The organism is Pseudoalteromonas sp. BSi20439 (genome assembly GCF_000241165.1).
Taxonomy (GTDB): domain Bacteria; phylum Pseudomonadota; class Gammaproteobacteria; order Enterobacterales; family Alteromonadaceae; genus Pseudoalteromonas.
Genome location: NZ_BADW01000001.1, coordinates 1 through 43,294, shown reverse-complemented (window position 1 = coordinate 43,294; position 43,294 = coordinate 1). Strand labels below are relative to the sequence as shown.

Genomic DNA, 43,294 nt, shown 5'->3' with positions numbered 1-43,294 from the left:
TTTAGCTTTAAGCGCTTTATCGCCTCGGCCAATGCCGACCGCGCCTGAGCGTACAACTTCTATGATGTCGGTTTCGTGGCGTAAGGTATCTAAGAACGACTCTATTTTATCGGTGCTGCTTACCAGTTGTAGGCTATAACTCTGGCGACCCATATCTAAAATAGCCCCTTGAAATACATCAACAACGCGGGTTACTGCCGCACGAGTTGCTTCGTCTTTGGCAAATACTTTTACTAATAGTAGTTCACGCTCTATGTGGCTCATGTCAGTTAAATCAATCACTTTAAGCACATCGACCAGTTTGTTCACTTGCTTCGTTATTTGTTCAACAATTCTGTCATCGCCCTTAGTGGTTACCGTAATGCGAGAAAGTGATTCATCGTCTGTGGTACCCACTGTTAAGCTATCAATATTGTAGGCTCGCTGAGAAAATAGTCCCACTATACGTGATAACGCACCGGGTTCATTTTCTAATAATATAGATAATATACGACGCATTATGCCTTCACTCCTTTTCTTAACCACATCTCATCTATGCCACCGTGCTTAATTTGCATCGGATAAACATGTTCTTTTTCGTCTACTAAAATATCTAAAAATACCAATCTATCGGTGATCGACATGGCTTTGTCTATCGCTGGTTGTAACTCATCAAGGGTGTTTACTCTGATACCCACATGGCCATAGCTTTCAACAAGCTTTACAAAATCAGGCAAAGATTCCATATACGATGAAGAGTGTCTGCCGCCATAAATCATGTCTTGCCATTGTCTTACCATCCCCAGTGAGCGGTTATTTAAGGAGATCACCTTTACTGCTAAGTTATACTGTAAACAGGTTGATAGCTCTTGAATGTTCATTTGTATAGAGCCGTCGCCAGTTACACATAAAGACTCTTTTTCAGGAAAAGCCAGTTTAACGCCCATTGCTGCAGGTAAACCAAAGCCCATAGTGCCTAAACCACCGGAATTGATCCACTGTCGAGGGTGTTTAAATGGGTAATACTGCGCGGCAAACATTTGGTGTTGGCCAACATCAGAGCTGACATAAGCATCTCCGTTGGTCGCTTCATATATTGCCTCTATAACTGCCTGAGGTTTTATTTTGTCACCATCGCTATTGTAACTAAGGCATTTTTGTTCACGCCAGCTGATCACTTGTCGCCACCAATCTTCTTGTGCACTGCGATCAATTTTAATTGGACTTTTATCTATGGCAGTTTGTAATTGCTCAAGTACCGTTGCCAAACAGCCAACAACAGGAATATGTGATTTAATGGTTTTAGAAATAGAGGTTGGATCAACATCAACATGCACGATAGTGGCATTAGGGCAGAATTTTTGAACGTTATTAGTAACCCGATCATCGAATCGTGCGCCAAGCGCTAAAATAACATCGGCATTGGCCATTGCTTTATTGGCTTCTAATGTACCGTGCATACCCAACATACCAATAAAGTTGGGGTGTATGCCCGATATACCGCCCAGTCCCATTAGGGTGTTGGTTATAGGGGCGTTAAGCGATTCGACTAAATGAGTTAGTTGCTCTGAGGTGTTTGAAAGCACAATACCGCCACCAGAATAGATAACCAGTTTCTTCGCTTCTAAAATCGCAGTAACGGCCTTACGAATTTGTTTAGAGTGACCCTTGGTATTAGGGTTATAGGTTCTAAGTTCGGTTGCTGGCGGGAAGTTGTAAGCAAAAGTCAGTTCTGGGTTAAGCATGTCTTTAGGAAGTTCTACTACCACCGGGCCTGGGCGGCCAGTGCTGGCAATATAAAAGGCTTTGGCAAGAATATTAGGTATTTCACTAGCGCTTCTACAATTAAAGCTATGCTTTACAATGGGGCGAGAGCAGCCAACAATATCGGTTTCTTGAAACGCGTCATCGCCAATTAGGTTTGTTGGTACCTGACCTGATAACACCACCATAGGAATTGAATCCATATACGCAGTTGCTATGCCTGTTACACAATTTGTTGCACCAGGGCCTGATGTAGCAAGTACAACACCTACCTCACCGGTGGCTCTTGCATAGCCATCGGCCATGTGTGTAGCCGCTTGTTCATGGCGTACTAAAATGTGCTCAATATCGTCTTGCTGAAAAAGTGCGTCGTATAAATCTAATACTGAGCCGCCGGGATAACCAAATATATACTTTACCTTTAGCTCTTTTAATGACTTAACAACCAATTCAGAGCCATTATATTCTTGTTTACTCATCCTCATTCCTCTGTTGATTACATGCAAAAAAAAACCCCCGCGTAGTGCGAGGGTTTTAAAAAGCATTTTTCACCTTTTAATACATCCCCGCTGGGCTTATCACTAAGACCAGTACGAGTAAGACTAAAAGGCGAAATTGTGTATTCATGATGTTTTGCTCTTTAAAATAAAATGCTGTTTAAATAACAATTTTTGTATGTGGTTATTTTTAAGGCTTTTGAACGCACATGTCAACCCATTAAACTGATTTTTGGATTAAAAATTCATTTTTAAATGTTTTTTAATCTAATAATCTATTTGATATGAGTTATTTTCACTTTATAAGCAGAAATTATGCAGTTTTGCGTGTTCACTTAGGGTTGGGGATGGTCAGAGAGAAAATTTAAATGCTGTGTTTCTGGCATAAAAAAAGCCAGCATTAGCTGGCTTTTAATTTAACAGTCCTAATTACAGACGGTCAATTACTGATTGTGTGAAATCAGTAGTGCCGTGGCTGCCGCCTAAATCGCGGGTAGTACGGTCGCCTGATTTAATTACATCAGCCACTGCGCTACGAATACGCTCAGCTGTATCGCCCATGTTTAAATGCTCTAGCATTTGAATAGAGGCTAAAATCACTGACGTAGGGTTTGCAAGGTTTTTACCAGCAATATCAGGTGCGCTACCATGAACAGCTTCAAAAATAGCAGCATCTTCACCAATGTTTGCACCAGGTGCCATGCCTAAACCGCCTACTAAGCCTGCACATAAGTCAGATAAAATATCGCCAAATAAGTTCGTTGTAACGATAACGTCAAACTCTTCAGGGGTCATTACAAGCTTCATACATGTTGCATCAACAATCATTTCAGTTGATTCAATTTCTGGGTAACGCTCAGCTACTTCACGCGCCACTTTTAAGAATAAACCAGAGGTTGATTTTAAAATATTTGCTTTATGTACAGCAGTTACTTTTTTACGACCTTCGCGCACAGCAAGTTCGTATGCGAACGTTACAATTTTTTCTGCGCCTTCGCGAGTGATCACTGATTTTGCTTCAGCTTCAGTACCATCTTCAGATACAACTTGGCCTGCACCTGAATACATACCTTGTGTGTTTTCACGAATAGTGATGATATCAATATCGTCGTAACGTGCTTTAGTACCGGCAAACGATTTAACCGGACGTACATTGGCATACAAACCAAATTGCTTACGAAGCGTTACGTTGATAGATGTAAAACCTTCGCCTACTGGCGTGGTTAATGGCCCTTTTAAGGTGATTTTATTTTTAGCAATTGTGTCAATTGTTTCTTGTGGAAGCAATTCGCCCGTTTTTTCAAGCGCAGCAAGGCCAGCGTCAACAAATTCATAATCAAAATCGCATCCTGCGGCTTTTAGTATTTCAAGTGCTGAGTCGATAATGCTTGGGCCGATGCCGTCGCCTTTGATCACTGTTATGGTTTGTTTGGCCATGAACTTTTCCTTTAAAGATTTGGATACACACATAAATAATAAACACTTACAGAGTTTAGACTACTTATATGACAGGGGTGCTAAATTTAAGCCGGCATTTATACCAATTTATTAGACATTTTGCCAGTTTATAGTATCAATACAGGGTATAACTTTAAGTTATAACGATAATAAGTCAGCTAAATACTATTGTGTAACCCTAAGCGCAGCAGCGATTGATTAAAATCGGCTTCACTTTGCCAACCATGGCGACTAAGTTGTTGATTCAATATTTGCTGTTGCCATGCTGTTAATGGCAGGTTAGGTTGAAGTATACGCTGTGCCACTACCTTTAGTGCCGCCCATAATTGACCGGCATCATTAAGCTGCTTTTTAGGGAGTTGCTCAGCATTTAATAAAGCCGATGCCCACGGATCGCCACTAAGTAATTCGTTAAGCTCGTTATTTAAATGAGGAGCATCTATTTTGTTTACACCAAAAAATGCACTAAACGGTGTATCGAGCGATTTATTCGGTGTTTTGTCAATGGTAATTTTTCTAGAAATATTTGGGCTGTAATGTATCAACACATAATATAAGTAAGCATATAAGCTTAAGCTAATGCGCTCACTTTGTACGCGAGGATTATGTTTTACTAGTAGCGCTAAAATATTAATTAAACAGCTGATACGGGTGCATAAAAAGGCATGTAAAGGATGAGCGATACTATTTACTAATTGCTTAAACAGCACCCCTTGAATAATAGCCGGTGCTTTATCGTAACCCACCATAGATAAGCTATGTCTTAAGTCTTTAGCCGGTAATCGCTCTTTATTGTAGTGCTGCACCGCTATGCATACTGACTTTATAACATCAGGGTAGGGGGTAAGTAAGGTATTTAAAGCCTTAAAACTGTATTCTTTTTGAGCTTTTATTTGTTTTACTAATTGGTACAAAGGCGTTTGTGCAGAGTGTTCACTGTGTGGAATATTAACATGTTCACTGTCCCATACTTTTAAAAACAAGCGGTTATCATTGCACTCCCATGCTTTAGAGTCATCGGTGAGTGATGCTTTAATACGATACCATGCCATTTTAGTATTGGCGTTATTAACAATAATATGTCGTTCTAGCCTATCAGTGGCTAAATAAACCATGGCTTGGTCAGCATAGACGACTTGGCTGCCAGGTATGTATTGCCCTAGGTGGGCAACTAGCGCTTTTAATAACGCCTGTGCAAATGAGTTTGGGGTTCTTATATATAAATCGGCGACTGCTTTATAAAAATTTATGTGTTGTTGTTTTTCATTACAAGTAACGTTAAGTGCTAATATATTAGCTAAAGAAACCAACACACTGGCACCGTCATAAAGCATAATTTTAGGTGTATCTAATAATGCGTGTTTGTATTTGCCTAATTTTGCCAAAATATGAGCAATTTGATGCGCGGGTTGTTTAGCCGTTAATATTACTTTGGCTGCGAGCTTATGGCGTAATTGCCACATTTTTGTATCGGTTTCGTTAAACGTTTGATGTTGAGCTAACTTATTTAATTGCTTGGCAACACAAAGGTGTTCCACCAACGAGGCGCTAATGTAAAGCTCGGTTAAATTACTGTCGTAGTTTTGACTGCTACACAGAGCACAGGTTAATACACACTGATTAACGACTAAATTGGTTGCGTAGCTATAATGTGTTTTATACAGATTAAGCTGAGCTTGTAACGCTGCTGGGTTTTGTTTGTATATCGCTGCGTATTGCTCTGATAGTTTACACACAAGAGGGTAAAAGGTATGCCACTGGCTTTTATTATTATGGGAGTTTAAAAGCAGTTGCGTGCTTTCGAGTAGCTTTTTTAATTTACCCGACAGTGGAGCTTCCATTAAATTTTTCCATCATTATGCTCAAGGTATTTTTCATAAGCACTAGGGCCCCACATTAATAGTTGGCCATTTTTAAATAACAACCCAGTACATTCATCCATGGTGGTGATGCCGTCTGAGGTTTTGTGCTGGGTACGATAAAAAATCACTTGCCACACTTGCTCGCCATCACGTTTAGCATAGGTTAAATCTGGGCTACCTAAATATTCAAGCACATCATTTAGCGTAAAGGTATCTTCTAAGCGCAATTTTTCTATATAGCGTTTATTAAATGCTTCTCTGTCTTGCCAAATCATAGCTTGTGGATCGTCTTTATAAAACATAATAACCGACGTGGCTACTAGTGCATATAAGCCTAATCCTAATATTAAATACCTAAAAAACTTTTTAAACATTGCCTACCCAGACCAAAATAACTATCGCTAGTATACGTATTGCTAGTGTACAGTGCTATTAACTTGCGACTAATTAAGCCTTAACTGCTTTAAACTAAAGCCTAAATGGATATCTGTACGCAAACTCACCAGTTGCTTAGAAATAACAAACATATCCATATCCTCATTAAGCTTTTTTTGTAACCGCGCATTTAACGATTCATCAATTAGCGCATCTTCAATAGAGCTATATTTATTAACTAATTGCTGCGCGGATTTAACACCAATGCCTTTAACACCAGGAATGTCGTTGGTTTTATCGCCTGCAAGTGCCCAAAAGTCGATTAGTTTATGCTGCTCAACGGCGAAGCGCTCTTGAATGTGTTGTTCATTCAGGTGCTGCTTTTTAAAGTAATCGTAGACTTCAATATGCTCATTTAAATGAGGTAAAAAGCCTTTATCGGTCGAGACAATGGTGTTGTTTATCTGATTATTCGCGGCTTTATGCGCTAAAGTCGCAATAATATCGTCGGCTTCATCGTTAGTCGGTTCAAACACCACAATACCGGTTTCTTCAATGGCCGCTTTAAAATGTGGTAACGCGCTTTTTAGGGTCTCTGGCATGGGGGCACGGGAATGTTTGTAGTCTTTATAAAAGTGGTAACGCCAGCTTTTTTCACCATCAAAAACCGCAATTGCATGGGTTGCATTGGTGGTGGTTAAAAGTTTTTTGCATGCATGTGCAACCCGTGCACAGCAGGCTTTTAACATGTGCTCTTCGCTGTGATGGCTTTGGTTTGCATCAACAGCATAAATGCGCCTAATTAAATTAAGCGCATCAATAAGGAGTAAATGGGGATTCAATTATAAACTCACGCTTTTATTGTATAACAAGGAATATACTTACTTCCGGGAAGTTTCATTCTACCTTGTTCTACAAATGCTTGTAAAAGCTTGTCCATTGCTTTCATTAAATCAGGCTCACCACTTAGCACATAGGGGCCATGCTCTTTAATGGCATTTAAGCCTTCTTCTTTTACGTTACCTGCAACAATTCCCGAAAACGCACGGCGTAAATTAGCGGCGAGCTGTTGTTTGGGTTGTTCAAGGTGTAAATCAAGTGATGCCATGGCTTCATGGGTAGGGTAAAAAGGCTGCTGAAAATCATTTTCTATTTTCAAGGTCCAGTTAAAGTAATAGGCATCGCCTTGGCTTTTACGATATTCGCGAACCCCGTTCATGGCAGATTTAAGCTTTTGGCTAACTAATTGAGGGTCATCAATTATCACTTCAAACTTACTCAGCGCAGCATCACCTAAAGTCAATTGAATAAACTTACACAGTTCTTCAAAGTAAGCTTTGCTGTGTTTAGGGCCTGTTAAAATAACCGGTAAACACTGTTTGTCATTTTCAGGGTGTAATAAAATACCTAATAAATACAGTAACTCTTCAGCTGTACCTGCGCCACCTGGAAAAATAATTATAGCATGTGCGGTGCGAACAAATGCCTCAAGTCGTTTTTCAATGTCGGGTAAAATCACCAGCTCATTTACAATTGGGTTGGGTGGCTCTGCCGCTATAATACTGGGCTCAGTTAAACCTAAATAACGATTATTGGTAATACGTTGCTTTGCATGGCCAATGGTCGCGCCTTTCATTGGGCCTTTCATTGCACCTGGGCCACAACCGGTACAAATATTTAAGCCACGCAAACCTAGTTCATAGCCAACTTGCTTGGTGTATTTATATTCTACCTCGTTAATAGAGTGGCCACCCCAACATACAATCATGTTAGGTTCGCTATTTACCTTAAGTGCGTCGGCATTTCTGAGCATATCAAAAACCATGTGGGTAATAGCTTTAGTTTCTTGCAGGTTCTTTTCATACTTTTGGCAAATAAACAAAATATCGCGAATAACCGAAAATATGTGCTCATGTATACCTGTTACTATGTGACCATCAACAAAGGCCGTTTGCGGAGGGTTCTCTAATTCAATTTTTATACCGCGTTCACGGCTAACCAAACGTATATCAAAATCTTTGTGTTTATCGTAAATATCGTTACTTACGTCGGTGTGGCTGCCTACATTAAGCACGGCCAATACACAGTTTCTAAATAGTCTGTAGCGTTCGCTGTTTGATGATTGCTCGAGTAAGTCTACTTCTAGCTGCGACAATAAATCTAATACCCCCGTAGGGTTTAATTGTATTAGCATAGACATTCTCCTTGAAACTTCTTGGGTAAATTTACTGCGTAGTTATGCCTTATACTCAAAGGTAAAAGTGCATAACACTATTTACTAATACACAGACGATCCCAGCCTGAGTTTTTAGCATCGTATAGAGCTTCATCGGCTCTATCAAACGCTTTTAGAGGGGTGTCACCCACTTTAAATTGGGTTGCACCCAATGAAACGGTAATTTGAATTTGCTGGTCTTTAAATTTAAACGGGATCTTTTTAATCGACTGCCTCAATTTATTAAGGTGTTCAGTTGCACTATCAAGTGAAGTTCGCGGCATTAATAACACAAACTCTTCGCCGCCATAACGGGCAATAAAATCAGTTTGTCTAATCGATTTTTGCAGCGCTTTGGCAATCACTTGCAAGGTAATGTCGCCCGCTGTGTGGCCAAAACGATCGTTAATTGATTTAAAATGGTCAACATCAATAACCACTAAGGTTATGTCTGACGGGCGTTCGTTAAATACATTGATTTCGTGATTATAACGTTCATCAAAAGCTGCGCGATTAGGTAATTTGGTAAGACTGTCGAGTAAACTTTTAAAACGTTGTTCATTTAAACGTTTCTTATAATTACTAACTTTGTTTTCTAAACTGCCAATTCTATCGTTTATTTGTGCAAAGCTAGAAATTAAAATTTGGCGATCTTTTTGTTCTAGCTGCTCTTTTTCTAAAATATCAGCACTTAATGAGCGTAACTCATTTTCAACCAATTGCTTTAACTCTGTAATTGATGTTGCTTTATTTGTTTGTGTATTTAAATTTCTTAGCTTTTCACCAATTCGTTGATTAATTGAGTCAAACTCAACAGTCATCGATTCAGAATGTTCACTGGTCGATACCAATGAGCGATGTAGCTCTTCAAGCGTTTGGTTTAAAGAGGTTAAAAAGCTTTGCGCTGATTCACGTTCAACTTGGATGCTTTGTACAATAAGTACAATTACATCAATTGCTGCATCAAGTAGCTGATCAACCGCTCTATTTTTAGCAATACGTTTTTTAATTAAATACAGCGCTTCGTTTGCTTTTTCTTCAAGCACTAACTCGCTGACTAACTTAAACAGTTTGTCAGTAAGAATGGTTAAATTAGGCGGCTCAAAGGTGGTATTACTTTTAGCAATTAAGGCTTGATGATAAAAAGTAATTAGCTGGTTTAATACGGGTATAAAACCATGTACCGATTGAATATCGTCTAGCTCGTTATCGAGCAAATGGCGAAGCGTTCTGCGCGTATCGTCAGGCAAACCTTTAGTTTGTTGTAATTGTTTGCCTGCATTTTGAACGCTGGTAAAAAGGTCACGTTGATGTGCGAGTTGAATGGCTTCTTGGTTTTTTAGCAAGGCTAAAATATCATCTACCAAAGGCGAAAAGTCCTCAAAACTCATGCCTTTGTTGAGTGCACTGCGGAACTTGGCCAGACGGTTATCAAGCTCAGTATCAAGTCCCTTACAGCTTAAAGATAACTTAGCTGCAAAGTTAGAAAGCGTACTCACTTGATGTTGACGCGCACTTTCTATTACTTTTCTACTGTCGATTGCTTGTTTTAATTTTTGTTCCACCGTATTGGAGCTCCTAGACACCTACACACCATCATTTTAGTACCGTTATTGTTTTAGTTTACAACAAAAACATATTAATAGTAGGGATGAGATCAAAAACTTAATGTTTTTAATAACAAAATACGAACGATCTTGAATATAAGTGCATTTATCGCTTTTAATTCACTTTTAAAAAGGGTCTTGTTAATCTTGGTACAATAATACCTTATATAAAAAAGAGCCTCATGAAAAAGCTACTTGCCTTATCAATTTTAGCAGCCTGTTCAGCACCAGCATTTGCCGACGTTAATTACGCTTTAAACATCTCCCAGCCAGAACATCACCTAGGTGATGTAAATGTAGAATTCCCTAAAACGGCGCAATCTTATTTAGATGTAAAACTGCCAGCATGGCGCACTGGCCGCTATGAAATTTTAAATCTTGCTAATGGTGTACGTTATTTTAAAGCCAGCGATGATGAAGGTAATGCACTAAAGTGGGAAAAAATAGATCACAGCACATGGCGTGTTCATTTAAACGAGCCAACTCAAGTTAATGTTGATTACCAAGTGTATGCTAATGAGCTAGGTAAGCGCGCTCGTCATATTGATGACAGCCATGCCTTTGTTGATGCTTCAGGCTTTTTTATGTTTAGCGAATCATTTCGCCAAGAGCCAGTTACGGTTGAATTAAACGTACCTAAAGCATGGCGCTCGGTGTCGGGTATGGAAAACTATAAAAACAAACACAGCTTTAAAGCCAGCGACTACGACGTGTTGGTAGACTCACCAATAGAAACCGGTATTAACGAGCTACGTACTTTTGAAGTTGATGGCCGAGAGTACGAACTAGTGGTGTGGGGCGAAGGTAATTACGACATAGAACTGATGCTATCCGATTTAAAAAAGCTAGTAGCAACGGGCAATGTAATTTGGGACAGCTACCCGTATGAGCGTTATGTATTTATGGTACATGCTACATCGGGCGCGGGCGGCGCAACCGAACACTTAAACTCAACTATTATTCAACGCCCACGCGATCGCTTTGCTAAACGTGAAGATTACTTAGCTTTTATAAGCACAGCGGCACATGAATTTATTCATACTTGGAATGTAAAAGCGTACCGTCCTAAAGGGCTTGCGCCATACGACTACACCAATATAAATTATTCAAAACTGCTGTGGATTGCTGAAGGGTCTACCAGCTATTTTGAAGACCATTTATTAGTGCGCTCAGGTATTCAAACCACCGATGAGTTTTTTAAGAACTTTAGTAAAACCATTAATCGCCACCTCACAACCCCTGGGCGTGAAGTGCAAAGTGCTAGCGAAACCAGCTTTGATAAATGGATAAATCAAGGTGGTGATCATGCTCGTAACTATGGCACTAATATCTACCTTGAAGGCTCGTTATTGTCGATGGCGTTAGATATCGACCTACTAGAAAAAAGCCAAGGTAAAATAAGCTATAAAAATGTACATAACGAACTTTATAAGCAGCATAAGCTACCAGCGGGTTTTACTGAGCAAGACGTATTAGCTATTTTAAAGCAGTTAACAGGGCGTGATTACAGCAATTGGTGGCAAACAAATGTTAGCTCACCAGCTAGCCTAGATTTTGATGCACTGCTAGCAAAAGTAGGTTTGAGCTTTGAGCTACCTGAAAAAGCCAAAGCCACACCAAGCTTAGATGCATTTACTAAAAATACTGGCGAGTTACTTACGCTTACCCATGTTCGCCGCGATGGTGCTGCATGGCAGGGCGGCTTAACCACCGACGATAAGCTAGTCGCTATTAACAAAAAGCATGTAGGGAAAGACTTAACCGCGAGCCTAGAAACCTTTAAAATAGGAGACAAGGTAACTGTTGATTTTATTCGCCGTGATGCATTAATGTCGACTGAGCTTGTGTTGTCTGAAGATTTTGACAAACCTAAAAAAGTAGTCGCTAATAAAAATGCTACTGCTGAGCAAAAAGCGCTGTTTAAAGCATGGATGGGTGTAGCGCATCCAAATGATGTGAAAAAAGACGACTAACATCGTATATCATATTGTTTAAAAAGGAGCTTAGGCTCCTTTTTTGTTTATTGGGCGCTATATTGTAACAATTTATCTCAGCGCAGTTGACCTGACTCATACTTAATGAGTAATCTGCTGGTTCAATAATAAAAGGGATTCTATAATGCGTTTAAAACCTCTTGTTGCCACGTTGGTAGCAACCTGTTCACTGGCACTTTCTTTTGCGGCTCATGCCGATGAAGGCATGTGGCAACCTCATCAACTACCAGAGCTCGAGTCAATTTTAAAAGCCAAAGGGCTTGAAATTAGCGTTGATTCAATTTCAAAATTAACCGAATTTCCAATGAATGCGGTTATCAGCTTAGGCGGTTGTACAGCCTCGTTTGTTTCGCCAAAAGGCTTAGTTGTAACTAACCATCACTGTATTTATGGTTCGGTGCAATATAATTCAACGCCTGAAAATAACATTTTAGAAAATGGCTTTTTAGCAAAAACACCGGCTGAAGACTTACCAGCTGCGCCAGGTTCACGTGTGTACGTAACCGAAACAGTGACCAACGTGACCGATAAAGTGATTAGCGGCACTAACGAGCTAAGCGCAAAAGCACGCTATGATGCGTTAGAAAAAAATCAAAAAGCACTCGTTGCACAGTGTGAAGCTGATGCTAGTTACCGTTGTAATGTGTATTCGTTTCATGGTGGTTTAGAGTTTTACCTCATTAAATCACTGGAAATTAAAGATGTACGTTTAGCGTATGCACCTGCCATGGGCGTAGGTAAATACGGTGGCGATATCGATAACTGGATGTGGCCGCGCCATACAGGCGATTTTGGTTTTTACCGCGCCTATGTAGGTAAAGACGGCAAGCCAGCAGAGTACAGCGAAGATAACGTACCTTACGTGCCAGAGTCTTACTTAAGTGTAAGTGCTAAAGGCGTGCAAGAGGGCGACTTTGTGATGGTAACTGGCTATCCAGGGCGTACTAATCGTTACCGTATTGCCGCAGAGGTTGATTACGTATTTAACGACAGTTACCCTAAAGCGCGCATGCACAATACTAAATACGTGTCACTGATTGAAGAAAACTCAGAAGATGGCAGCAAAGCCCGTATTGCTTACGAAAGCACCATAGCAGGTTACAACAACTACATTAAAAACTATGGTTCGATGATTGAAAGCTTCAAAAAAGGCACCATGTTTGAGCGTAAAAAACAGTTTGAACAAGAGCTTACAAGCTGGATAAACAGCGATAGCGAGCGTAAACAGCGCTACGGGAATGTGCTTAATGAGTTATCGGCATTAGTAGCTCAATCGCAAGAGCACAGTGAGCGCGACCGTATGGTAGGCTATGTTCATCGTTCACAAATGATCAGCACGGCACGTCGTTTATACCGCTTAGCGGTTGAAAAACAAAAGCCAAATAGTGAGCGCGAATCAGGTTATCAAGAACGCGATTTACCGCGTATAAAATCTTCTCTTGAGCGTATGTCACGTCGCTTTGATGCCAATGTAGATAAAGCTATATTACTGCACTTTTTAGAGCAATATGCAGCATTACCTAAAGCAGAGCGATTTAGTGAAATTGATAAAGCTTTTGCTTTAGAAAACGGTTTTGATAAAGCAAAACAAAGTGCATTGCTAGATGAAATGTATGCCAAATCAACGCTTGATAACGAAATTGTACGTAATTCATTATTTGAACAAACACTTAGCCAGCTTAACCAAAGCCAAGACCCGTTCATGCAATATGCAAAAGCCATATTCACAGTAATGAAAGCTGAGGAAGATAAGTCAAAAGCCTTGGCAGGTAAGTTACAAGCTGCTCGCCCAGAGTTAATGAGTGCAATTATTGCCTTTAACAAAGCGCAAAACAAACCGGTTTACGCCGATGCAAACAGCACATTACGTGTAACTTACGGCAAGGTAGGCGGGTATTCTCCGCAAGATGGATTAGTGGCTACGCCGTTTACCTCACTTGAAGGGTTACTGGCTAAAAACACCGATGTTGACCCATTTAATGCGCCTAAAAAGCTGCAAGAGCAAATTAAAGCGAAGCTTTATGGTGATTACACTGGTGGCATGAATACTGTTCCGGTTAACTTTTTATCAAATGTAGATACAACAGGCGGTAACTCAGGTTCGCCAACGCTTAACGGCAATGCCGAGCTGGTGGGTTTACTGTTTGACGGTGTGTACGAAAGCATTATTGGTGATTGGGATTACAACCCAGAACTAAATCGCTCAATTCATGTAGATTCACGCTACATGTTATGGGTAATGGATAAAGTAGATAACGCCCAAAACTTATTAGACGAAATGAAAATCGTAAAATAAGTAGCAGTTAAACTAATAAAATGGCGCTCACCTTAACCGGAAGCGCCTTTTTTTTGGTTTAAACATTTTTGGATTAATTTAACTTAGGTACGGGCTGCGGGCTGCGGGCTAAGGGGTAGGGGCTTCGGGCTAAGAGCTACGAGGTTCGGGTTGCGGGGGGAGCTAATTTGTTTTTAGCAGTAAATGTCTTTCGTAGCAGCGGTTTTATATCGCGTCAGAGTTAAGCCTAAATAAGTATTGACCACCGAGGCCACAGAGAAATGCTTAAAAGATATAAATCCACCTCTGTGTAGCGCAAAGCGCCTCGGGGTTCTCTGTGGTGTAAAAATTGTTTTTAGCAGTAAATGTCTTTAGTAGCAGCGATTTTAAATCGCGTCAGAGTTAAGCCTAAATAAGTATTTACCACCGAGAACACAGAGTTCACAGAGTTCACAGAGTTCACAGAGTTCACAGAGAAATGCTTAAATGATATGAATCCACCTCGGTGTAGCGCAAAGCGCCTCGGGATCCTCTGTGGTGCAAAAATTGTTTGTAGCAGTAAACGTCTTTCGTAGCAGCAATTTCATATTCCGTAAGAGTTAAGCCTAAATAAGTATTTACCACCGAGGACACAGAGTTCACAGAGAAATGCTTAAAAGATATAAATCCAGCGCAAAGCGCCTCGGGGTTCTCTGTGGTGCAAAAATTGTTTTTCAGTAGTAAACGTCTTTGGTAGCAGCGATTTTATATCGCGTATTTATAGGCATGTGCATTTTACTCGCGCCTCGTAGCCCGAAGCCTACCAATCATTTTTCTTTTTTAAATTAAGTCCTTAAGTGATTTATGCACAAAGAGGGGGAAGAGACGCTGCGCTTTTAGAGGAAGAGATAAAAAAAAGCTGTTTTTAGCTAGTCACTACCATATAGTGCAACGTTATCTTTGCTGAGTATGTAAGGTGACGATTTATAGTAAACAAAGAGCCAGCCTGATACGGCTAATGTTACGCCTAAACCGTATTCGTTAAGAATCGGAATATACATTATCAATGTAAACACGACTGCCAAATAGAATAAAAATATAGCCCAAAATAATTTTGAGCTGATAAGTTTCAATCTTGTCTGACAATTGGCACATTTAAAATAAAACGGGAATGCAGATAAAGAAAAGCTGAAAACATCTAATTTATGTTCACAGCGAGGGCATAGGCTCATAAATTTCCTTGTACTTTTAACGCTTGCCTAACCGTCGTGAAATAGCAGGCTAAAATTAGCGACGAAGGAGCGCAAGCCAGCTGTTTTGCGTCCTTTGGTTTATAGGCACTTGTTAAGTGCTTTGCTTGGCGTAGAGTTCTTTTGCTTTTGGTAGCCGCTTTACAATGGCTTTAAATCTTGGGCCTTTTCTTACATCAGCAATACCTTTAGTGCCGTTTTTAGAATAAAAGGATTCGATCTTCTCAATATACTGTTCGCAGTAAAATATTTCTTGAGCGTAGTCTTTGCTTTTTCTAGAAAGAATAGCAACTCGTTCAAAATAATAAGGCGCAGGAACCAATCCTGCTTTATTCATTGTTTTAAGCTCGGCATCACAGCAACGTTTCATGGTATCGAGATCATCTTTATTTTCTTCAACCAACTCCCATGTTTGCTTACCGTCGACCAAGTTAGCCCCTTCTGTTACTTCAGAGATTAGCTCGCCACTGGTTTTTGTAGAGCCATCTTTTTTCTTTAAAGATGGCTGTTTTTTCTTAAATAAATAACTCAAGGGGCTCACGCATACTCCTTTAGCACTTAATACTTTAATAGTGCGCTCATCTCGCATATTTATACCAGCGCTGCGCTCATTTTTCTTTTATACATAGTTTTAACAAATTAGCTAACATATTACTATCAATAAGTTTTTTATTGTCTTTAATAAATACTTAGAGGAGTAATATGCGCGCTTGGCTCATTCTATTGAATATATGAGCAAACGATAGTTTGAACACTTAGTTAAATACAGCATTCAATCAAATTACTTCAATATTCTTTAGTATATTTCATGTGCATTTTGTAACCATTAAATGCTACGTTAGATGTAACTATATTGAAGGAATAAATTATGAAACTTGAGTCTTTAGCGTTGCACCATGGTTATGAATCTGAAGCCACCACTAAGTCGGCGGCGGTGCCGATTTATAACACTTCTTCGTACACCTTTGATAATACCCAGCACGGTGCTGATTTATTTGATTTAAAAGTCCCGGGTAATATTTATACCCGCATTATGAACCCGACCAATGCGGTGCTTGAGCAGCGTATTGCCGCGATGGAAGGCGGCATTGGTGCACTGGCGGTGGCCTCGGGTATGGCGGCCATTACCTATGCGATTCAATGTTTATGTGAGGTGGGCACTAATATTGTAAGCACCAGTCAAGTGTATGGTGGTACTTATAACTTATTTGCCCACAGCTTGCCGCGCCAAGGTATAGAAGCGCGAATGATTAAAGCCGATGATTTTGATGGTTTTGAAAACGCCATTGATGAAAACACCCGTGCGGTATTTTGTGAGTCAATTGGTAACCCTGCAGGAAATATAGTTGATATTGCTCGCCTTGCGAAAATTGCCCACAGCAAAGGGGTGCCTTTAATTGTAGATAACACCGTGGCTACGCCGTATCTGTGTCGTCCATTTGAGTTAGGTGCCGATATTGTGGTGCACTCGCTCACTAAATACATTAACGGCCATGGAACCGCGATTGGCGGTATGATTGTTGATTCGGGCAAGTTTGATTGGAAAGCCAATGCGACTCGTTTTGCGATGATGAATGAGCCTGATCCGTCGTACCATAATGTAGTGTATACCGATGCGTTTGCTGAGGCGGCATTTATTGGGCGTTGCCGCGTTGTCCCTCTTAGAAATACCGGTGCGGCGCTTGCGCCTAAAAACGCATCAGATATTTTAATTGGCCTTGAAACGTTAGGGCTAAGAATGGATCGTCACTGCGAAAACGCGCAAAAAATTGCTGAATATTTAGAGAGCCACCCTAAGGTGCTTTGGGTTAATTACGCGGGATTAAAATCAAGCCCGTATAACGAAATGAGCCAAAAAATTACCAATGGTAAGGCGTCAGGTATTTTAAGTTTTGGTATTGCCGGTGGCCTAGAAGCTGGTACGCGCTTTATTGATGCCCTGAACATGATTTTACGTTTGGTTAATATTGGTGATGCTAAATCGCTGGCGTGTCATCCAGCATCTACTACGCACCGCCAACTAAATGATGAAGAACTGGCTAATGCTGGTGTTAGCCGCGATTTAATTCGTTTATCGGTGGGTATTGAAAACATTGACGATATTATTGCCGATGTAAGCCAAGCACTCGATAAAGCTTAAACCGTACGGTAAATACCTCAAACTATTTGAGGTATTTATTTTTGTAATCAAAAAGGAGTGCCGTTATATGAAGTTATTAATTTTTCTCGGTTCGGTTAGAAAAAGTACCCCACCTAAGCCTGCGCGTTTAGGGGAAAGGGTAGCAAAAGCATGTGAGCGTTGTTTGCTTGAGCACTATTCTGAGCATGAAATAGAGCTTATTGATCCGCTCGATTACGATTTAGACTCAGTGTTTAAACCGCACTTTGCCTATTCGCAGGCTGAGGTACCTAAACAGCTTGATGATTTAGCGGCAAAAATTAAAGCCAGCGATGGCTTTGTTATGGTGAGCCCTGAATATAATCATTCTATGAGTCCAGCACTCGCTAATTTGCTAAACCATTTTGGAAGTTCTCTATTTGGCTATAAACCCAGCGCGATTGTTACCTATTCTGCAGGGCAGTGGGGCGGCGTACGTGCTGCTGTTGGCATGCGCAGCTTTTTAAGCGAACTAGGTTGTTTACCCGTATCAGCAATGATCCATGTACCAAAAGCGCAAGACGTATTTATTGAAAGTGGTGAAGTAAACAATAGTGCAGAGCAAACAGCGTGGGATAGCTATTTTTCGCGCAGCTTTAATCAATTAATGTGGTGGGCAGAAGGCGCAAGCAAACAACGTGAAGCGTTAGATCCTAAGCAATTAAGCAAAGATTTTAAGCGTGACCCATCACAACGTAATGCGCCTTAACGGTTGATAAATTTAAGCTAGTCTTTTTTGGTGTCTTCGCGAGGGGAGGCCAATATTGCTTGCTTTTGTTCGTCGGTTAAAATAATCCAGTCGAATATTTCGTCGCTAGTGCGCCCGCACCCGGTGCAGTAGCCATTCATTCTATAACATTCACCAATACAGTCTGTTTTTAAATGAGTGGATTGTTTACTGGGTGTTTGGCGCATAAATTCTCTCGTAATTATTTAGTGGCGACGGGCTTTCCTACTTCTAAAGAGGTCGACCAAGTTTTAATTTTTGATAACGTTTTGCTGGTATAAACAGAAATAACCGGTGACTTGTCATCAAGTACAAAGGTAGTTCGCAGCGACGTTTCTGACTCCTTTTGCGTTTCTAACCAGTTATTTGTTTTAGTTAAACACTGGCGAGTGAGTTCAACCGCTTGTTGATGCATAGCTACCGCCTGCTGCTGATCTGTGTAGCTTTCTTGGCAACGGTAGGTCACAGTTTGCTTGTTAAAGCTAGTCACTTGGCAGTTATCGCCAAACACGTTGTACTTTGCACTCCACACATCTAAATAAGGTGTTTTTACTTTAGTATCTTTTAACGCTTCAAAGCGATTATCGAATTCGGTTATTAAGCCATCCATTTTTTCACAGGGCGTTAAGCTGTCTAATTTGGCTTTTTGTTCGCTGGTTAAACTGCTACAGCCAGATAAAACAAGACCCGTGAGTATAAGCGTTAGATAAGTTTTCATAGTGCGCTATCCTTTTGTAATTGCTATCAAGGATACCTAAGGGAGAGAATAAATGCTATTGAGAGGCTGAATTAAAAAGAAAAATTATGGCTTTTTATAACGATGTGCGCCAAATAATGGCGCACACAGTAATCGTTGTGTTTACTTATGACGACCTTGAAGGCAAGCAACAACATCAGTCAGTTCTAACCCTTGGCGCTGTAATAGTACAACAAGGTGATATAACAAATCAGCTGACTCGTTAGTAAGCTCATTGTTGTCGTGTTTCATTGCCGCAAGCGCCACTTCCACACCTTCTTCACCTACTTTTTGACAGCTACGGCTTAAGTCTTCTGCAAACAGTGACGCGGTGTAGCTTTTAGCTGGATCATCATTTTTACGAGCAACAATGACATCTTCAAGTTGCGCTAAAAAGCTTAAGCTTGGTTTTGCAGCATCACCAAAACAGCTTTGTGTGCCTAAATGACAGGTTGGGCCTTCTGGGTTTGCAAGTACAAGTATAGAGTCGTAATCGCAATCGGTATGCACCGATACCACGTTTAAAAAGTTTTCTGATGACTCGCCTTTGGTCCATAAACGCGATTTAGAGCGCGAATAAAAAGTCACTTTATTACTTTCAAGTGTTACTTTAAGCGCTTCGCTGTTCATAAAGCCTTGCATTAAAATTACGCCAGAGCGGGCATCTTGAACAATGGCAGGGATCATCTCGCTTTTAGCGAAATCAACTTGAGTTTGGTTTTCTAAGGTTACTTGCATAGTCTTGCTGTCACTTGGTTATCGATTAAAAATTGTTTTAGTTCGCCGATGTTGATCACGTTTTTGTGAAAAACACTGGCTGCGAGTGCACCATCTACTTGGCTTTGTTGAAATACATCAACAAAATCTTGCATGCTGCCTGCACCACCAGAGGCGATTAAAGGAATATCACACAGCTGGCGTATTTTGCTTAGTTGCTCGTTGTCGTAACCGTTGCGAACACCATCTTGGTTCATACAATTTAAAACGATTTCGCCCGCACCTAAGTCTTGTACGCGTTTAACCCATTCTTCGGTTTTATAACGGGTGCGGCTTGACGCATTAGGATCGCCAGTAAGCTGATAAACTAGATATTCACCGGTTGTTTCATCAAAAAAGCTGTCAATGCCAACAACCACACACTGCTTGCCAAACTCATCATGTAGCTCTTTAATTAGCTCTGGACGCGCAATTGCTGGACTATTAATACTGATTTTATCTGCGCCACGTTCAAGTACGCGGGCTGCATCAGCTACCGACTTAATACCACCAGCTACACAAAATGGAATATCGATATGGCGGGCAATGTTCTCAACCCAATTTACATCGAGTAAGCGTTTTTCAACACTTGCACTGATCTCGTAAAATACCAGCTCATCGGCGCCCGCTTCACTGTAAGCTTTTGCAAGGGTAAGTACATCGCCAACCACTTCGTGGCCCTTAAATTTAACGCCTTTAACGACTTGGCCGTCTTTTACGTCTAAACAAGGAATTATACGTTTTGATAACATGAGAATGCCTCGTTTTTAAAATTCTGATTTGAAAAAAAGCTGTTTTTACATTTATTATTTGTATGACTAAATAGAAGACACATAGACTGCACTTGATATGTTATTTATTTGATAAATTTGAATAGTTAATTTAATGAATGAATCTTAAAGCATTACTATGCAATGAATTCTTAGCCCCACTATATAATAAAACTCCGGCTATGTTAATCGCTAAAGCTAGAACTTAAAGTGATAATTAATGCCTTAACAAAGTATCCACTGCAAATCTAATTTAAATTTATAAAATACTAAAGTTAAGATGTTTTTTTGGAAAAATAACAACCGTTTTTGAGCGAGTTTTTAGCATCATAAAAGGTTTGAAAAGGCGTGTAGTATATGCAGTTTTTTTAAAATTTGAATAGTGGTTAATTATATGAACTATTCTGTTCAAAGCTTATAAAGTGGCCATGACTTACCTATTAAGCATGGCCATATTTTTTGTTGGCGTTTAATAAGTTGCCTGTTCATCTTGTTTTACATTCATAAAAATAGCATATAGCACGGGTATCACGATTAAAGTCAGCAGGGTAGCAAACAGTAATCCAAATACTAAAACCACAGACATTGATTGGAAAAATGCATCAAAATACAGAGGGATAACCCCTAATACCGTGGTAAGTGTGCCCATCATTACAGGTCTTACCCGACTATTTGCCGAGTCTATAATGGCATTATAAGCGGGCTTTCCTTGTCGAATTTCCATGTCCATTTGATCTACTAATACAATGGCATTTTTAATCAACAAACCAGAGAGCGAAAGTAACCCTAATATACCCATAAACTCTAGTGGTATTTGTGTGGTTACCAGCCCAAACACAACACCAATTAAGGCTAATGGCACAACAAGCCAAATAATAATTGGTTGTTTTAAAGCATTAAATAACACAATAACAATCAGTACCATGGCTAAAAAGCCCAGTGGAATAGTTGAGGCCAGCATTTCATTAGACTCTTTCGATTGTCCGTATTCGCCATCCCATTCAAGTCGATACCCTTGAGGAAGGTCAATGGCCTCTATTTTAGGTTTAACGCGATTAAATAACTCTGAGGCTAGTTCACCCGGCAGTGGATCGGCTTGAGCTTTTATGGTCCATTCGCGGTTTTCGCGTTTCAAAATACCATCGCGCCAGACGGTTTTAAACCCATTGGTTACTTGCGCTAATGGCAATGTTTCACCAGTGATATTGCTTTGCACTTGAATGTTGCCAATATCGTTTATGTCGACACGTTCCGATTGTGGTGCTCTAACAATAATAGGAATGAGCTCTTCACCTTCACGATACTGTCCAACAACTTGCCCCGAAAAATTTTGCTGTAAAGCTTCAGCAACTGCTTTACGCGTTACACCAGCGCGTTGTGCGTTAATGGCTGAATACTGCGGTTCAATAACACTGATGCGTTGTCGCCATGTATCTTTAATAGACAAGGCGCCGCCATCATCAATTAATATTCCTTTTGCTTGTGCAGCTAGCTCTCTTAATACTTCTGGGTCGGGGCCTTTAAATGTGGCTTCTATTTTAGAGCCACCACCTGGGCCCATTACAAAGCGCCATACTTTGCCCTGAGCATCAACAAAGTTGTCGTCAATGTAATTTTGCACCGTAGGTAAAAGTTTATCGAGCTTTTTATAGTCATCGACTTTAGCTAAAATTTGCCCATAAGAACTGTTTGGAGATTCGCTACCATAAATAAGCATGTAGCGAAGCCCGCCACCGCCAATAAGGGTTTGGATACCTTCAACGCCATTTTGTTGCTTTACAAATTCCTCTAACTTGAGCATGTCTTTTTTGGTTTTTTCAATATCGGTACCTTGCGGTAGCCAAAAATCAACCACCATTTGTGGTGTGGTAGAGGCTGGAAAAAAACCTGATTTTACAAATTGAAATCCCCACATAGACACACTAAAGGTGGCAACTACAACGGCAATACTGAGCCAGCGATGATGCAGTGCTGACACCACTATCGATTGATAAAGTGCCATGAGTTTATTTGGTTTTGCTGAGCCAGAAGTATCGGTATCTTGTTCTTTAAACAAGCAATAACAAAATAAGGGGGTTAGGGTAATAGCAAATAACCAGCTGTATAATAAAGAGATTAAAATAACCCAGAATAAATGACCGGTAAATTCGGCGGTATCACCTGGGGCAAGTCCAATAGGCGCAAAGGCAACAATCCCTACTAAGGTACCACCCAGTAGTGGCCATTTAGTTTGCTTGACGACTTCGCTGGCAATGTCTAACTTTTTACGGCCTTTTTGTGTACCAACTAAAATCCCTTCGGTCACTACAATGGCGTTATCAACCATCATGCCTAACGCGATAATAAGCGCACCAAGCGAAATACGATGCATGGGTATGCCGCTTAAATCCATGGTAGCAAGGGTGGCAAAAATGGTTAGCAGTAACACAGCGCCAATAATAATTCCTGAGCGTAACCCCATAAATAGCAGCAGGGTAACCATTACAATCACCAGCGCGACTAAAACATTGACCACAAAGTTGTCGACTGAATCTTGTACTACTTTACCTTGGTGGTAAAACTCATGCACTGTGATGCCAAGCGGTCTGAGGTTTTCAGTTTGTTTTACTTTGTCATCAACGCGGTCAAATACTTTAACCACATTAGCGCCTAATACACTGGCGACCCCAAGTGATATAGCAGGTTTAGAGTTATAACGTACCAATTTTGTTGCCGGACTTTGAAAGCCACGGTACACATTGGCAATGTCTTTAAGATAAATTGTTTTGCCTTCACCGCTAGCACTAACCAATAGATTTTTAATGGTATCAACGGAGTTTATTTCTCCGGTCGGGTCGATAAAAATACGTTGATCGCCAATTTTGGTATTACCGGCGCTTAATACAGCGTTTTGTTCATCTAAAATACCGTAAATATTATTAATAGATACACCTAAAGAGGCTAACTCTTCACGGGCAATTTCTACAAATATGCCTTCTTGCTGAACGCCCGTCATAGCAACTTTTGCCACGCCTTCTACTTGTAGAATATCGCTTTGTAAATTTTTAGCGTAGGCATGTAGCTCGTCAGGAGAGTAACCTTCGGCGGTAATTAAATAACTTAAGCCATACACATCACCAAAATCGTCATAAACTTGTGGTGTGCCAGTACCTGGAGGTAATGTTGGACGTGTATCATTAATTTTGTTTCTGAGTTTAGTCCAAATAACTTGCAGCTCAGATTTAGTTGGAGAGAATTCTGATTTAATCTCTACTTTAATTTCAGATAAACCCGTAGATGAGGTAGACGATATAGTATCAACCTCTTGCAGCTCTTGAATAGCACGCTCTAGCGGCTCTGTGACTTCTTTTGCTACTTCTAGCGGACTTGCGCCTGAGTACGAAACAAACACTTGTGCGGTACGAATTATAAACTCGGGGTCTTCAAAGCGTGCCATATTTTTATAGGATGAAAAACCAAATCCTAGAGTTAAAATAATGAGTATGGTGCTAATTAATTTATTATTGATTGTCCATTTTGCTAAATCCATTACCGCGCTCCTATGCTTTAGTCCAAGGACGTACTTTCATACCCTCAGTTACATAGTTTGCACCTGCACCAACAATTACATCACCGGCTTTTAAACCGTCAGTGACAATGAGTTGCTCGCCAATGCCATTTTCAATTTTAACGAGAGCTTTAGAAACTTGCATGGTTTTAGCGTCAACCGTCCAAACAAAGTGTTCACCGTTTTGTTCAAAAATAGCAAAGGTTGGCACTAATAAACGAGTGCCATTTGAGCTGTTTTCACGGGTTATTTTTAAACTGGCATTCATACCAGGCAATATATTAAGGTTATTAGGTACAGCAAAGGCAAATCGCACTTCATAGGTTTGGCTCGCTGAATCAGCTTCTAAATTGGCACGTCTAAATGTTGCAGGAATAGGGGCAGTCGATACATCTTGTAAAATTACCGTCGCTACATTGTTTTGCTTAGAGTCAACCGTGGCCACAATTGAAGCGGGAATATTTACTACCGCTTCCATTTCGCCTTTACCAAATAAAGTAACAACATGTTGACCCGCGCTTATGTTTTCAAGCTGCTTTACTGGCACCTCAGCAACAATGGCATCGTAAGGGGCTATAATTTTACTGTCAGATAGTGCTTTTTGCGCTGAGTCATATTGTGATTCTGCTACTTCTTTTTTAGATTTTAGTTGCTCTATATCTCGTTGTGAAATAACCCCATCTTTAGCGAGCTTTAAACCACGTTGGTAATCATTGTTGGCGGTTTCAAACTGTACTTTGCTCGACTTAACCTCATTAACAAAATTACGTTGCTCTAATGCGGCTATTACATCGCCTTTTTTTACGTTTTGTGCGGCAATAACGTTGAGCTCTTCTAACTTTCCGCTAACCTGAAAAGCCAGCTTTGAGCTATTTATAGTGTCGATAGTGGCGGGGTAGGTGAGCGTTTTTGATTGCGACTCATCACCTAGGGTTATAAGTTTCACTGGACGCGGTTTATTTTGTTTTTGTGTGGTGACTTCGCTTTCTGAGCAACCGGCTAATAAAAGCAAAAACGTAATACTAATTAAATTAAATTTAGTAAAACAACGTGTTTTGATCATCTGGCTTACCTTAAATAAAAAGTGCGTTGTTAATTGTTGGCATTTTTAATCTGTAAAAAATTATAAAATAGCCCATTGAGTTTATTTTCGAATTTATCTGAAATGCAATTTATTAAGCTATAACTACTTAATAGTTGAGAGTAAGCAGTGCTTACCAAGTGATTAATAAATAACATTTTAATTTCAACTGTTTATTATTGCTGTACGGTTTTGTTTTAATTTGTATGATTTTGTAGAAAGTTACCAAAATGCAACTTAATACTGGCTTTATATAAACCTAAGTATAATTAACAATCAGCTTTTTAAAAGCGCAAGCTCATAAACATTAGCTGTTTGCAGTTTTAAAACCATAATGAATACTTTTTATTAATTAAATTGAAATATTAATTGCTTAGCAGCGGTCTTGTAAGAGTCATGTTGGTATCGCTTAATAAAAGCGCTGCAACGTAAAGCATCACTCAGTAATGGTTAGCCATTAATTTAAAGACGTAATTTATAAACTATGAAAAATTCCAAACATAATCATCAAGAAAATAATCATACGAGGTCTAATCCTACCATGAGTAAAAAAATCATCTTAATAGCAATTATTAGCTTATTTGCCCTGACTATTTTGTATTTTTCCGGCGCATTTAATCGTGACGCAGTGACTGCACAGCGTTTTGTTAATTTACAGCAAGGTGATAAAACCCATGAGGGATTTCGCCGAGCACACGCAAAAGGTATTTGTTTAGCTGGCTCTTTTGAGTCAACGGGTGAGCTTGCTAAGTATTCGCAAGCAAAGGTATTTGATTTAGGGGCAACCCCTTTTGTAGGTCGCTTTTCTATTGCGGGTAATAATCCAACTGCACCTGATTTAAAAGCACCGGTGCGTAGTTTAGCGTTTTCTATAACCACTGATGATAACCAAGAGTGGCGTGTTGCAATGAATACGCCTCCGGTTATGGCGGTAGCTACGCCAGAAGCGTTTTTTAAACAACTACAAGCACTTTCACCCGATCCGGTGACTAAAAAGCGCAGCCCAGAAAAAATTAAAGCATTTTTTGCAGCACATCCTGAAAGTGCCGCTTTTAATAACTGGAAAGCAAGCTACACGCCAACCAGTAGTTTTGCCACTGAGCAATACCACAGTATTAATGCGTTTTATTTGGTGGATGAGAATGATGAAAAGCATGCCGTACGCTGGATTGCTAAACCGCAATTAAGTGATGAAAACACTCAACCACTTAATAATGATTCACCAGATGCATTGCAGCTACAACTTAAAGACCAAGTAGCTCAAGCACCGATTAAGTTTGATATGCTGTTTAGTTTTGCAACCGAAGAAGATGATGAAAACAACCCAACTGTTTTATGGCCACAATCGCGCAAAACCATTAACGCCGGTACGTTAGTAATATCACGCTTGCAAGCACAAGAGGGTGGGGTATGTGAAAACATGAACTTTGATCCGCTGGTATTACCAACAGGTATTCAGCCAAGTGCTGATCCTATTTTACGTGCCCGTGGCGCTGCGTATGCAGAGTCATTTCGTCGTCGTGCTAAAGAAGTACTTTTAAATAATTAATAACAGGAACGAGTCAATGAAAACAATTACTAAATACTCAGCGTCGAGTATGCTTATTCACTGGGCAATGGCATTAATTATACTTTCTATGTTATTTCTTGGTTTGTCGATGGTACAAAGCTTAGCCGTATGGCAGGTAGAGGCTATACAACTGCATAAATCGTTTGGTGTGTTAGCACTGATATTAGTTGCAATAAGATTAATTAATAAAGTACTGTGTAAAAGCCCCGCATTACCACCGAGTGTGCCTAAACCGCAAGCTTTAGCCGCACATTTAACCCAAGTGGGTTTATATGCGTCTATGATTTTAATGCCAATTTCAGGCTGGTTAATGCAAAGTGCTGATGAGCGTACAGTGAGCTTTTTTGGTTTATTTACTTTGCCTAATTTAGTCAGTAAAAATATTGAGGCCTATGCGTTTTTTCGTGAAGCACATGGCCTAATTGCTTATGCATTTTTACTGTTTATTTTTATGCATGTTAGCGCTGCACTTTATCATGGTTTAATAAAGCAAGATGGCGTATTGGGCTCTATGTTGCCGGGTAAGCATAAATAAACTGATTGTTTTATACAAAAAAGGCACAGACGCGCTCGCATCTGTGCCTTTTTAAATTTTAGTATTTAGCCTAATTTAAGCGCGTCTTCTACGCTAAAAGCACCATCTAATAAAGACTTACCTAAAATTACGCCGCCAACACCAAGTTCATTGAGCTTTTTAATATCATCTAACGAGCTTACGCCACCTGAGGCTTGCACTTTAATATCTGCATTATGATTAATTAAATCTTCATAAAGCGCAAAAGAAGGGCCCGTCATGGTGCCATCCTTACTGATGTCCGTGCATAAAAAGTCAATAACACCCAGAGCAACGTAAAAATCAACAAGCTCAAGTAAACCAAACTCAGATTCACTTAGCCAACCGTGAGTAGCAGGTGCCCATCCGTTCGCAGTTTTATTAACATCAAGGGCAATTACAAAGTGCTCAGGACCAAATTGTTCAATCCAGGCTTTTACTTGCTCACGCTTTTCAACCGCCATTGAGCCAATAACCACTTGGTTTGCACCTGCTTTTAGCCAATCGCTCACGTCCTGCTCTGAACGAATACCGCCACCTACCTGGTAAGGTACATTGAGAGCTTTTGTTGCTGCTTGAATATGTTGCCACTGTTTTTTACTTGGATCCCGTGCACCTTCTAAATCAACTAAATGTAATTTAGTGGCACCACTGTCGGCATACTCTTTTAAGCGAGCACCAAGCTCAAAGGGATAAAACTGTGCAGTATCGTATTTACCTTGATACAAGCGGACAATTTGATTTTGTAATACATCTAATGCTGGAATAATCACTGTATTTCTCTTTTAAAAGCATGAAGAGCAACCTAAAGTTGCCAATCAACAAAATTTTGTAATAAACGCGTACCTACTTTAGCGCTGCGTTCAGGATGAAATTGCATGCCTGCATAATTGTCTTTAGCTACAATTGCAGAAAATGTTTGCCCGTATTCGCTGCTGACTAGCGTGGCGTTATTAACTGTATGGGCGAAACTGTGCACATAATAAACCTGGTCGTCCGCATGCAAACCTTGAGTCAACGGGTGCGCTTGTTGAACAGATAGGTTATTCCAGCCCATATGTGGTGACGTTAAGCTACCTACATCGAGTGCTTTCACTTCGCCTGGTATTTTACCTAAGCATTGCACGTTACCTTCTTCAGTGCTTTCACACAGCAGTTGCATGCCTAAGCAAATTCCCATTAGCGGGCGCTGATATTCGTTAATTGCTTGCTGCCAACCATTATCAACCAAACGCTTCATAGCAACAGATGCATGACCAACACCGGGTAAAATAGCACGTTCATAGCCTGCTAGTTGTTCTGGCGAAGTAATCACCGTAGGGCTTTGCCCTAAACGCTCAAATGCAAACCGCACTGAGTTAATGTTGGCGCAACCGGTATTAATTATCGCAATCATAAACATCCCTTAGAGCTGGCTGTTTGTTGGCTGGTATCTTGTGCAATAGCCATACGCAAAGCACGAGAAAACGCTTTGAATAAGCCTTCCACTTGGTGGTGGCAGTTGCCATCACTTACCGATAAAATAAGGCTAATTGCTGCATTATCGCTTAAGCTTTTGAAAAAGTGCTCAACCATTTGCACGTCTAAATCACCGGCTTTTTCACGGCTAAAGTTGGCGTTTAATACAAATGAAGCACGACCCGACAAATCAATTTGTGCCTCAGCTTTACATTCATCCATAGGCAAGGCAAAACCATAACGCGCAATTTGCGATTTGGTGCCAAGCGCCTGTTTAAGGGCAACACCTAAAGCAATACCAATGTCTTCAACAAGGTGATGCTCGTCTATGTGTAAATCGCCTTTGGCTTTAATATTTAAGCCAATATTGGCATGAGTGCGAATTTGATCCAGCATGTGGTCAAAAAAACCAAGGCCAGTTTCAATGTTGCCATTTTTTGTTTGATCAAGGTTAACCGCTACGTCTATTTGCGTTTCTTTGGTGTTGCGTGTCACACGGCCTTCACGGTTTGCCGTGGTCAGCTTAGTGACAATGGCAGGCCAGCTGCCATCGTATAAAATACCTTCACAACATAAGTTTTGTGCAAGGCCAATATCGGTTTGGCGATCGCCAATCACAAAAGAACGTGCTAAATCAACTTTGCCTGAGCGCATTAGTTCAGTGATTAAGCCTGTTTTTGGTTTACGGCAATCACAGTTTTGTTCATCAAAATGTGGGCAAATTAATACTGACTCAAAGCTAATGCCTTGGCTTTGCAGTATGTCCATCATTTTGTCTTGTGCAATGTCAAAATCGGCAGTTGGGAAGCTGTCTGTGCCCAAGCCATCTTGATTTGATACCATTACTAAGCGATAGCCTGCGGCTTGCAGTTGCAATAAGGCAGGAATGACACCTGGTAAAAACGCTAGTTTTTCAAGGCTGTCGACTTGTTTGTCGGTGATTGGCTCTTCAATAATAGTGCCATCGCGGTCTATAAATAAATAGGGGTTACTCATGATACTTCCTGTTGTGCTGTGGCTTGAGGCAATTGCAGGCCATCTAACCAAATTTTTACTTGTTCTAATTCTTGTTCATTACCAATTGAAATACGTAGCCAGTCGTCTTCATTAAATAAGGTAAAGGCGCGCATTACTAAGCCTTGTTTAAGTGCTTGTTTAAAGTAATCTTTATTCGCTAATTTTAAAGTAACAAAGTTGCCTTCACCAGTGAGTATTTTTAATACTGCAGGGGAGGCGTTTAACCAGTCAATAAGCTTTAACTTTAAGCTATTTAAAATGGTCACTTGGCGACGCATTGAGGTTATCGCATCAGGGGCAATGGCTTGTGCTGCAATGCTGGCCACCACACCCGATACCGGATACGGTGCAATGACCTTACGAATAGGCGCTAATACACTGGCCTGAGCGAGAGTAAACCCTGTTCTTAAGCCCGCAAGTGCGAATGCTTTTGAGAGTGTACGAAGCACAACAATGTTACTAAACTCGTTTATAAGTTGTGCTGCACTTTGCTCAGGACAAAACTCAATATAGGCTTCATCAACAATCACCAATGCTTTACCTGCAAGTGCAGTGGCAATGGCTTTTACTTTATCTAGCGGGGTTAAACTACCTGTTGGGTTATTTGGATTACAAATAAATACCAGTTTTGAGCTACCCACAGCGGCAACTATTTCATCCACGCTGGCATTTAATAAAAGCGTTTGTGTTAGGCCATTGATTGCGACGTTGTGTGTATCGGCCGTTACTTTGTACATACCGTAAGTAGGTAAAAATAGTGCAATACTGTCTTTACCTGGCTCACAATAGGTACGCACTAACAATTCAATGCCTTCATCTGCGCCACGGGTCATTAATACATTTTCGCTTTCAAGCTCAGCATAGGCTGCGTAGCGGTCAATAACCAATTGAGGCTGAGGATCGGGGTAACGATTCAAGTCTTCAATTGTTATTTCAAGGTTTTTAGTATACGGGCTTTCGTTGGCATTGAGCCAGGTTGTACCGGTTAACTTTTCACTTTTAGCCGAGCTATACGCAGCAAGTGCTGCAATATTATCAGGTAATAAGCCGCTCTCATTGCTCATTTTTTATTGCCTCTAAACGAATTGAAACCGCATTAGCGTGGGCATCTAGGCCTTCTGCATCTGCTAAGGGTAAAATAGCTTTTGAAAGCTCAGTTAAGCCTTGTTTACTGATAGTTTGTACTGTGTAAGTACGGAAAAAATCGAGTAAATTTAAGCTAGAGTAAGTTGCACTGTAACCATAAGTGGGTAACACGTGATTAGTGCCTGAGGCATAATCGCCCGCTGACTCTGGAGTGTAATCGCCAACAAATACAGAGCCTGCATTCTTTACTTGATCTAAGTAAGGAGTTGCATCTGCAAGTTGTAATATTAAGTGCTCTGGCCCATATTGCGCTGATACGTCAAACGCTTGGGCTACTGAATCAACTAGAATAAGAGACGAATTTGCCAATGCCTGTTCGGCGGTGTCTTTTCGACTTAAGTTAGCTAATTGACGAGTAAGTGCGTCTTGCGTTTGTTCAATAATCGTTTCACTGTTACATAATAAAATAACTTGTGAGTCAGCCCCGTGTTCTGCTTGAGACAGTAAGTCGGCAGCAATAAACTCTGGGTTTGCACGTTCATCTGCAATCACTAACACTTCTGATGGCCCTGCTGGCATATCAATCGCCATACCTGGAATCGTTTGTGCGACTAACTGTTTTGCCATAGTGACAAAGCTGTTACCTGGGCCAAAAATTTTATTTACTTTAGGAACAGACTCTGTGCCATAGGCCATAGCAGCTATCGCGCCTGCACCGCCGCTTTCAATAATTGTAGTGATACCACATAATTTAGCGGCATATAAAATAGCCGGGTTAATTGCTTTATCACCTTGTACTGGTGTGGTTAGTACTACGGTTTTTGCACCGCTTAACTGCGCCAATACACCTTGCATAATAACCGATGACGGAAGAGGGGCACTTCCGCCAGGTACATAAATACCGACTGCTTCGATGGCTTGATATTTCAGTTCACAGTCAACGCCGGGTTGAGTCGATAACTTAATATCTTTTGGTAGTTGCGCTTGGTGAAAACATTTCACATTGGCATAAGCGGTATCAATTGCATACTTAAGCTCTGGGCTTAGCATTTTCTCAGCGGCATTAATTTCATCAAGTGGTACACGTAAACGCGGCTCGGCTCTATTATCGAACTCTTGTGCTAATGCAAGTAAAGCGGCATCGCCTTGCGCATTAACTTTTGCCAAAATAGTCTGGCAAATGCTTTCTACTTTTTGACTTGCTGATACAGCAGGGCGCATAAGCGCCGCTGCTTGAACTTGTGATGATTCCTCATTCCAACGAAGCATGGCTTGTTACTCCATCATTTTTTCAATTGGCATAACTAAAATAGAATTGGCACCAAGGGCCTTAAGTTGTTCCATGGTTTCCCAAAATAGGGTTTCACTGCTCACCATGTGTAGGGCAACATATTCATCATTACCCGCAAGAGCCAATAATGTAGGTTGGCCAGCGCCAGGTAAAATCTCACAAATTTCATCAAGCTTGTCTTTTGGTGCGTGTAGCATAATGTATTTACTTTCTTTAGCTTGCTTAACACCACGTAAACGCGGCATTAGCTTATTTATGAGTGCTAATTTTTCAGTATCTTGTAGTTGAGTGTTTTGGATTAAACAGGCATTTGACTCTAAAATAGTGTCGCCTTGCATTAAGCCATTTGCTTCAAGGGTTGCACCTGTTGAGACCAAATCACAAATGGCATCAGCAAGACCGGCACGAGGCGCCACTTCAACAGAGCCAGTCAGCATAACAGTGCTGGCGTTAATGCCTTCGCGTTTTAGGTATTGGCTTAAAATTTCTGGGTAAGTGGTCGCAATACGTTTGCCTTCAAACCAGCTCTTGTCTTGTTTACCAAGTTCTTGTGGCCATGCAAGTGCTAAACGACAGTAACCAAAGTCAAGTTTAGCAAGCTTTGTAACTTCACTTGGTACACCTTGGCGTTCTCTTTCTGCTTGTACTTCAACTAGTACGTTTTCGCCAACAATACCTAAATCACAAACGCCGTCCATAACTAAGCCTGGAATATCGTCATCGCGCACACGTAATACGTCAATAGGCATGTTGGTTGAGTGTGCTATGAGGCGCTGCTCACGAAGATTGAGTTTTACACCCAGTTGTTTAAGCAGATCTTGACAATCTTTAGATAGGCGGCCACCTTTTTGGATGGCGATACGAAGACGATTACTATTATTCATTACTCATTTTCCTTTAATTTAAAAACTAAAAACCCCGAGGGAAACCTCAGGGCGAAAATGAATCTTGGTATGTTGATTCGCCAGAGGTTTCCTTTTAGGAACAACCTCTCAGCGAAAGACCTGACAGGTTATTCCGATGAATGATGGTGGTGATGTACAACTGTCAGTGAATTAAGCATTTTTTATCCTATTTGGCTAATCGTTATTGTGTTAACGCTTAGCTGCAATCTGTTTAATAAATTTCGCACTTATAAAAACACATTAACCGACAGCATGGCAAGAAAAATTTTCTTTAATTAAAGAATATCTTATAACTGCCGACAATAGTTAACATATTGCTTTATTTATCAACAGCCTTATAGTGATTAAATAACGCGCAACCTGCTGGAGTCACACATGGATATAATGATCCCCTATTTAGGGCCTATTACCCGTTTAGCGCTTGAATCTAAAGGGGCTTTTCATATTGCAGGGGTGCAACAAAGCGCTAGGGCGAAGCAAGTTGAACTTGAAGAGCGCAAAAAGAAAGAGATAGAAAAACAAAAAAAAGCATCGTTCGACCAAAAAAAATCGAGCAATAGCAACGCAGAAGATGACGACAAGCCTCACTTAGATACTTGGGCTTAGATTAATAAAAGTAAACCTCCCACTGCGTGTTAAATATTCTTCTCAATGTAGAGGGGGACTGATTAATCACGGCATTACTTGCTCTTGGCTCTGGGCTTACGTAAAATCCCGCTATTATTTTTTACATAGTGATTGGGATTATCAAACAGCTGTTTAGTGCGACCGGGCCTTTGGCTTTATCAATAGATGGATACACACCACGCCAGCCTCAAATCGATATGGCGGTGGCTGTTGATGATGCATTAAAAACCCGAGCTCAACTTGTTGTTGAGGCAGGTACTGGCACAGGTAAAACCTTTGCCTATTTAGCCCCCGCACTTAAATCTAAAGGTAAAACCATTATCTCAACCGGTTCTAAAGCACTGCAAGAGCAGCTTTATCACCGTGATTTACCCGTATTATTAAAAGCCTTAGGTGCAGCGAAAAAAACGGCCTTGTTAAAAGGGCGTGCCAATTACTTGTGTACATATCGACTAACTCAGCATGTGGCACACGTACCCACAGACGACCCTGATGTTATGCATCAGCTTGCTATGGTTGCAAAGTTTGCCAGTGAGACCCACAGCGGTGATCTTGCCGATTGCATTGGTATTGAAGAAGACGCCAAAGTGCTACCTTATGTAAGCTCAACCGCTGATAATTGCTTAGGCAAAGAATGCCCTGACTTTCAAGAATGCTATATTCGCAAAGCACGTTTAAAAGCGGGGGATGCCGATGTTGTGGTAATTAATCACCATTTATTTTTTGCCGATATGGCGGTAAAAGAATCAGGTTTTGCAGAGCTGATGCCTAATGCTGATGCCTACATATTTGATGAAGCTCACCAATTAAGCGAAATTGCCAGCGACTATTTTGGCGAAACCATGAGCACCAAAAAGCTGGTGGATTTAATTAACGATTTGCGCGCTATTTACCGCGCTGAAATCCCCGATATGCTGCAATTAGGCAAAAGTTTAAATAAACTGGAAACCAGTGTCGCTGATTTAAGGTTGCAGTTTGGAGTTGATGGTAGCCGAGGCGATTGGCGCGAAAAGCTCAGTAATAAGCTTATTTGCTCGGCATTACACCGCGTAATAAGTGATTTAGAGTTTGTGTATCAGGTTTTAAAGTTATGCTTAGAGCGCAGCGATAAAATAGAACATCCGTTTGAACGTGCGTTGGCTTTTAAAGGCCAGTTAGAGCGCGTATTCGATACCGCCCAAACAGGGTTTAGTTACTGGTATGAAACCACGAGGCGCTATTTAACAATCAATATAACGCCATTAAACGTATCGGCAAAATTTGCATTGATGATGAAAGAATCTGGTGCGGGGTTTGTATTTACCTCGGCCACGTTATCGGTCGACAATGAACTGAGCCACTTTAATGCAAGCCTTGGCTTAAAGCCAAAGCAAAGCATGATGGTTGATAGTCCGTTTGATTATGCCAATCAGGCGTTGCTGTGCTTACCACGTTATTTACCTCAATCGCATGAAGATAATATGCCCCATGCGATTGTAAAACTGACCTTAGAGCTCATAAAATCAGCTAAAGGGCGCTGTTTTGTGTTATTTACCAGTTACCGTATGATGCATTTAGTGGCTGAGGGCTTAACGACGCAAATGGACTACCCAGTTTATATGCAAGGGCAAATGTCTAAACGCATTATATTAGAAAAATTTACTCGCCATGGTAATGCGGTATTACTGGGGACCGCGTCATTTTGGGAAGGGGTTGATGTACGAGGCAGTACCTTAAGCTGTGTTATTATTGATAAGCTACCGTTTGCTGCACCTGATGACCCTTTACTACAAGCTAAAATGCAAGATTGTCAAATGCAAGGCAAGGACCCGTTTGCACATATTCAATTACCCCAAGCAGTGATTGCCTTAAAGCAGGGGGTAGGTCGCTTAATAAGAGACAACAAAGATAAAGGCGTGCTAGTGATTTGCGATAATCGCTTAGTTACACGCCAATACGGACAAGTATTTTTAAAGAGTTTACCGCCAATGCGCCGTACACGAAGCTTAGAAGATGCCAATACATTTTTAAAACATATTAATTGAGTACAAAAATGATCAAAAGTAATATTCTCGCCCTAGATGCTTCTACAGAAGCATTATCAATTGTTTTGCATTATCAGGGTAAAACATTTCATCATTTTGAAGAGTGTCCGCAGCAACATAGTCAAAAAATACTGCCACTTATTGATGAGTTACTTGGTAAAGCCGGCTGTAAATTAAAAGATTTAGACGTAATAGGATTTGGCCAAGGTCCTGGAAGTTTCACCGGCGTTCGTATTAGCGTAGCCATTGCCCAAGGTCTTGCATATTCAACTAATTTACCATTAGTTGGGGTATCTACTTTAGCAGTCATGGCACAGCAGGCATTAGAACAGTTTGGTGCTGACGTAGTTTATTCTAGTATTGATGCGCGTATGGGAGAAATATATTTTGCTCAGTACCACGCAAAAGATGGATTGATGACACTTAAAGGCGAAGAGCGAGTATTCAAACCTGAATTGTTAGATGTAACTTTGATAGATACAAACATCGATGCTGCAGCCGTAGGGACTGGGTTTAAAAGTTACCCTGACGCATTAACAGCATTTAATAATGTAACCATACAGCCAGCAATAACCTTACCGGATGCACACTATATGCTGGCCCTAGTAGAGGCGCAGTATCTTGCTGGTAAGGGTGTAAAAGCCAGTGATGCACAACCAAAGTATGTGCGTGACACGGTAACATGGAAAAAATTACCGGGCCGTGAATAAACAAACACGGTTGTTTGCAAATTAAGCGATTTTAAATCATAATTTAATTATGTTGTTGGTTGGAGAAGCGCTGTGTCGCTACCTATAAGTTCTGGTTTTTTTACAGGTGATATACCTGCTAAGGTGCGTTCTACTTCGGTAGTTCCGGCGCAGCCTGAACGAGTACTAGAGCAAGCCAAACCACAAACAACTAATACCGATTATGTCAAAAGCAGCCCAGAAGGGCTTGAACTTGCAAAAGAGTTTACAAAAGCGAACAGCAAAGACACCCAATACAGCCAAACTATTTACGATCAACCCAGTGCCCAAGTAAGCAAAGCGATTTCGACATATACTGAGTTTGCTAATTTAGAGCGAAGAGCTGAAGTTCAAAGTTTAATTGGTGTTGATATATACGCCTAGTTAAAACCTGACAAAAATCAGCAAATAAAAAGCCCGAATGAATCATTCGGGCTTTTTATTTTCATTACTGAGATTATTGCTCTATATAACCAATCAATTTTTTAGCTATATCGGTATTATTTTGAGAGCCAACAAAGTCATCGCTATTTTTACCATAAGCAAATACTTGTACATCAGACGCTGTGTGACCGCCCGTTGTCCAGCCAGTAAAACTTAAGTCATTAATAATGCTTTTAACGGCCAAGTTTAGGGTTTTCTCACCCATAGCTTTGGCTTGCTTAAGTTTAATTTCGTTTTCAGCTGTAAATTCAATACTGGTATTAGCCTGCCAAACCGTTTTAAGGTTATCTGACTCCATTAGTAATTTGGTCAATGTACCTGCAGTGGCTTTAACACCTTTGATGATATCTGTTTCCCATTTATATTGGCCATGTGCACCAATAGTTAAACCGCCTGTTGAGTGATCAGCTGTGATCACTAAAATAGTGTCTGGGTTGTTATCTACATAAGCTTTAGCCGTTTCGATTGATTTAGCAAAATCGTCCATTTCAGCCATTGCACAGGCAATATCATTCGCGTGGCCACACCAATCAATTTGGCTGCCTTCAATCATCACAAAAAAGCCTTTATCATTTTGCCCATCAAGCAAATCAAACGCTTTAGCAGTTAACTGCTTTAATCTTGTTGGGTTTTCATCAAGAGCAAATGGTAAGCCTTTAGGTGCATATAAACCTATAGCAGGCACTTGAGTGATTTGACCAAGGTTTTGAATATCATCGCCGTATTGATAACCAGCTTGTTTAAACTCGTCAACTAAGTTTCTGTCATCACGAATAAAGTACTGAGTACCACCGCCTAACATTAAATCAACTGGTAATTTACCTGCAATTTTATTGTCAATGTAGTCATTGGCAATATCATCATAGTTTCTTCTTGACTCATTATGTGCGGCAAAGCTTGCTGGTGTTGCATGGTTTATTTGTGAAGTCGCCACTAATGCTGTTGTCATTCCTTGCTCTTTTGCAATTTCTAACATGGTTTTAACAGGTTTTTTAGCTGTATCAACAGCAATTGCGCCATTATAACTTTTATGACCGCTACTTAGTGCTGTTGCACCCGCTGCGCTGTCGGTTACGTACGTATGGTCGTCAGGATAAGTATGTGCCATACCTTTTAGCATGGTATCGAAAACGGTGGTTTCTATTTCTTTTGTTGTTGGGTCGTCTTTGTAGTATCGATAAGCAGTTGTGAAAGCGGGACCCATGCCATCACCAATCATATAAATAACATTTTTAGGCGCTGTTTGAGCGAAAGCTCCTGTTGTTGTACATAAAAGCGCTAATAATCCGAACTGTTTTTTCATTGTGTGTACCCTTTAAGTGTACTTGTTTTATTTAATAGCGCTATTATTGTATACAGATAGCAAGATAAATAAATGAATATATGATGATTAATGAGTTTTGTATGAGGTTTTGACTATTTTTAGCTTAATACTTCCATATTAGCGACATGAATTACCCTATAAAATAATTATTTACTGATATATCAATATAATAGGTACGCTAAATTAGTTTAAGGAATTGAACTGAGTTTGCAAATAGGGGGTATAGTAATACAGCCTTGAGTGAACCTTTCACCCAAGGCAAGTTAAGTAGGTGTTAAACTTTAAAGCGCGACACCATTACTTGAAGCCCACTGGCTAATTGAGCAAGCTCGCTGCAGGCTTGTGCTGTTTGTTCAACAGATTGACCACTTTGTTCGGCAATATCATTAATGCGAGTGATACTGCGGTTTACTTCTTCTGCGGCCAGTGATTGTTGCTCAACTGCGGCAGAGACTTGAATGTTCATGTCGTGAATTCCCTCAACAGCAAGGTTAATTTCACTCAATGAGGTTTGCGTTCCCGTTATTTCAGTAACCGAATCATTGCTCTTCGTGCTACTGCGTTCCATTGCATCCACAGCATCTTGAGTCCCAGTTTGAATGTTGGCAACCATTTGTTCAATTTCACCGGTAGATTGCTGAGTGCGTTGCGCTAAGTTACGTACTTCGTCGGCTACCACAGCAAAGCCTCGACCAGCTTCACCCGCACGCGCAGCTTCAATAGCAGCATTTAGTGCTAGCAAGTTTGTTTGCTCGGCAATATTTCTAATTACTTCCAGTACTTTTTCAATACTTCCGCTTTGCTCTTGTAAATTCCGAATAGTTTGTGAAGCTTGCTCAACTTCATTGGCTAATGAGTTTATCGCATTAACACTTCGCTCAACGGAGCGATTACCTTCTACTGCAATTGCATTGGTTGTTTGTGCGCTACTTGCAGCACTGTGCGTATTGCCAGCAATTTCTTGAATAGACGCTGCCATTTCTGTCATTGCTGTTGCAACTTGTGTCGTTTGGTCGCGCTGAGTTACTACACCTTGACGGGTTTCGTTGGCAACAGCGGTAAGCTCTTCTGTTGCTGCGGCCATTTGGTTTGTTGAATCCGCAACCTGCTGAACAAGCTCCTGAATTTTAGAAATGAACAGGTTATATCTGTAAGCTAGTTCGCTGAGTTCATCTTGCCCTGTTTCATCGAGTCTGCGAGTTAAGTCACCTTCACCTTCAGAAATATCTTTAAGGGAGGTAAGCGTAGAGCGAAGTGGTCTAATAATAGTTTGTGATAAGCCATAAGCAATTAACACCGCAAGCCCTATGGCAATAATAGCAATAACTATCACAAAATTGCGGGTGTTTGCTGCCGAATTAGCGTAAAAGCTGCGGTTCATCGCGATTTCAACTACCGCAACGGGTTTACCTGAATAGTCGTTAATACTTTTAGCAAGGGTCGCTAATGGTTTTGATGAGCTGTTGTGATGACCTAGTACCGTATTACCATCCCAAGCAGCAAGGATCTCATTTCTTGAGATAAGCGTTTTTTCAGTTAATGATGAAGCAAGCAGTTTTGGCGTTCGGTTTTTTATAGTATGAATTGCAATATCTACATTTGAACCAAAGGCAGCACTAAATTGTTCAACAAAATTTTGTGATAAATCAATACCAAATTCAATTGATCCTACGTGTTGACCATCTGCATTTACCGGCACTAAACCTCTTATTCCTAGTCCACTAACGCCTTCTTCAACGCCATTAACTGGCTGACGTTTACGGTTAACTTCTACAATGGTACTTCGCTTAGATGATAAATCATCTCCGTACTTTTTAGGATCGTGTAAGCGTAAAAAAGAGGTAGCAGGAGCAGTGTGAAATTGAAACTGTTCGACCCCATATTGCTCACTCAGGGTATAAAAAACCGGTAGCAATTGTTTGCTAAGCAGCTCTCTGTCACCTCTAGCAAAGGCTTCTTTAATAGATGGCTGGCTGGCAATCATCGCACTCATTGCTTGCGCTGACATTGCTTGGTTGTTAATTTGTGAGGTGACAGCGTCATAAATGCTTTGCATTTCACGTTTTTCCGCTTCACTACTCAGTTGGTTGGAATTGATCAAGTAAAACGCTGACATAATGATGACAGTTATCGTTACGAGGGTTGTAAAACCAACAGATAGACGAGAGCCGATGGTAAAGTTTCTAAACACGATTAAACCTTATAGATTTTAATTTGCACTTAAAAATACAAATATGAGTACAATTATTTTATTGATAAACGCATAGAATCCTTTCATAGTGTTTGGCTGGTATTTTTTGCAGATACATTGAAGTTATTCGTTAAGTTTAGATTAATATTAATAGATATCAAAGAAACTGTAGTATAAAAACGCATTTATTTTGTATGAATAACATACAGCTAAATCTTTGTTTATATCGGTGTTACTTGGTTATCTTTTATGCATTTAAAGTTGCATTAAATTTACAATGTAAAATAAACAAATAACGCTCTTTTTGTCTTTCTTTTAATTCTTTAGGGTTGTTTTTTTGTTTTTAAATTCGAAAAAGCCATTCAAAATAACTGCTTTTTGCGTGTTAAAATAATTTAAATAGAGGTAATAATTGCAACCATTTTCTGTCAAAGCTAATGACTTAGATATACATGGCCTTAAATTTGGAGACGGTGAAGAGATTGTTATCGCGCTTCATGGTTGGTTAGATAACAGTGCCAGTTTTGCGCCTATGCTTACTAATGTACTCTCAAATCAAACATGGTATTGCATTGATTTTGCAGGGCATGGTCTGTCATCTTGGCGAAGCCCTCAAGCTCACTATTATTTTATTGATTATGTGGATGATGTTTACGCCTTCATTAATGCGCTTAATATAAAAAAAGTACATTTGGTAGGGCATTCAATGGGAGCGATGGTCGCGGGTTTATTTGCAAGTTGTTTCAGCGAATACGTTAGATCCGTTTCTTTTATTGAAGGAATAGGTTGCGTTACAACCCAAGCAGATGAAGTCGCTTCGCAGCTAAGAAGTGCCATACTTAACCGAGCACGGATAACAACTAAAAAACCGAGGGTATACACGTCAAAGCAGCAAATTTATCAAGCACGTTCAAAAACAACAGATTTAAATGATGAACTAATTGCGCTGTTAATGGACAGAAACATAAAACAAATGCACAGTGGGTTTGAGTTAACGACTGACCCTAAGCTTAAAAATCACTCAGGTTTTCGATTTGATGAAGCGCAATGTATTGGTGCAATAAAAGAATTAATTGCACCATGTCAATTAATATTAGGTGATAAAGGTTATCCATTTGTAAAACAAAACTTAGATAAGTATAGTAATTATTACAATAACTTGAGAGTATTAGAAGTGCCTGGCGGCCATCACTGCCATATGCAAAGTAGTGGGCTATGTTTTGAACACATTCAAGCATTTATGCTGCAAAGTAGTGCATGTTAATTGTATATTAGCGATAAATGTGGGATTATCTCTAGATTAGAGTATTTGCTCAATTGTGAAAGTGCCTTACTTAGATTAAGGTTAATAAAAATATAATTATAAACAGGGGCTAAGAGTGGAAAAAATCTGGCTTAAGCGCTACCCAGAAGGTATGCCTGAAACAATCGATCCTGAGCACTACAACTCGTTACTCGAAGTGTTTGAAAAAAGTTTTAATGAATACAAAGATTTACCTGCATTTACAAATATGGGTAAAACATTGTCTTACAACGATATAGATGCAGCAACAAAACGCGTTGCCGCCTATATTCAAAACGATTTAGGGTTAAAAAAAGGCGATAAAGTCGCTGTGATGATGCCTAACTTGTTGCAAACCCCTATTGCTATCTTAGGTATTTTGCGTGCAGGGTGCGTGGTGGTTAACGTTAACCCACTTTACACCGTACGCGAGCTAGAGCACCAGCTGAAAGACTCTGAAACATCAGCAATATTTATACTGGCTAACTTTGCTGTCACGCTTGAAAAAGCGCTGCCTAACACCGACGTGAAACACATTGTGGTTACACAAGTGGGTGACATGATGGGCGGCCTTAAAAAGCATTTAGTTAATTTTGTCGTTAAGCATTTCAAAAAAATGGTGCCGAACTACACGTTGCCAAACACGATTAACTTCTGCGATTTATTAAAAGCAGATCCAAACGGTTACAAACGCCCAGACGTAAACCTAAGCGACTTAGCTTTTTTACAGTACACGGGTGGAACTACCGGTGTGTCAAAAGGCGCTATGTTAAGCCATGGCAATATGGTGGGTAACCTTGAGCAAGTATCTGGTTGTTTAGATAACGTGCTTGACCGTGGTAGTGAAGTGGTTATTACTGCGCTTCCGCTTTATCATATATTTGCATTAACGGCGAACTGTTTAGCATTTATGAAATATGGTGGCTTAAACGTTTTAATTACTAATCCACGTGATATGCCAGGGTTTGTAAAAGAGCTTAGTCAGCATAAATTTACTGCTATTACAGGTGTTAATACTCTATTTAATGGCTTATTAAATACTCCGGGTTTCTCTGAACTTGACTTTAGTCACCTTAAAATGTCATTGGGTGGCGGTATGGCTGTTCAACGCCCTGTTGCAGAAAAATGGCAGAAGGTCACTAACAGTAAGTTAATGGAAGGCTATGGCCTGACAGAATGTTCGCCATTAGTTACAATTAGCCCTTACGATTTAGAGGCTTATAATGGCTCTATTGGTTTACCTGCACCAAGTACAGATATTAAATTAATGCTTGATAATGGTGAAGAAGCGGCTAAAGGTGAGCCAGGTGAATTGTGGGTCAAAGGCCCGCAAGTAATGCTTGGTTATTATAACCGCCCAGACGCAACCGCCGAATGTTTAAAAGATGGCTGGTTTGCAACAGGTGATATTGCGACATACGATGATGAAGGTTTCTTCTATATTGTTGACCGTAAAAAAGACATGATTATTGTTTCAGGCTTTAATGTTTTCCCAAATGAGATTGAAGAAGTGGTTGCAATGCACGAAGGTGTATTAGAAGTTGCTGCAATTGGTATTCCTCATGACATTAGTGGTGAACAAGTTAAAGTTTTTGTTGTGAAAAAAGACCCTTCTTTAACTGAAAAAGATATAATAAAACATTGTCGTGATAATTTAACTAATTATAAGGTTCCTAAACTCGTTGAGTTTAAGGATGAGTTACCCAAAACTAACGTGGGTAAAATCCTCAGAAGAGCCTTAAAAGATTAGCAACTATAAAAAAG

35 protein-coding genes are annotated in these 43,294 nt (G+C 40.3%); 12 read left to right on the top strand and 23 right to left on the bottom strand.

Going from position 1 to position 43,294, the window contains the following annotated elements:
* The 8 genes from ilvN to P20439_RS00145 form a co-directional block, all read right to left on the bottom strand.
* Window positions 1-498: acetolactate synthase small subunit (gene ilvN, locus P20439_RS00180; RefSeq protein WP_008112561.1), on the bottom strand; the 498-nt coding region annotated here is incomplete at its 3' end.
* Window positions 498-2,222 carry an acetolactate synthase 3 large subunit gene (locus tag P20439_RS00175; protein ID WP_008112564.1) on the bottom strand — a complete coding sequence of 575 codons (1,725 nt, stop codon included), beginning with the start codon at window positions 2,220-2,222 and terminating at the stop codon, window positions 498-500. The genes P20439_RS00175 and ilvN, both read right to left, overlap by 1 nt.
* A gap of 447 nt (window positions 2,223-2,669) precedes the next feature.
* Window positions 2,670-3,677: an isocitrate dehydrogenase gene (locus P20439_RS00170; RefSeq protein WP_008112567.1), complete on the bottom strand. Its 1,008-nt coding sequence runs from the start codon at window positions 3,675-3,677 to the stop codon at window positions 2,670-2,672.
* 179 nt (window positions 3,678-3,856) lie between these two features.
* Window positions 3,857-5,539 (bottom strand): hypothetical protein, encoded by a 1,683-nt coding sequence (locus P20439_RS00165; protein ID WP_008112569.1) that lies wholly within the window; start codon window positions 5,537-5,539, stop codon window positions 3,857-3,859.
* Entirely contained in the window at window positions 5,539-5,934 is a 396-nt protein-coding gene (locus tag P20439_RS00160) for a DUF3192 domain-containing protein (RefSeq protein ID WP_008112571.1), read from the bottom strand. The genes P20439_RS00165 and P20439_RS00160 overlap by 1 nt, the downstream gene beginning before the upstream one ends.
* A 69-nt stretch (window positions 5,935-6,003) precedes the next feature.
* Entirely contained in the window at window positions 6,004-6,777 is a 774-nt protein-coding gene (gene xni / locus P20439_RS00155) for a flap endonuclease Xni (RefSeq protein ID WP_008112573.1), read from the bottom strand.
* 8 nt (window positions 6,778-6,785) lie between these two features.
* Entirely contained in the window at window positions 6,786-8,129 is a 1,344-nt protein-coding gene (gene ppnN / locus P20439_RS00150; RefSeq protein WP_008112574.1) for a nucleotide 5'-monophosphate nucleosidase PpnN, read from the bottom strand.
* Window positions 8,130-8,206: 77 nt separating this feature from the next.
* Window positions 8,207-9,715 (bottom strand): GGDEF domain-containing protein, encoded by a 1,509-nt coding sequence (locus tag P20439_RS00145; protein WP_008463820.1) that lies wholly within the window; start codon window positions 9,713-9,715, stop codon window positions 8,207-8,209.
* A gap of 224 nt (window positions 9,716-9,939) precedes the next feature.
* Between P20439_RS00145 and P20439_RS00140 the strand changes: the two genes are divergently transcribed.
* Entirely contained in the window at window positions 9,940-11,730 is a 1,791-nt protein-coding gene (locus tag P20439_RS00140; RefSeq protein ID WP_008112579.1) for a M61 family metallopeptidase, read from the top strand.
* 145 nt (window positions 11,731-11,875) lie between these two features.
* Window positions 11,876-14,047, top strand: a complete 2,172-nt coding sequence (locus P20439_RS00135; RefSeq protein ID WP_008112581.1) for a S46 family peptidase — start codon at window positions 11,876-11,878, stop codon at window positions 14,045-14,047.
* A gap of 1,302 nt (window positions 14,048-15,349) precedes the next feature.
* On the opposite strand, the gene P20439_RS00125 is transcribed toward P20439_RS00135, so the two are convergent.
* Window positions 15,350-15,796 (bottom strand): hypothetical protein, encoded by a 447-nt coding sequence (locus P20439_RS00125; protein ID WP_238529444.1) that lies wholly within the window; start codon window positions 15,794-15,796, stop codon window positions 15,350-15,352.
* A gap of 327 nt (window positions 15,797-16,123) precedes the next feature.
* Between P20439_RS00125 and P20439_RS00120 the strand changes: the two genes are divergently transcribed.
* Both P20439_RS00120 and P20439_RS00115 read left to right on the top strand, forming a co-directional pair.
* Window positions 16,124-17,395 (top strand): O-acetylhomoserine aminocarboxypropyltransferase/cysteine synthase family protein, encoded by a 1,272-nt coding sequence (locus tag P20439_RS00120; RefSeq protein ID WP_008112587.1) that lies wholly within the window; start codon window positions 16,124-16,126, stop codon window positions 17,393-17,395.
* Window positions 17,396-17,462: 67 nt separating this feature from the next.
* Window positions 17,463-18,122 carry an NADPH-dependent FMN reductase gene (locus P20439_RS00115; RefSeq protein ID WP_008112588.1) on the top strand — a complete coding sequence of 220 codons (660 nt, stop codon included), beginning with the start codon at window positions 17,463-17,465 and terminating at the stop codon, window positions 18,120-18,122.
* Window positions 18,123-18,139: 17 nt separating this feature from the next.
* Here the strand turns inward: P20439_RS00115 and P20439_RS00110 are convergent, their stop codons facing one another.
* The 6 genes from P20439_RS00110 to P20439_RS00085 form a co-directional block, all read right to left on the bottom strand.
* Window positions 18,140-18,328 carry a DUF1289 domain-containing protein gene (locus tag P20439_RS00110; protein ID WP_036932555.1) on the bottom strand — a complete coding sequence of 63 codons (189 nt, stop codon included), beginning with the start codon at window positions 18,326-18,328 and terminating at the stop codon, window positions 18,140-18,142.
* 14 nt (window positions 18,329-18,342) lie between these two features.
* Window positions 18,343-18,858: a hypothetical protein gene (locus P20439_RS00105; protein WP_008112592.1), complete on the bottom strand. Its 516-nt coding sequence runs from the start codon at window positions 18,856-18,858 to the stop codon at window positions 18,343-18,345.
* A gap of 141 nt (window positions 18,859-18,999) precedes the next feature.
* Window positions 19,000-19,614 carry a bifunctional phosphoribosyl-AMP cyclohydrolase/phosphoribosyl-ATP diphosphatase HisIE gene (gene hisIE, locus P20439_RS00100; protein WP_008112594.1) on the bottom strand — a complete coding sequence of 205 codons (615 nt, stop codon included), beginning with the start codon at window positions 19,612-19,614 and terminating at the stop codon, window positions 19,000-19,002.
* Window positions 19,605-20,384, bottom strand: a complete 780-nt coding sequence (gene hisF, locus P20439_RS00095; protein ID WP_008112596.1) for an imidazole glycerol phosphate synthase subunit HisF — start codon at window positions 20,382-20,384, stop codon at window positions 19,605-19,607. Before hisF ends, hisIE begins: the two co-directional genes overlap by 10 nt.
* A gap of 487 nt (window positions 20,385-20,871) precedes the next feature.
* Window positions 20,872-23,931 (bottom strand): efflux RND transporter permease subunit, encoded by a 3,060-nt coding sequence (locus P20439_RS00090; protein ID WP_008112598.1) that lies wholly within the window; start codon window positions 23,929-23,931, stop codon window positions 20,872-20,874.
* Between the two features lie 10 nt (window positions 23,932-23,941).
* A complete protein-coding gene (locus P20439_RS00085; RefSeq protein WP_008112601.1) occupies window positions 23,942-25,012 on the bottom strand; it encodes an efflux RND transporter periplasmic adaptor subunit in 1,071 nt (356 codons plus the stop codon).
* A gap of 559 nt (window positions 25,013-25,571) precedes the next feature.
* Between P20439_RS00085 and P20439_RS00080 the strand changes: the two genes are divergently transcribed.
* Both P20439_RS00080 and P20439_RS00075 read left to right on the top strand, forming a co-directional pair.
* Window positions 25,572-26,579 carry a catalase family peroxidase gene (locus P20439_RS00080; RefSeq protein ID WP_008112606.1) on the top strand — a complete coding sequence of 336 codons (1,008 nt, stop codon included), beginning with the start codon at window positions 25,572-25,574 and terminating at the stop codon, window positions 26,577-26,579.
* 16 nt (window positions 26,580-26,595) lie between these two features.
* Window positions 26,596-27,135, top strand: coding sequence for a cytochrome b (locus P20439_RS00075; RefSeq protein ID WP_008112608.1), 540 nt, complete (start codon window positions 26,596-26,598; stop codon window positions 27,133-27,135).
* A 65-nt stretch (window positions 27,136-27,200) separates the two neighbouring features.
* Here the strand turns inward: P20439_RS00075 and P20439_RS00070 are convergent, their stop codons facing one another.
* The 6 genes from P20439_RS00070 to hisG are packed head-to-tail and all read right to left on the bottom strand — an operon-like array spanning window position 27,201 to window position 32,889.
* Complete coding sequence (locus P20439_RS00070) at window positions 27,201-27,926, bottom strand: 1-(5-phosphoribosyl)-5-[(5-phosphoribosylamino)methylideneamino] imidazole-4-carboxamide isomerase (RefSeq protein WP_008112610.1); 726 nt, start codon at window positions 27,924-27,926, stop codon at window positions 27,201-27,203.
* A 32-nt stretch (window positions 27,927-27,958) separates the two neighbouring features.
* On the bottom strand, window positions 27,959-28,549 hold the full coding sequence (gene hisH, locus P20439_RS00065) for an imidazole glycerol phosphate synthase subunit HisH (RefSeq protein ID WP_008112612.1): 591 nt from the start codon (window positions 28,547-28,549) through the stop codon (window positions 27,959-27,961).
* Window positions 28,546-29,607, bottom strand: coding sequence for a bifunctional histidinol-phosphatase/imidazoleglycerol-phosphate dehydratase HisB (hisB, locus tag P20439_RS00060; RefSeq protein WP_008112614.1), 1,062 nt, complete (start codon window positions 29,605-29,607; stop codon window positions 28,546-28,548). Before hisB ends, hisH begins: the two co-directional genes overlap by 4 nt.
* Window positions 29,604-30,692, bottom strand: a complete 1,089-nt coding sequence (hisC, locus tag P20439_RS00055) for a histidinol-phosphate transaminase (protein ID WP_008112616.1) — start codon at window positions 30,690-30,692, stop codon at window positions 29,604-29,606. Before hisC ends, hisB begins: the two co-directional genes overlap by 4 nt.
* Window positions 30,682-31,983 carry a histidinol dehydrogenase gene (gene hisD, locus P20439_RS00050; RefSeq protein ID WP_008112619.1) on the bottom strand — a complete coding sequence of 434 codons (1,302 nt, stop codon included), beginning with the start codon at window positions 31,981-31,983 and terminating at the stop codon, window positions 30,682-30,684. The genes hisC and hisD overlap by 11 nt, the downstream gene beginning before the upstream one ends.
* A 6-nt stretch (window positions 31,984-31,989) precedes the next feature.
* The gene (gene hisG / locus P20439_RS00045) at window positions 31,990-32,889 is read right to left on the bottom strand and encodes an ATP phosphoribosyltransferase (protein ID WP_008112621.1); all 900 of its coding nucleotides are present in this window, start codon (window positions 32,887-32,889) and stop codon (window positions 31,990-31,992) included.
* 396 nt (window positions 32,890-33,285) lie between these two features.
* On the opposite strand from hisG, the gene P20439_RS00040 reads away from it, so the two are divergent.
* The 4 genes from P20439_RS00040 (at window position 33,286) to P20439_RS00025 (ending at window position 36,673) form a co-directional block, all read left to right on the top strand.
* Entirely contained in the window at window positions 33,286-33,516 is a 231-nt protein-coding gene (locus P20439_RS00040; protein ID WP_008112623.1) for a hypothetical protein, read from the top strand.
* 128 nt (window positions 33,517-33,644) lie between these two features.
* A complete protein-coding gene (locus tag P20439_RS00035) occupies window positions 33,645-35,561 on the top strand; it encodes an ATP-dependent DNA helicase (protein ID WP_008112625.1) in 1,917 nt (638 codons plus the stop codon).
* Between the two features lie 8 nt (window positions 35,562-35,569).
* Window positions 35,570-36,271 (top strand): tRNA (adenosine(37)-N6)-threonylcarbamoyltransferase complex dimerization subunit type 1 TsaB, encoded by a 702-nt coding sequence (tsaB, locus tag P20439_RS00030; protein ID WP_008112627.1) that lies wholly within the window; start codon window positions 35,570-35,572, stop codon window positions 36,269-36,271.
* A gap of 72 nt (window positions 36,272-36,343) precedes the next feature.
* Window positions 36,344-36,673 carry a hypothetical protein gene (locus P20439_RS00025; RefSeq protein ID WP_008112629.1) on the top strand — a complete coding sequence of 110 codons (330 nt, stop codon included), beginning with the start codon at window positions 36,344-36,346 and terminating at the stop codon, window positions 36,671-36,673.
* 73 nt (window positions 36,674-36,746) lie between these two features.
* Here the strand turns inward: P20439_RS00025 and P20439_RS00020 are convergent, their stop codons facing one another.
* Together P20439_RS00020 and P20439_RS00015 are read right to left on the bottom strand one after the other, a co-directional pair.
* A complete protein-coding gene (locus P20439_RS00020) occupies window positions 36,747-38,036 on the bottom strand; it encodes an alkaline phosphatase (protein WP_008112631.1) in 1,290 nt (429 codons plus the stop codon).
* Window positions 38,037-38,331: 295 nt separating this feature from the next.
* Entirely contained in the window at window positions 38,332-40,248 is a 1,917-nt protein-coding gene (locus P20439_RS00015; protein WP_036932554.1) for a methyl-accepting chemotaxis protein, read from the bottom strand.
* 412 nt (window positions 40,249-40,660) lie between these two features.
* Here P20439_RS00015 and P20439_RS00010 point away from each other — a divergent pair, with 412 nt between their 5' ends.
* Complete coding sequence (locus P20439_RS00010; RefSeq protein ID WP_008112635.1) at window positions 40,661-41,512, top strand: alpha/beta fold hydrolase; 852 nt, start codon at window positions 40,661-40,663, stop codon at window positions 41,510-41,512.
* Between the two features lie 115 nt (window positions 41,513-41,627).
* Entirely contained in the window at window positions 41,628-43,280 is a 1,653-nt protein-coding gene (gene fadD / locus P20439_RS00005) for a long-chain-fatty-acid--CoA ligase FadD (RefSeq protein WP_008112636.1), read from the top strand.
* The last annotated feature ends 14 nt before the right edge of the window (window positions 43,281-43,294 follow it).

What these genes read in the sequence shown, in the direction of transcription:
- P20439_RS00175 (WP_008112564.1), bottom strand. Translation starts at nt 2,222, where the DNA reads ATGAGTAAACAAGAATATAATGGCTCTGAATTGGTTGTTAAGTCATTA.
- P20439_RS00170 (WP_008112567.1), bottom strand. Translation starts at nt 3,677, where the DNA reads ATGGCCAAACAAACCATAACAGTGATCAAAGGCGACGGCATCGGCCCA.
- P20439_RS00165 (WP_008112569.1), bottom strand. Translation starts at nt 5,539, where the DNA reads ATGGAAGCTCCACTGTCGGGTAAATTAAAAAAGCTACTCGAAAGCACG.
- P20439_RS00160 (WP_008112571.1), bottom strand. Translation starts at nt 5,934, where the DNA reads ATGTTTAAAAAGTTTTTTAGGTATTTAATATTAGGATTAGGCTTATAT.
- ppnN (WP_008112574.1), bottom strand. Translation starts at nt 8,129, where the DNA reads ATGCTAATACAATTAAACCCTACGGGGGTATTAGATTTATTGTCGCAG.
- P20439_RS00140 (WP_008112579.1), top strand. Translation starts at nt 9,940, where the DNA reads ATGAAAAAGCTACTTGCCTTATCAATTTTAGCAGCCTGTTCAGCACCA.
- P20439_RS00135 (WP_008112581.1), top strand. Translation starts at nt 11,876, where the DNA reads ATGCGTTTAAAACCTCTTGTTGCCACGTTGGTAGCAACCTGTTCACTG.
- P20439_RS00120 (WP_008112587.1), top strand. Translation starts at nt 16,124, where the DNA reads ATGAAACTTGAGTCTTTAGCGTTGCACCATGGTTATGAATCTGAAGCC.
- P20439_RS00115 (WP_008112588.1), top strand. Translation starts at nt 17,463, where the DNA reads ATGAAGTTATTAATTTTTCTCGGTTCGGTTAGAAAAAGTACCCCACCT.
- P20439_RS00110 (WP_036932555.1), bottom strand. Translation starts at nt 18,328, where the DNA reads ATGCGCCAAACACCCAGTAAACAATCCACTCATTTAAAAACAGACTGT.
- P20439_RS00105 (WP_008112592.1), bottom strand. Translation starts at nt 18,858, where the DNA reads ATGAAAACTTATCTAACGCTTATACTCACGGGTCTTGTTTTATCTGGC.
- hisIE (WP_008112594.1), bottom strand. Translation starts at nt 19,614, where the DNA reads ATGCAAGTAACCTTAGAAAACCAAACTCAAGTTGATTTCGCTAAAAGC.
- hisF (WP_008112596.1), bottom strand. Translation starts at nt 20,384, where the DNA reads ATGTTATCAAAACGTATAATTCCTTGTTTAGACGTAAAAGACGGCCAA.
- P20439_RS00090 (WP_008112598.1), bottom strand. Translation starts at nt 23,931, where the DNA reads ATGGATTTAGCAAAATGGACAATCAATAATAAATTAATTAGCACCATA.
- P20439_RS00085 (WP_008112601.1), bottom strand. Translation starts at nt 25,012, where the DNA reads ATGATCAAAACACGTTGTTTTACTAAATTTAATTTAATTAGTATTACG.
- P20439_RS00080 (WP_008112606.1), top strand. Translation starts at nt 25,572, where the DNA reads ATGAGTAAAAAAATCATCTTAATAGCAATTATTAGCTTATTTGCCCTG.
- P20439_RS00075 (WP_008112608.1), top strand. Translation starts at nt 26,596, where the DNA reads ATGAAAACAATTACTAAATACTCAGCGTCGAGTATGCTTATTCACTGG.
- hisH (WP_008112612.1), bottom strand. Translation starts at nt 28,549, where the DNA reads ATGATTGCGATAATTAATACCGGTTGCGCCAACATTAACTCAGTGCGG.
- hisB (WP_008112614.1), bottom strand. Translation starts at nt 29,607, where the DNA reads ATGAGTAACCCCTATTTATTTATAGACCGCGATGGCACTATTATTGAA.
- hisC (WP_008112616.1), bottom strand. Translation starts at nt 30,692, where the DNA reads ATGAGCAATGAGAGCGGCTTATTACCTGATAATATTGCAGCACTTGCT.
- hisD (WP_008112619.1), bottom strand. Translation starts at nt 31,983, where the DNA reads ATGCTTCGTTGGAATGAGGAATCATCACAAGTTCAAGCAGCGGCGCTT.
- hisG (WP_008112621.1), bottom strand. Translation starts at nt 32,889, where the DNA reads ATGAATAATAGTAATCGTCTTCGTATCGCCATCCAAAAAGGTGGCCGC.
- P20439_RS00040 (WP_008112623.1), top strand. Translation starts at nt 33,286, where the DNA reads ATGGATATAATGATCCCCTATTTAGGGCCTATTACCCGTTTAGCGCTT.
- tsaB (WP_008112627.1), top strand. Translation starts at nt 35,570, where the DNA reads ATGATCAAAAGTAATATTCTCGCCCTAGATGCTTCTACAGAAGCATTA.
- P20439_RS00020 (WP_008112631.1), bottom strand. Translation starts at nt 38,036, where the DNA reads ATGAAAAAACAGTTCGGATTATTAGCGCTTTTATGTACAACAACAGGA.